Origin of the sequence: Parapedobacter brassicae (assembly GCF_051400755.1) — a bacterium.
GTDB lineage: Bacteria > Bacteroidota > Bacteroidia > Sphingobacteriales > Sphingobacteriaceae > Parapedobacter.
The window spans coordinates 519,043-576,713 of record NZ_JBLFFL010000001.1; the positions used below are offsets into that span (position 1 = coordinate 519,043).

42 protein-coding genes (1 of these 42 running past the window's edge) are annotated in these 57,671 nt (G+C 51.0%); 22 read left to right on the plus strand and 20 right to left on the minus strand.

Features of this window, described 5'->3' with window-relative positions:
• From ACMGDE_RS02110 to rhaT, 7 genes are all read right to left on the minus strand, one after another.
• Positions 1 to 94: the beginning of a BNR-4 repeat-containing protein gene (locus ACMGDE_RS02110; RefSeq protein WP_436831100.1), read on the minus strand. The gene continues 1,418 nt to the left of window position 1, outside the view; the window shows 94 of its 1,512 coding nt (coding positions 1–94); the start codon lies at positions 92 to 94; its stop codon lies beyond the left edge, outside the window.
• Between the two features lie 4 nt (positions 95 to 98).
• Positions 99 to 1,409 (minus strand): glycoside hydrolase family 88/105 protein, encoded by a 1,311-nt coding sequence (locus ACMGDE_RS02115; protein ID WP_436831101.1) that lies wholly within the window; start codon positions 1,407 to 1,409, stop codon positions 99 to 101.
• A 44-nt stretch (positions 1,410 to 1,453) separates the two neighbouring features.
• Positions 1,454 to 2,614: an alpha-hydroxy acid oxidase gene (locus ACMGDE_RS02120; protein ID WP_436831102.1), complete on the minus strand. Its 1,161-nt coding sequence runs from the start codon at positions 2,612 to 2,614 to the stop codon at positions 1,454 to 1,456.
• On the minus strand, positions 2,611 to 3,996 hold the full coding sequence (locus ACMGDE_RS02125; protein ID WP_436831103.1) for an FGGY-family carbohydrate kinase: 1,386 nt from the start codon (positions 3,994 to 3,996) through the stop codon (positions 2,611 to 2,613). Before ACMGDE_RS02125 ends, ACMGDE_RS02120 begins: the two co-directional genes overlap by 4 nt.
• A complete protein-coding gene (locus tag ACMGDE_RS02130) occupies positions 3,993 to 5,267 on the minus strand; it encodes a sugar isomerase (RefSeq protein ID WP_436831104.1) in 1,275 nt (424 codons plus the stop codon). Before ACMGDE_RS02130 ends, ACMGDE_RS02125 begins: the two co-directional genes overlap by 4 nt.
• Before the next feature lie 12 nt (positions 5,268 to 5,279).
• Positions 5,280 to 7,406, minus strand: a complete 2,127-nt coding sequence (locus tag ACMGDE_RS02135; RefSeq protein WP_436831105.1) for a bifunctional aldolase/short-chain dehydrogenase — start codon at positions 7,404 to 7,406, stop codon at positions 5,280 to 5,282.
• Between the two features lie 89 nt (positions 7,407 to 7,495).
• On the minus strand, positions 7,496 to 8,572 hold the full coding sequence (gene rhaT, locus ACMGDE_RS02140; RefSeq protein WP_436831106.1) for an L-rhamnose/proton symporter RhaT: 1,077 nt from the start codon (positions 8,570 to 8,572) through the stop codon (positions 7,496 to 7,498).
• A 194-nt stretch (positions 8,573 to 8,766) separates the two neighbouring features.
• Between rhaT and ACMGDE_RS02145 the strand changes: the two genes are divergently transcribed.
• The 18 genes from ACMGDE_RS02145 to ACMGDE_RS02230 all read left to right on the plus strand — a co-directional run bounded on the left by ACMGDE_RS02145 (position 8,767) and on the right by ACMGDE_RS02230 (position 30,210).
• A complete protein-coding gene (locus ACMGDE_RS02145; protein ID WP_436831107.1) occupies positions 8,767 to 9,372 on the plus strand; it encodes a hypothetical protein in 606 nt (201 codons plus the stop codon).
• A gap of 310 nt (positions 9,373 to 9,682) precedes the next feature.
• Positions 9,683 to 10,804 (plus strand): redoxin domain-containing protein, encoded by a 1,122-nt coding sequence (locus ACMGDE_RS02150; protein ID WP_436831108.1) that lies wholly within the window; start codon positions 9,683 to 9,685, stop codon positions 10,802 to 10,804.
• Between the two features lie 145 nt (positions 10,805 to 10,949).
• Positions 10,950 to 12,452, plus strand: coding sequence for a F0F1 ATP synthase subunit beta (gene atpD, locus ACMGDE_RS02155; protein ID WP_436831109.1), 1,503 nt, complete (start codon positions 10,950 to 10,952; stop codon positions 12,450 to 12,452).
• Positions 12,452 to 12,700 carry an ATP synthase F1 subunit epsilon gene (gene atpC / locus ACMGDE_RS02160; protein ID WP_436831110.1) on the plus strand — a complete coding sequence of 83 codons (249 nt, stop codon included), beginning with the start codon at positions 12,452 to 12,454 and terminating at the stop codon, positions 12,698 to 12,700. Before atpD ends, atpC begins: the two co-directional genes overlap by 1 nt.
• 391 nt (positions 12,701 to 13,091) lie before the next feature.
• Positions 13,092 to 13,982: a branched-chain-amino-acid transaminase gene (gene ilvE, locus ACMGDE_RS02165; protein WP_436831111.1), complete on the plus strand. Its 891-nt coding sequence runs from the start codon at positions 13,092 to 13,094 to the stop codon at positions 13,980 to 13,982.
• Positions 13,983 to 13,984: 2 nt separating this feature from the next.
• Entirely contained in the window at positions 13,985 to 15,679 is a 1,695-nt protein-coding gene (gene ilvD / locus ACMGDE_RS02170) for a dihydroxy-acid dehydratase (RefSeq protein ID WP_436831112.1), read from the plus strand.
• A 123-nt stretch (positions 15,680 to 15,802) separates the two neighbouring features.
• Positions 15,803 to 17,551 carry a biosynthetic-type acetolactate synthase large subunit gene (gene ilvB / locus ACMGDE_RS02175; RefSeq protein ID WP_436831113.1) on the plus strand — a complete coding sequence of 583 codons (1,749 nt, stop codon included), beginning with the start codon at positions 15,803 to 15,805 and terminating at the stop codon, positions 17,549 to 17,551.
• 47 nt (positions 17,552 to 17,598) lie between these two features.
• Entirely contained in the window at positions 17,599 to 18,189 is a 591-nt protein-coding gene (gene ilvN, locus ACMGDE_RS02180; RefSeq protein WP_436831114.1) for an acetolactate synthase small subunit, read from the plus strand.
• A 27-nt stretch (positions 18,190 to 18,216) separates the two neighbouring features.
• Entirely contained in the window at positions 18,217 to 18,705 is a 489-nt protein-coding gene (locus tag ACMGDE_RS02185) for a DinB family protein (RefSeq protein WP_436831115.1), read from the plus strand.
• A 4-nt stretch (positions 18,706 to 18,709) separates the two neighbouring features.
• On the plus strand, positions 18,710 to 20,191 hold the full coding sequence (gene ilvC / locus ACMGDE_RS02190; RefSeq protein WP_436831116.1) for a ketol-acid reductoisomerase: 1,482 nt from the start codon (positions 18,710 to 18,712) through the stop codon (positions 20,189 to 20,191).
• Between the two features lie 68 nt (positions 20,192 to 20,259).
• The gene (locus tag ACMGDE_RS02195; protein WP_436831117.1) at positions 20,260 to 21,726 is read left to right on the plus strand and encodes an ATP-binding cassette domain-containing protein; all 1,467 of its coding nucleotides are present in this window, start codon (positions 20,260 to 20,262) and stop codon (positions 21,724 to 21,726) included.
• Between the two features lie 45 nt (positions 21,727 to 21,771).
• The gene (locus ACMGDE_RS02200) at positions 21,772 to 23,280 is read left to right on the plus strand and encodes a 2-isopropylmalate synthase (RefSeq protein WP_436831118.1); all 1,509 of its coding nucleotides are present in this window, start codon (positions 21,772 to 21,774) and stop codon (positions 23,278 to 23,280) included.
• 89 nt (positions 23,281 to 23,369) lie between these two features.
• The gene (gene leuC / locus ACMGDE_RS02205) at positions 23,370 to 24,767 is read left to right on the plus strand and encodes a 3-isopropylmalate dehydratase large subunit (protein ID WP_436831119.1); all 1,398 of its coding nucleotides are present in this window, start codon (positions 23,370 to 23,372) and stop codon (positions 24,765 to 24,767) included.
• Positions 24,768 to 24,771: 4 nt separating this feature from the next.
• Positions 24,772 to 25,368, plus strand: a complete 597-nt coding sequence (gene leuD / locus ACMGDE_RS02210) for a 3-isopropylmalate dehydratase small subunit (RefSeq protein WP_436831120.1) — start codon at positions 24,772 to 24,774, stop codon at positions 25,366 to 25,368.
• A gap of 8 nt (positions 25,369 to 25,376) precedes the next feature.
• Positions 25,377 to 26,918: a hydroxymethylglutaryl-CoA lyase-like TIM-barrel protein gene (locus ACMGDE_RS02215; RefSeq protein WP_436831121.1), complete on the plus strand. Its 1,542-nt coding sequence runs from the start codon at positions 25,377 to 25,379 to the stop codon at positions 26,916 to 26,918.
• Positions 26,919 to 27,033: 115 nt separating this feature from the next.
• The gene (leuB, locus tag ACMGDE_RS02220; protein ID WP_436831122.1) at positions 27,034 to 28,128 is read left to right on the plus strand and encodes a 3-isopropylmalate dehydrogenase; all 1,095 of its coding nucleotides are present in this window, start codon (positions 27,034 to 27,036) and stop codon (positions 28,126 to 28,128) included.
• Positions 28,125 to 29,357: a threonine ammonia-lyase IlvA gene (ilvA, locus tag ACMGDE_RS02225; RefSeq protein WP_436831123.1), complete on the plus strand. Its 1,233-nt coding sequence runs from the start codon at positions 28,125 to 28,127 to the stop codon at positions 29,355 to 29,357. The genes leuB and ilvA overlap by 4 nt, the downstream gene beginning before the upstream one ends.
• A gap of 1 nt (position 29,358) precedes the next feature.
• Entirely contained in the window at positions 29,359 to 30,210 is an 852-nt protein-coding gene (locus ACMGDE_RS02230) for an AraC family transcriptional regulator (protein ID WP_436831124.1), read from the plus strand.
• A 12-nt stretch (positions 30,211 to 30,222) separates the two neighbouring features.
• On the opposite strand, the gene ACMGDE_RS02235 is transcribed toward ACMGDE_RS02230, so the two are convergent.
• From ACMGDE_RS02235 to ACMGDE_RS02270, 8 genes are all read right to left on the minus strand, one after another.
• Positions 30,223 to 31,047 (minus strand): sugar phosphate isomerase/epimerase, encoded by an 825-nt coding sequence (locus ACMGDE_RS02235; RefSeq protein ID WP_436831125.1) that lies wholly within the window; start codon positions 31,045 to 31,047, stop codon positions 30,223 to 30,225.
• 2 nt (positions 31,048 to 31,049) lie between these two features.
• A complete protein-coding gene (locus ACMGDE_RS02240; RefSeq protein WP_436831126.1) occupies positions 31,050 to 31,934 on the minus strand; it encodes a phytanoyl-CoA dioxygenase family protein in 885 nt (294 codons plus the stop codon).
• 1 nt (position 31,935) lies between these two features.
• Positions 31,936 to 33,330, minus strand: coding sequence for a sugar porter family MFS transporter (locus tag ACMGDE_RS02245; protein ID WP_436831127.1), 1,395 nt, complete (start codon positions 33,328 to 33,330; stop codon positions 31,936 to 31,938).
• A 179-nt stretch (positions 33,331 to 33,509) separates the two neighbouring features.
• Positions 33,510 to 35,300, minus strand: coding sequence for an alpha-amylase family protein (locus ACMGDE_RS02250; protein ID WP_436831128.1), 1,791 nt, complete (start codon positions 35,298 to 35,300; stop codon positions 33,510 to 33,512).
• Positions 35,301 to 35,312: 12 nt separating this feature from the next.
• A complete protein-coding gene (locus ACMGDE_RS02255; protein WP_436831129.1) occupies positions 35,313 to 37,505 on the minus strand; it encodes a GH92 family glycosyl hydrolase in 2,193 nt (730 codons plus the stop codon).
• 19 nt (positions 37,506 to 37,524) lie between these two features.
• Complete coding sequence (locus tag ACMGDE_RS02260) at positions 37,525 to 38,199, minus strand: DUF3823 domain-containing protein (protein ID WP_436831130.1); 675 nt, start codon at positions 38,197 to 38,199, stop codon at positions 37,525 to 37,527.
• A gap of 28 nt (positions 38,200 to 38,227) precedes the next feature.
• Entirely contained in the window at positions 38,228 to 40,018 is a 1,791-nt protein-coding gene (locus ACMGDE_RS02265; RefSeq protein ID WP_436831131.1) for a RagB/SusD family nutrient uptake outer membrane protein, read from the minus strand.
• An 11-nt stretch (positions 40,019 to 40,029) separates the two neighbouring features.
• Positions 40,030 to 43,092 carry a SusC/RagA family TonB-linked outer membrane protein gene (locus tag ACMGDE_RS02270; RefSeq protein ID WP_436831132.1) on the minus strand — a complete coding sequence of 1,021 codons (3,063 nt, stop codon included), beginning with the start codon at positions 43,090 to 43,092 and terminating at the stop codon, positions 40,030 to 40,032.
• 599 nt (positions 43,093 to 43,691) lie between these two features.
• Between ACMGDE_RS02270 and ACMGDE_RS02275 the strand changes: the two genes are divergently transcribed.
• The 4 genes from ACMGDE_RS02275 to nrdF all read left to right on the plus strand — a co-directional run bounded on the left by ACMGDE_RS02275 (position 43,692) and on the right by nrdF (position 47,662).
• Entirely contained in the window at positions 43,692 to 43,928 is a 237-nt protein-coding gene (locus ACMGDE_RS02275) for a glutaredoxin family protein (RefSeq protein WP_436831133.1), read from the plus strand.
• A 94-nt stretch (positions 43,929 to 44,022) separates the two neighbouring features.
• Positions 44,023 to 44,439, plus strand: a complete 417-nt coding sequence (gene nrdI / locus ACMGDE_RS02280; protein ID WP_436831134.1) for a class Ib ribonucleoside-diphosphate reductase assembly flavoprotein NrdI — start codon at positions 44,023 to 44,025, stop codon at positions 44,437 to 44,439.
• A complete protein-coding gene (gene nrdE / locus ACMGDE_RS02285) occupies positions 44,396 to 46,501 on the plus strand; it encodes a class 1b ribonucleoside-diphosphate reductase subunit alpha (RefSeq protein ID WP_436831135.1) in 2,106 nt (701 codons plus the stop codon). Before nrdI ends, nrdE begins: the two co-directional genes overlap by 44 nt.
• A 177-nt stretch (positions 46,502 to 46,678) precedes the next feature.
• Positions 46,679 to 47,662 (plus strand): class 1b ribonucleoside-diphosphate reductase subunit beta, encoded by a 984-nt coding sequence (nrdF, locus tag ACMGDE_RS02290; RefSeq protein WP_436831136.1) that lies wholly within the window; start codon positions 46,679 to 46,681, stop codon positions 47,660 to 47,662.
• 68 nt (positions 47,663 to 47,730) lie between these two features.
• Here nrdF and ACMGDE_RS02295 read toward each other — a convergent pair whose 3' ends face one another.
• The 5 genes from ACMGDE_RS02295 to ACMGDE_RS02315 all read right to left on the minus strand — a co-directional run bounded on the left by ACMGDE_RS02295 (position 47,731) and on the right by ACMGDE_RS02315 (position 57,648).
• Positions 47,731 to 50,139: a TonB-dependent siderophore receptor gene (locus ACMGDE_RS02295; RefSeq protein WP_436831137.1), complete on the minus strand. Its 2,409-nt coding sequence runs from the start codon at positions 50,137 to 50,139 to the stop codon at positions 47,731 to 47,733.
• An 8-nt stretch (positions 50,140 to 50,147) separates the two neighbouring features.
• Positions 50,148 to 50,849, minus strand: a complete 702-nt coding sequence (locus ACMGDE_RS02300; RefSeq protein ID WP_436831138.1) for a DUF4198 domain-containing protein — start codon at positions 50,847 to 50,849, stop codon at positions 50,148 to 50,150.
• Positions 50,850 to 51,189: 340 nt separating this feature from the next.
• Entirely contained in the window at positions 51,190 to 52,635 is a 1,446-nt protein-coding gene (locus ACMGDE_RS02305) for a Gfo/Idh/MocA family protein (RefSeq protein ID WP_436831139.1), read from the minus strand.
• A gap of 305 nt (positions 52,636 to 52,940) precedes the next feature.
• Positions 52,941 to 54,572: a RagB/SusD family nutrient uptake outer membrane protein gene (locus tag ACMGDE_RS02310; protein WP_436831140.1), complete on the minus strand. Its 1,632-nt coding sequence runs from the start codon at positions 54,570 to 54,572 to the stop codon at positions 52,941 to 52,943.
• A gap of 13 nt (positions 54,573 to 54,585) precedes the next feature.
• A complete protein-coding gene (locus ACMGDE_RS02315; protein ID WP_436831141.1) occupies positions 54,586 to 57,648 on the minus strand; it encodes a SusC/RagA family TonB-linked outer membrane protein in 3,063 nt (1,020 codons plus the stop codon).
• Positions 57,649 to 57,671 lie beyond the last annotated feature (23 nt).

Sequence of the window (57,671 nt, forward strand, 5' to 3'; positions counted from 1 at the left end):
GCCGGGCCTTGCCGTATATGGCTTGGTCCGATTGGGCGAAAACAGGTAATGCCGCAATCGTGATTAAACTGATCAGCCAATAGCGCCGGCTCATGATATTATTCGGTTAATTTCTTCAGGTACAGAAGAGTGCCTCCCTGTATATCGTCCTCCGGCATCACCCCTTCACCGGTCAGCATATTGCGGTATCGCTCACTGCCGCCCACCCGTTTCGGCACCCCTCCTTCATTTTCAAGGATGGTGTCAGGCTCGTGAGCCGGGTGTGCCAATAGGAGATCAATCATTTCCTTCCCGCTCAGTAGAAAAGCCCCCACGCCATACACCTGTGTGTGGTCTGCTGTCACCGAATTGGGAGCAGCGCCGATGGGTTGCACATACCCCAGCTTACCGTCGGAATGTACGCTCCCTACCAGCGCATGCCATCCTTTCCACACCACTGGGGCATATACCGCTGCGTCCAGTATGCCATGATTGATCCCCCAAGCCAGTGCGTAGGTATAGAAACCCGTTCCACTGGTTTCCTTGACCGGATAGCTCGCCGGATCCAGCAAGCTGGCGTGCCAGCTTCCGTCGGGTTGTTGGAGCGATGCGATGCGAGATGACATATCCTTGAAAAGTGTTATCCACCGCCCGCGCTCCGGATAGTCGTCCGGCATATTTTCCAGCACACGCACCAAACCACCCATAACCCATCCATTTCCCCGAGACCAAAAGACGTTCTCTCCGTTTTTCTCCTGTTTATTCAGGTACGACCCGTCCCTGAAATACAGCTTCTCATCCGGATCGTAGAGGTAATCCGTGGTTTTCCACCAGAGTTTGTTTACCAGATCAAGGTATTCCTTTTTCCCGGTTAGCCGTGCCAGCATGGCCAATGGGGGCGGTCCCATAAACAAGGCATCGCACCAAGCCCATTCCCGAAGGCCTATATTGTTCTTCCACTCCAGGGATTCGGTATGGGGTCTGGCAAGCAGGGTGTCCGCCAATATTTGCAGATCTGCGATCATCTTGGGATCCCGGTACAGCTCGTACATCCGGCAATATAGTTGGCCCACACAGTAATAATCCGCATGGAAACGCCGTTCTCCCTGCTCCAACTGCCAATCGAATTTATCCCCGACGCTTTTCTTCATAAAGGCATAATAGCGATCATCATTGGCGATTGTTCCCATCGCGAGCATGCCGGCATAGAGCGCACCATTCGTCCAGTCACGCTCTGGGTGCCGCCAGCCGTTTTCTTGGATACTGTCGATCTGCCAATCGGCCACCTTCTTCATCACCCGATAGATGGAGTCAGGTGAGTACCCCAATGCCATACCTCCTTTTGATGGCATGAGCGAGGGGGTTTTGCAGGCATTGAACAACGCCACCAGCGTAAGCATGCACGTTAGACGTTTTAGAATGCGTCTCATATCCTTGGTTAGTATTACTGTAATGTCACTCGGTGACAACCCGATCATCGCCTGATCAGCGCATTCGGAAAATCCCCCACCTGCTCGCAGCACACCTGCTCCATCACCTGTTTTAATTGTGCTTTGAGCATGGCAATGGTATGGTCGCCGCCCTGCTGCCCCAATGCCGCCACGCCGTACATGAACGGGCGGCCCATGAAGGTAAAATCGGCGCCGCAGGCCAGGGCTCGGCCGATGTCCGGACCGGAACGCAGGCCGCTATCGATCATCACCTTCAGCTGGTCGCCATACTTGTCAGCCAGTCCTTTCAATGGTTTGATAGTCGACTCGCCCGCATCGATCTGCCTGCCGCCGTGGTTGGATACGATAATGCCATCTGCACCCAAGCGGATGCTTTCTTCCATGTCTTCTTCGCATACGACGCCTTTGATGACCAGCTTCCCTTTCCAACGGTCGCGAATGGCCTTCACCTTCTCCGAGTCTACCCTGCCGGTAAACGTTGCGTTCATGAATTTACCGAGCTGGCTCATGTTGAGGCCTTTACTCATATAGGGCTTCAGCGTAGCAAACTCGGGTATGCCTATGCGCAAGGTTTCGAACGCCCACGAGGGGCGTATCGCTGCTTGAAGGAAATTATTGACGGTCATCTTAGGCGGCATGGACAATCCCGCCTTGATCTCGCGGTACCGCAACCCAAAGGACGGTACGTCTACCAGCACCACCAGCACAGGACACTGCACGGCCTCCAGCCGATTCAAAATATCATCGCGCAGCCTGTTTTCGGTCGGGTGGTACAACTGAAACCAAAACCGCGACTCCGTCACTTCCGCAATGCGTTCGATGCTGCTAGTGGATACGGTACTTAGGGTATAGGGCACATTGTGCTTGAGCGCCGCTTTGGCCAGTATTTCGGGTGCATTGGGCCATATCAATCCCTGCAATCCAATGGGTGATATGCCGAATGGCGCGTCATACACATGACCGAAAAGCTCCGTGCGCATGTCTACGCCATGATGTTTTTTGAGGTACTGTGGCATGAGTTGGACATCGTGGAAGTCGGCCTCATTGCGCCACAGGTTTACTTCGTCATTGCAGCCGCCTTCGAGGTAGTCAAAGGCAAATTTGGGAATACGCCGTTTGGCTTTCCGTTTCAGATCCTGTACAGAGGGGTATTGAGGGTTGTATTTCAGTAAATCGGGGTTCATTTACGCTGCTCCTTGTGTTCATTATATGCATAAAACCGCAGTGCGATCAAGTCGTTCGGCACCGGCTGATTGTTCCAAGCCTGGTGGATGGCCAAGGCCGCGCCGATGGCGGTGGCTTGTGCCATCGAAGCGGCAAACACTTCCATTTCGGGGAAGGCCTCCGCTAAGAGGTTCATGTAAATGGCGTTCTTGCTGAAACCGCCATCGACAAATATACGTTTTACCTGCGAGCCAGTGATGACCAGCTGGGTGGATATCCGCTGCAAATCAACCAAGTCCATCATCAGCCGATGGTACGCCTCTTCATAGGTTGCATAGTCTGAAAGGTCGCGCTGGGCAAAGGCGGATACCTTGCCCCCGATGGGTTTTGGCCCTCCTGTTTCCTGTCGCAATTTGGCAATAAAGGCCGGGTTAAAGGCCATGTTGCGGTATCGGCTGGAGGGCTGCCCGAAGTGCTCGGCGAGGCGTTTCAGCTGCTGCTCATGTTCATAACCGGCAAAAAGCCGGGAAGCCTTCACGGGCGTACCTTTGTAATGCATATAGCAGAGGCAGTCGGCCTCCAGCTCTGCTTTGGTAAGCGGGGTATGATTGAAGGGGTTGAGGGTGATGCACCAGGTGCCCGTTGAAATCAAGACGAACGGCTCATGGAAACTGACGAGGTAAGGGATCAGCGCCGCTGAACTGTCATGCAATCCCACGCCCACGCCATACCCATTGCCGGGGAAAGATGCCGGAAGCACCTCATCGGCCGGTGCCAATGGCGCCAGCTTATCGATGATGCCTTCACGGTACACCCATTCGTGGTAATCCTGCTTGGTGAAGTCCCACAAATGGGTATGGCACCCGATACTGGTCATGTCGGAATACATGCGGCCGGACACCAGGAAACTCAGGTATTGTGGCAGATGCAGGGCATAATGGATGCGTTCGAAGAGTGCTGGCCTTTCATACTTAATCCGGTAGATCTGCATACCCGAATTGAGACTGCCCAGTATCGGCGATGCCGTCGTGTAGGCTACGGTCTCTTCGCCGCCGTAGGTTTCATAAAACTGGCGCTGCAACTCGTCGGGATAGGGTTTCAAATAGTTATATAGTGGGGTGAGCGGCTTGCCGTCTTCATCTACATGCACCAAACTGGCTCCGTAACCGGCAAAGTTAATGGCCCGCACCTCAAACTCGGGTTTCCGGAATACTTCATGCAGGGAATCGAATACCGAAAGGCGGAGGCTTTCCAGGTTCTCGCAAGGGTCGCCGTCTTCATCTAAGGTCTCGGTAAATCGTGCCGACCGCTCAAAGACAATTTTATACTGTTCGTTGAACAGGAACAGTTTCTTGTTTGTCTTTCCTACATCAAATACGGCTATGACGGGTATACGCTTCATAATCCGGTAGCTACCGTTTTCATTCCACGTTCCTTGACCAATTGCCCGCGCGTGCCCAGTTCCCTGAATAGCTGTATGGGATTCAATGCGGCCCCGGCACGCAGCCTGGCTTCGGCCACTAACGGACGGACATCGGTACGGAATACTTCCTGCAACACTTCCTGTGCACGCACTACATCGTTCGTTGCCCGTGCTTCGGCAAGCGCTGCACGATCGACCAACAGCGCCTGTGCATAAGCGATCAGGATGGCCTCTACCGATTGCAATAGATCTTCAAGCGGATCCTTCAGGTTGTGCGAGGCATCGATCATCCAGCCCAGATCTTTCGTATGATCCATGCCTCGGACGTCCATGCCGTCTACCAGTTCGTTAAATATCAGGAACAGCTGGTAAGGCTTGATGCTTCCGGTGGTCAGGTCGTCATCCCCGTATTTCGAATCGTTGAAATGAAAGCCCCCGAGCTTGCCTTCCATCAGCAACAGCGCCACGATCTGCTCGATATTGGCATTGGGCAAATGGTGTCCCAGGTCGACCAGCGTATAGGCTTGCTCCCCCAGCTTACTGGCATACAGCAGCGATTGCCCCCAGTCGCCTACGGTAGTGGAGTAAAAATTGGGCTCGAATGCCTTGTATTCCACAAACATTTTCCAATCATCCGGCAGGGCAGCGTACACCTCCTGCAAGCTTTCGAGGGTGTTCTGGAATGCTTGACGGAAATTCAGTTGCCCCGGGAAGCTGGAACCATCGGCCAGCCAGACGGTCAGCGACTTCGACCCCAATTCGACTCCGTGTTTGATCACCTCAATATTATGGTCGACCGCTTGCTGGCGTACCGCTTTGTCTACATGTTGCATGGACCCGAACTTATAGCTGAGCGCCTGCCCCGGCTGGTCTTGGAAGGTATTGGAATTCATCGCATCGAATGCCAGGCCATGTTGATCAGCTAATGCGCGGATAGCTGCGTAATCTTCGGGAATATCCCATGGAATATGCAGGGATATGGCGCCGCTGGAGCGGTTGAGTGCATGCAGGATACCGATGTCTGCAATCTTCTCTTCCAGGTTGCGGGGCTCACCCCCACCGGAGAAACGGCCGAAGCGGGTACCGCCCGTGCCCAACGCCCAGCTGGGAATCGCCACCTGAAAATCAACTAATTTCTGTACCACCTTCTCGGCATTAGGCAGCTGGTCGGCCAACGATGCAAATTTGTGTTGGTGTGTCGCTTCCGCCCGCTGATTATGTTCAGCAATTTGATTTTTATCGATATTCATCACCGCTCCATTTTAACGTACAAATGCCATGGCTACCCCACCATCCACGTTGAGCACATTGCCGGTCGACTTGTGCAGCAGTCCGCCGACGAGCACAAAGCAGGCATTAGCAATGTCATCGGGCAAAATGACCTCATTGAGCAAGGTACGCTTGGCATAATAGGCAGGCAATTCTGCTACGGTGATGCCGTAAGCCTTGGCCCGTCCTTCGGCCCATCCGCCGGCCCAGATGTTGCTGTCGCTGATGACCGCATCGGGATTGACCACATTTACCCGGATTTTATCGGCACCCAGCTCTGCTGCATTTAAGCGGCTGAGGTGCAATTGTGCTGCTTTTGCTGAGCCATAGCCCCCATTGTTGGGTCCGCTCACCAGGGCGTTCTTGCTCACGATGTTGATGACATCGCCACCGATAGCCTGTTTCTTCATCACATTCACTGCTGCTTGGGTCACGAAAAACTGGCCTTTGACCAATACGTCATACAGCAAATCCCAATCTTTCTCGGTATGGTCCGCGATGGATTTGGATATGGATAGCCCAGCATTGTTGACAATAATATCCACGCCGCCAAAAGCCAGTGCCGCCGTATCAAACGCCTGCTGGATTTGGCCTGCATCGGTTACATCCAACAAGGCCGTGGTGTAGGCATCCTTACCGAACGCCGCTTTGAATTCGTCGCCAGCGCTCTGCAATCGTTCTGCATTCAGGTCGTTGAGGACCACCACTGCCCCCTCCTGCACGAATTTCTTGGCAATGGCCTTTCCGATACCGCCCGCACTACCCGTGATGAGTGCAATCTTGCCCGATAGCGGCTTGGGCTTAGGCATACGCTGCAGCTTGGCTTCTTCTAACAGCCAATACTCAATGTTAAACGCTTCCTGCCGTGGCAATGACGTATATTCGGATACGGCCTCCGCCCCTTTCATCACATTGATGGCGTTGGTGTAAAACTCAGCCGCCACGCGTGCCGTCTGCTTATCCTTGGAAAACGAAAACAGGCCAACGCCCGGATACAGGATAATCACCGGATTGGGGTCGCGCATCGCCGGACTATCGGGGTGTTTGCAGCTGTTGTAATATTCCTTATACATCTCCCGGTACGCCTCAAAGGCCGGGGTCAACTTATTTTTCAGTCCCTCGACATCGGACAGATCCGCTTCGGGCGCCAAGTCCAGCACCAGCGGACTGATTTTGGTCCGCAGGAAATGGTCGGGGCAACTGGTGCCCAATGGTGCCAAGCGATCAAGATCATTGGAATTGATAAATTCCAATACCCGCTCGTCATCTGTAAAATGCCCCACCATGTGGCGCTCGGAAGAACAGAACCCGCGGAGTATCGGTGCCAATGCAGCAGCCTGTTTCCGGCGCTCCGTTGCCGATACACTCGCGATTTTGGGTCCGCCGAATACCGGACGTTTCTTGCCGTAATTAGCTTCAAGATATTCCGCACAACGCTCAATGACCGTCAGCGTATTCACATAGCTTTCATAAGCGGTATCGCCCCACGTAAATAATCCGTGCGAGCCGAGCATGATGCCCCGGATACCGGGATTATCTGCCAAGCACTGCCTGAGTTTCAATCCCAGATCAAAGCCGGGCCGCTGCCATTCTACCCAGCCCACCTCGCCGTTGAACAACTCTTGGGTGATCTGTTTGCCATCCTTGGCCGCTGCGATGGCGATCGCGGCATCGGGGTGCAGGTGATCGATGTGTTTAAAAGGCAAGAAACCATGCAATGGCGTATCGATGGACGGCGCCTTGGATGCCAGGTCAAAAATGCAGTGGTTGAACAATTCGACCATCTCGTCTTCCTGTTCGATCCCCTTATACACCTGTTCCAAGCTTCTCAGCCGATCGACATATAACGCAGCGAGCCCACTGCGGGTGAGTGTACCGATATCTCCGCCCGAGCCCTTGATCCACATCACTTCCGTATCAAGTCCGGTCAATGGATCTTTTGCGATGGCTTTGCACGACGTGTTGCCCCCACCGTAATTGGTCAGCCTCAAATCGGCCCCCAACAGATTGGATCGATAAAGCAGCAGTGCCACTTCATCCCCTTCCAACTGGGCGGCTTTTTCATGATCCCACAAATAACTCACATGTTTGAATGATTCTTTTCCAATAATCGTTGACATACGCTGTATTGTTTTTTCGGTATTTTACTTATTTTTTATTTCACTAATATATCTTATTTCACCACCGGTCACAGATCCCCGACCACCAACTACAATGTCCTTGCAAACCCCACCAATAGGATCGACAGGATGATGACCGCTATTCCGCTGATAATTGTTGCATATGTTTTCTTGCTCACGCCTTTCCACTCCTTTAATATTACCCCCCAAGCATTGGCGATCAAGATGATGAAGGCCATGTGCAATATCCAGGAGCTGGCACCATTGCCGAGCCGGCTTTCGCCCATGCCATAAAAGAAGAATTGCATATACCAGGTGGTCCCGGCAAGCGCACAGAAAAAAATGTTGCGGGCGATCGGCACTTTCGTATTTACGTAATCACCGAATGTCCGATTACGGGCATTGAGAAACATGCACCACAGGAAATTGGTCGTGAGCCCTCCCCAGAGGACAACCACATAAGTCACATTATTTTGAAAGAGGAATTCACCCTCTCCCGGATGGGTAGCCTTCCACAGGTCATTGGCTACATGTGCCATGGGTTTTCCGGCTTCCAGTCCGAAATTGAAACAAGCACTCAGGATACCCGACACAATGCCGACCAGCAGCCCCAGTCCGAAGCGAAAATCCCTATTGCCGCTGGCATCAGCCGCCCGGCCGGCCAATTCCCGTTCTTTCAGCATACCTGCCCGGCCGCAGAGGTAGATACCGAAAATACAAATAACCAAACCGATCAAAACCGTCCTGCCGGAAGTGGTGGTAAAAAACAAGTCGATCGTCTCCTTCCCTTCGCTGCCATTGAAATAATAAAATATAGAAGGTACGAGCGACCCGAATATCATGGTGAGCCCAAGGATAATGCTGCTTCCCAGCGATACCCCCAGGTACCGTACTCCCAAGCCGTAGGTAAGACCACCGATACCCCACAACAGGCCAAAAACGTAAGCGTAACCGAGCGTTCCGCCGTCGGCCTGCCGGATGATGTCGGCAAAACCGGGAATTGTCAAGTAGGCCGCCAAGGGCGGCACAATAAGCCACGAAAACAAGCCGCCTATGATCCAAAAGGTTTCCCAGGCCCAGTCTTTGACTTTTTTATACGGCACATAAAAGCTACCTGAGGCAAATCCTCCGATAAAATGAAATATGACGCCTAATAATGCATGCATAGCAACACGGTTAAATTGGTGTGATAACGCCGCAAGTTAGAAAAGTTGAAAAAACGAACTGTTATGGGCTGTCATGTTTGTGTGCGACTTTTTCCAAATTTATACAGTTCAACTTTTATTTAAACAATAAATCACGTAATATCGTGTTCTATATATTTAAAAACAACTTAACGTAATAGAAACAACCAGCAAATATGAGAAACGTTACCTGCTTAACCATCCTGATCATCTTAATTTCATTAGGAAATGTTTTCGGCCAATCCACGACGCGACGGGAGCCGCCCAAGGGGTCACTGACCAGCGGGACCATCGACAGCCAATTCGTTTACCTCTATGCCATTTCGAGGACGCAAGATGGATTGGAGCATGTTCGCCAAGCGAATCTCGAACGGATCCGTAAAAACGTAGCAGATACCATCCGGACCCTCACCAAATCGATCGCCGATCTGAAAGCCAAAGATGGCGACCAGCAGGCTGCCGTGGATGGCATGGCGGACTCGCTGACGCAGGTCAAGGAACAATTGCGCCTGGCGCAACAGGAGAAGGACAGCTTTTCCTTCGTCGGCATCCACTTGCAGAAGGGTGTATACAGCACCATTGTATGGGGACTGGTATTGCTTTTGGCTGCCGCGCTGGCGTTTTTTATCTATCGATACAACCAAAGCCATATCGTCACCACGGACACCAAAAAAGCCATTGCAATGCTTCAGGAGGAATTCGATCAACACCGCAAAAAAGCCATGGAAAAAGAGCAGAAGCTCATGCGGCAGTTGCAGGATGAGCTGAACAAGCGATTGTAATAAGCAAAGCCACTTCTTTAACCATCATGTCACCCTAACGTGCTACTATTTTCTCTTATTATTGACACTTAGTAGGGATATTATAGGGAGATTGTAGGGACGTTATAGGGGCAAATCCCTATAATTTGCCTATTACCTACCTGTTATTGATGTATTACTAGCCAGCGAGGTATAAGGTTAGTAGCCTATTGGTAACTCACTAATAGCCGGCTCGTCTTCATTTGACTTGCTTTTTAACCGCTGTTTTTATAACTTGCGTATGTTAACGGACAACTCACTGACGTTTGCATCAAATTATAAATCGTTTGCCATGATGAAGTCCTTCAAAAAGATCCTTTTGTTTTTGGCGTTATTTGCGGCAGCGGTCCCGGCGGCCAACGCGGACGATCCGAAGCCCCTGCCTATCGGCTCGAAGGCCCCTGATTTCAGCCTCAAGGGCGTGGACGACAAAACCTACACCTTGGAAAGCTTCAAAGACGCCAAGCTGTTAGTCGTCATTTTTACCTGCAACCATTGCCCCACCGCCCAAGCATACGAAGACCGGATCATGGAATTGACCGCTACCTACCAACCAAAAGGAGTCCAGGTAATCGCCATCAGTCCCAACTCGGATGCCGCTATCAGGCTAGATGAACTGGGGTATACCGACCTCAGCGATAGCTTCGAAGAGATGAAGATGCGCTATCAAGATAAGGGCTATAATTTTCCGTACCTATATGATGGCGAAAACCAGCAGGTCTCTACCCAATACGGTCCCGCTACCACGCCCCACGCATTTGTTTTTGACCAGGAGCGGCTCCTGCGCTATGTGGGACGCATCGATGACGACGAACACATCGGCAAGGCCAAAACGCATGACCTGCGGAACGCCGTGGATGAACTCTTAGCCGGAAAGCCCGTGTCGACACCGACCACAAGGACATTTGGGTGTTCCGTCAAATGGAAGTCCAAAACCGACTGGAAAATGCGCGAAGTGGAAGAATGGAAAAAAGAGCCGGTCACGCTTGTCGAGGTGACACTCGATACCATGAAAGCGCTGCTTAAAAACAACACCGGGAAATATCGGCTGGTCAATTTCTGGGCAACATGGTGCGGCCCCTGTGTGGCCGAATTTTCGGCCCTGGTGGAAACCGACAAGATGTATCGCCACCGCGACTTCGACTTCGTGACGGTGTCATTGGACGCGAAAACAGCTTCCGACAAGGTGCTGGCATTCTTACGGGGAAAATTGGCAAGCAACCGGAATCTGCTCTTCGGCAACGAAGACAAATACGACCTCATCGAAGCCGTCGATGAAGAATGGCAGGGCGCATTGCCCTATACCGTGCTCATCTCACCTGAAGGCGAAATCGTGTACCGGCAGGCAGGTATCATCGAACCTTTGGCGCTCCGGAAGGAAATCGTCAAACGGATCGGCCGGTATTATCCATGAGCCGATGCGCGATCCCGGTCATGTGTAACATTTCTTTACATTTAAATTTGCTTTTAATTCTTTTAAGCGTATTTTTGCAGTCCGAAATTAAGGCCTGTATTTCGCCTTTATTGCATTGGTTTATAAAATTTTAGTTGCTGATAGTATGTCCAATATTGGAAAAATAGCCCAAATCATCGGTCCCGTGGTCGATGTGAGTTTCTCTGAAAATGCCAAACTTCCGAAAATCTACGACGCGTTGGAAATCGAGAAGGAAAACGGTCAACGCATTGTGTTGGAAGTGCAACAGCACTTGGGTGAAGAACGCGTGCGGACCATCGCCATGGACGGCACCGAAGGGTTGACACGTGGCATGAAAGTCGTGGATACGGGTGCTCCCATCAAAATGCCCGTAGGTGAAGGTATCAAAGGACGGGTATTCAACGTGGTGGGTGACGCCATCGACGGTATCAAAGGGCTTGATAAATCCGGCGGCCGCAGCATACACAATACGCCTCCGAAATTCGAAGATCTCTCTACCGAGACGGAAGTATTGTTTACCGGCATCAAGGTAATCGACCTGTTGGAGCCGTATGCAAAGGGCGGTAAAATCGGATTGTTCGGTGGCGCAGGTGTAGGCAAGACCGTATTGATCCAGGAACTGATCAACAACATCGCAAAAGCATATTCCGGACTTTCCGTGTTCGCCGGTGTAGGTGAACGTACCCGTGAAGGGAATGATCTCCTCCGCGAAATGTTGGAATCCGGCATTATCAAATACGGCGAGGAATTCATGGAAGGCATGGAAAAAGGCGAATGGCCTTTGGAAAAAGTGGATGCCGAAGAGCTGAAAGATTCCAAAGCCACCTTCGTATTCGGGCAGATGAACGAGCCTCCCGGTGCGCGGGCACGCGTGGCCCTCTCGGGACTGACCATTGCCGAATATTTCCGCGATGGCGACGGTGAAGGTGCCGGCCGCGACATCCTGTTCTTCATCGACAACATTTTCCGCTTTACCCAAGCCGGTTCAGAAGTATCCGCCCTATTGGGACGGATGCCCTCGGCAGTAGGTTATCAACCGACATTGGCGACGGAAATGGGTCTGATGCAGGAGCGCATTACCTCAACCAAACGCGGCTCCATCACCTCTGTACAGGCAGTATATGTACCAGCCGACGACTTGACGGACCCTGCTCCGGCAACGACATTTGCCCACTTGGATGCCACGACCGTACTTTCGCGGAAAATCGCCGAACTGGGTATCTATCCGGCAGTGGACCCATTGGATTCTACCTCACGGATCTTGAACGCTGCCACATTGGGTGACGAGCACTATAATACTGCCCAACGGGTAAAAGAGATTCTGCAACGCTATAAAGAACTTCAGGACATCATCGCCATCCTCGGGATGGATGAGCTCTCTGAAGAAGACAAACTGGTCGTCGCCCGTGCGCGCCGTGTACAGCGTTTCTTGTCACAACCCTTCCACGTGGCCGAACAGTTTACCGGTCTCAAAGGCGTATTGGTAGACATCAAGGAAACCATCAAAGGATTCAACATGATCATTGACGGCGAGGTGGACGAATATCCCGAAGCCGCGTTTAACTTGGTGGGAACCATTGAAGATGCCATCGAAAAAGGCAAGAAACTAATGGCGGAGGCAGTGTAATGAAACTGACCATTATTACTCCGGATAAACCCGTCTTCGATGGCAACGTCACGTCGGTGACCGTACCCGGCACCGCAGGCTCCTTTGAGGTGCTGGAAAACCACGCGCCGATCGTCTCTACCCTGGAAGACGGGAAAGTCATTATCCGAACCGGCAAAAGCGAGGAAGTCATCAATATTATTGGCGGCGTTGTGGAAGTTATTCACAACAATATTACCGTGCTTGCCGAAGGGATAAAGGAAAAGTAAAAAGTAAAAAGTAAAATAAAAGCCCCCCGGTAAGTACTTGCCGGGGGGCTTCGTTTTTTTAGCAACTTTTTGAAGACGGAGCCCATTTTACGCAGAATTTACGATCGGTAGTTGTTTTAACATGAAAATGAACCGAATACCGATATTGGTTTTAGTATATTAATATAAAAATTAAAATACATTAATATAGATTTATTTAAAATAATATTTTGATTATATGAATAATGCAGAATTTTATTCCGATTCAAAAAAATTGATGGATGCTATTGCCGGTTCGCGATAAACATCTTACCTTGATAAAGTCAAAAAAGACAAGGATCTATAATGCGTTTGAGGAGGCATATCCGATCATTTCAACAAGGTGCAAACGGGACAACCAGCTAACGGAGATATGAGATATTTCGGCAAAGATACATGGGTTTATTTGGATGACGAGTTTGTCAGGGCCAGTAGTACGACCGTTGATCTTTTTGGCCAGTCATTGCACTATGGCTATTCGGCTATCGAAGGCATCCGGGCATATAATACCCACAACGGTACACGCTTGTTCAGGGCGGAGCAACATTATGACCGCTTACGACGTTCGTGCGAACTGGTCGGGATTCCCTTCCGATGGGAAACCGATGAGCTTGTCGACAAAACCTATCAATTACTGGAAAAGAACAACTTAAGGAGTGCATATATCAGGCCCTTGGTCACCACTGGTCACAATATGTACCTGACCCCTGCCGCTGATTCCAGTCTCATCATCGCCGCTTGGGAATGGGGGCCTTTTCTCGGGACCGGCCTCATCCGGGTATCCCTATCGCCCTACCAGCGGCCAAACCCTTATTCTGTGCCGCCCGGCGCCAAGATCGCCGGCCAGTACGTTGCATCCATCATCGCCACCGCCGAGGCCACCAAAAGAGGATATGATGAAGCGATCCTGTTGGACAGCGAGGGTCATCTGGCACAAGCATCCAGCAATAACCTGTTCATCGAAAAAGAGGCAACTTTGTATACGCCTCCCCAAGGCCACATTTTCCCCGGCATCACGCGGCAAACCGTACTCGAGATCGCCAACGTGCTCAACATTGACGTGGTGGAGAAGGAGCTCTCGCTGGACGAGCTGAAAGCTGCGGACAGCGCTTTCCTTACCGGTACGGCCACGGGTATCGTAGGCATCGCATCGGTAGACGATAAGGTCTTCACGGAAGAATGGACGGACACATTGGGGGCCACGATACAACGGGCATACAAAAACCTGACATTGGAAAAAGAGAATTATCAAGTGATCATATAACCATGCTAACTGAACAAACAACGGAGCTGAACAAATACAGCAAGGTACTTACCCAAGACAAAACCCAACCGGCCGCGCAGGCGATGCTGTACGGCATCGGACTGACAGACGATGACCTGCAAAAAGCCCAAGTGGGCATTGCCAGCATGGGCTACGATGGTAATACGTGCAACATGCACCTCAACGAGCTGGCCGGGGTAATAAAAGAGGGCGTATGGGGCCATAACCTGGTGGGCCTTGTCTTTAATACGATCGGCGTGAGCGATGGGATGAGCAATGGCACCGACGGCATGCGCTATTCGCTGGTCAGCCGCGATATTATCGCAGACAGCATTGAGGCCGTCTGCGGGGGACAATACTACGACGGGCTCATCGCCGTTCCGGGCTGCGACAAAAATATGCCGGGATCCGTCATGGCCATGGGACGCCTCAACCGGCCTGCTATCATGGTCTACGGGGGCACCATCGCGCCCGGACACTATAAAGGGCAAGACTTGAATATCGTTTCGGCATTTGAGGCATTGGGACAGAAGATTGCGGGCAACCTCTCGGAAGAGGACTTTCTGGGGATCATTAAGCATACCTGCCCCGGTGCCGGTGCTTGCGGCGGTATGTATACCGCGAACACAATGGCAGCCGCCATCGAAGCGCTGGGCATGAGCCTACCCTATTCTTCTTCGAATCCGGCGGTGAGCGAAGAAAAGCGCAAGGAATGCCTGGAAGCCGGAAAATACATCCGCATCTTGCTTGAACGCGACATCAAACCCTCGGACATCATGACCCGTGAAGCGTTTGAAAACGCACTGCGTGTGATCATTGTACTCGGTGGAAGCACGAACGCTGTGCTGCATTTTATCGCTATTGGCAAAAGTGTGGGTATCGAAATTACGCAGGACGATTTCCAACGCATGAGCGATACGACGCCCGTGCTGGCCGACTTCAAACCCAGCGGCAAGTACCTCATGCAGGACCTGCATGAATACGGAGGGGTGCCCGCGGTCATGAAATACCTGCTCGATGAAGGCCTTCTGCATGGCCACTGCCTCACGGTAACCGGACAGACACTGGCGGAGAACTTGTCAGCCGTGACCCCCATCAATGCCATTGACCAGTCGATCGTACATACCCTGGATAATCCCATCAAGGCGACGGGCCACCTCCAGATCCTCTATGGCAACTTGGCCGAAAAGGGCAGCGTGGCTAAGATTTCGGGCAAGGAAGGCGAACGCTTTGAAGGTCCGGCCCGTGTGTTTGACGGGGAAAAAGACCTCATCGCCGGACTCGCCTCGGGCCGCGTGAAGCCTGGCGACGTGGTGGTGATCAAAAATGAAGGCCCTAAAGGTGCGCCGGGCATGCCGGAAATGCTGAAACCCACCTCGGCCATCATCGGCGCCGGACTGGGCAAAAGCGTAGCGCTTGTCACCGACGGGCGCTTCAGCGGCGGCACCCACGGATTTGTGGTGGGCCATGTCACGCCGGAAGCGCATGAAGGCGGACTCATCGGTTTGGTCGAAGACGACGATAACATCGTCATCGATGCCGTCAATAACACCATTACCCTCCAGGTATCCGATGATATCATCGCGGCGCGCCGGGCAAGCTGGAAAAAACCAGCGCTGAAAGTGACCAAGGGCGTACTCTATAAATATGCAAAGACCGTGGCCGATGCCGCTTCGGGCTGCGTAACGGACCTTTGAAATTAAAGGAAAAATTAAAAAGGAAAAATTAAAAATTCTTCCCCACCGGGCAAGAATAAGACAAGAAACAGAAGACGATACAGGTTTTTTGATTTTTTATTTTTGACTTTTAACTTAAAAAAAATGAACACGCTGGAAATCACGAAAGAAACCATCCCAAACCAAGAGGAAGGAAAGGCAACAACGCAATTAAGCGGCTCGCAAGCGGTGCTTGAAGCCTTGTTGGCAGAAGGTGTGGATACCATATTTGGTTATCCGGGCGGTGCCATTATGCCGATATACGATGCCCTGTATGACTACAACGACAGGCTAAAACATATTCTCGTGCGCCACGAACAGGGAGGTATTCATGCCGCCCAGGGCTATGCGCGCACATCGGGCCGCGTGGGCGTGGTTTTCGCGACGAGTGGTCCGGGCGCCACTAATTTGGTGACAGGACTTGCCGATGCGACGATTGACAGCAACCCGATCGTCTGCATTACGGGCCAGGTGTTTGCCCATTTACTGGGTACGGACGCTTTCCAAGAGACGGATGTCATCAACATCACCAGCCCCGTGACCAAATGGAACTATCAGGTGACCGACGCTTGTGAGATCCCCACCGCATTGGCTAAGGCCTTCCATGTCGCCCGTACGGGCAGACCCGGCCCGGTATTGATCGACATCACCAAAAACGCACAGCTCCAGCTGTTTGCCTATGAGGGATATAACGTGTGTAACCACATCCGTAGCTACCGCCCGAAGCCCATCGTGCGCAAGGAATATGTAGAACAGGCAGCTGCGCTGATCAATGAGGCAAAAAAACCTTTTGTCCTCTTTGGACAGGGCATCATCCTTGGCAAAGCCGAAGCCGATTTCAAAGCGTTCATTGAAAAGACAGGAATCCCGGCAGCAGCCACCGTAATGGGCCTCAGCGCCCTGGAGACGGATCATCCCCTGCATGTGGGCATGCTGGGAATGCACGGCAACTATGCCCCAAACGTGATGACTAATGAGTGCGATGTACTCATCGCTATCGGCATGCGTTTCGATGATCGGGTGACGGGTCGGTTGGATAAGTACGCCAAACAGGCCAAGGTGATCCACCTGGACATCGACCCAGCTGAAATCGACAAAAACGTCAAGACCACCGTACCGGTATGGGGCGATTGCAAGGATACGCTGCCCCTACTTACCCAGTTGGTAGACCGGAAGGAACACCAGGCGTGGGTGAGCCGTTTCCGGGAACTGGAGCGGGAGGAAATCAACGAAGTCATCCAGGAGGAATTGAACCCCACCACGGATATCCTGACCATGGGGGAAGTCATCAGCCTATTGAACGAAATCACCGGCGGCGATGCCGTCATCGTGACGGACGTGGGCCAGCACCAGATGGTCACCTGCCGCTATGCCAAATTCAACCAATCCAAGAGTAGTGTCACGTCAGGCGGACTGGGCACGATGGGATTTGGACTGCCGGCGGCGATCGGCGCCTGGTATGGAACGCCTGACCGGACCGTGGTGGCAATCATTGGCGATGGTGGTATCCAAATGACGATACAGGAGCTAGGTACGATCATGCAATTTGGTGCGAAGGTAAAAATACTCATCCTCAACAACTCCTTTTTGGGAATGGTGCGCCAGTGGCAGCAGCTCTTCCATGATAAGCGGTATTCGTTTGTCAACATTACCAGTCCGGACTTTGTGACGGTAGCCAAAGGCTACGGCATAGCCGGGCGCAGCGTTGATGAACGGAAAAATCTCAAAGAAGCGTTGCAAGAAATGATCAGCCACGACGGTGCTTACCTGCTGGAAGTAAAGGTGGGCAAGGAAAACAACGTATTTCCGATGGTACCGCAGGGCAGTAGTGTCAGTGAGATCAGGTTGAAGTAACTGAGGGAGCAAAGAACAAGGAGTAAAGACTAACGATTAAGGTCAACATGGAAAAGCAGGAATATACCATCACCCTTTATACGGAAAATTCGATCGGCATGATCGGTCGGATATCCAACATTTTTTCGCGGCGTAAGATCAACATTGAGAGCCTCAATACGTCTCCTTCTGAAGTGGAAGGCATCCACCGATTTACCATCGTTATCGTTGAAACCGAGGAGGTAGTCCGCAAACTCTGCCGCCAGATCGAAAAGCAGGTGGAAGTACTGAAAGCGTATTACAATACCAACGATGAAGTCATCTGGCAGGAACAGGCGTTGTATAAAGTGCCGACGGTCGTGGTGACCGAAAAGGCACCCGTAGAACGGCTCTTGCGGCAGTACGGTGCCAGCGCCGTGGTGATACGCGCCGACTATACGGTATTCGAAACTGCCGGACATCGGGAGGAAATCGATGCGCTCACGGAAGCACTGGCCGAATATAACCTTATCGAGTTTGTGCGCAGTGCGCGGATCGCCATCATCAAAGACAGCGAAGGCTTCCATAAAAAGCTCAAGGAATTTGAAGAAGCCGAACCGGCCTCCGAAGTGGTGGAAAACCGCTACCTCGATAAGCAGGATAAGGTGTTTACAATGTAAAATAAAAAATTGCACGTCATCAGCATCATGCCAGACATTATTTTTAAGTATATCAGACAGACCCGGGCAGTCTTCGCCCAAATGGTGAGCGAGTTGAGCATGGATGACATCAATGTCATCCCGAATGGCTTCCGCAATAATATCGGGTGGAATTTCGGGCACATCGTGGTCAGCACCCAGGGGCTTTGCTACCGCCGGACACAGGTGGCACCAGCCTATAGCATCCCGTTTGTCGAGGACTATGGGAAGGGCACCAAGCCCGAAAAATGGATAACCCCGGAGGAACTGGACGTACTGAAGAGTCAGCTGGTTTCATCGGTCCAGCAGATTGAACAGGACTATCGGAATGGCGTGTTTTCGACGATCAGTCCGTTTTCCACGTCGACCTATGGCTTGGAGATGACGACCATCGAAGAGGTGCTCACCGCAACATTGGCACATGACAATCTCCACTTGGGGTATGCCATGGCACTTAGAAAAGCAGTACACGAACAAAAAAGTCAATCACATACATAAAACAATGGCAAATTATTTTAACACCCTACCCCTTAGAGAACAATTAAACCAATTAGGCGTCGCTGAATTCATGGATATCAGCGAGTTCGCTGACGGTATCAGTGCTTTAAAAGGCAAGAAAATCGTGATCGTGGGCTGTGGTGCTCAAGGCCTCAACCAAGGGCTTAATTTACGCGACAGTGGACTGGATGTCTCCTACGCCCTTCGTAAGGAAGCAATCGAACAAAAGCGCGACTCGTGGAAGAATGCCACAGACAATCACTTTACGGTCGGCACGTATGAAGAGCTGATCCCCACAGCAGATCTGGTCAGCAACCTTACTCCGGACAAGCAACATTCGTCTGTAATCGACGCGGTGATGCCGTTGATGAAAGAAGGTGCTACGCTTTCCTATTCACACGGTTTCAATATCGTGGAAGAAGGAAAACAGATCCGCAAAGACATTACGGTGATCATGATCGCCCCAAAATGCCCAGGTTCAGAGGTGAGGGCGGAATATCTGCGCGGCTTCGGTGTACCGACACTCATTGCTGTTCACCCGGAAAATGATCCCCAAGGCAAGGGTCTCGCGGAGGCGAAAGCCTATTGCGTGGGAACCGGTGGCCATAAGGCAGGTGTCTTGCGTTCGTCTTTCGTAGCCGAGGTCAAATCCGATTTAATGGGTGAACAAACCATTTTATGCGGACTGTTGCAAACCGGGTCAATCCTCTCCTTTGATAAAATGGTTGAAAAGGGCATTGAGCCGGGGTACGCGGCCAAGTTGGTTCAATATGGTGTTGAAGTCATTACCGAAGCCTTAAAACAAGGCGGGATCACCGCGATGATGGACCGACTAAGCAACGTCGCTAAAATTAAAGCTTTTGAGGTTTCAGAAGAATTGAAGGCGATTATGCGTCCGCTATTCCAAAAACATCAAGACGACATCATGAGTGGCCAATTCAGCCGCACCATGATGGAGGACTGGGCGAACGGAGATAAGAATCTATTGCAATGGCGTGCCGCTACCGGCGAGACAGCCTTTGAGAAAACAGCTGCGGGCGACATCAAGATTGGCGAACAGGAGTATTTCGACCATGCCGTGTTTATGGTTTCTTATATTAAAGCTGGCGTAGAGCTCGCATTCGAAACCATGGTCGAGGCGGGTATTAAACCAGAATCGGCTTACTATGAGTCATTGCACGAAACCCCGCTGATCGCCAATACCATCGCTCGCAAAAAACTGTTCGAGATGAACCGTGTGATCTCCGATACGGCCGAATACGGTTGCTATTTGTTTGATCATGCGTGTAAACCGCTATTGGCTGACTTCATGAAAACCGTAGACACGGATATTATTGGCAGGGATTTCAATGAAGGTAAAGACCTAGCGGTCGACAACCAAGCGCTGATCGCCGTAAACGAAGCCATCCGCACCCATCCGGTAGAGAAAGTGGGCGCCGTGCTGCGCAAAGCCATGACAGCAATGAAGGCTATAAAAACAGTTTAGGAAACGTACCGTAAAGAAGGCATCATTGCATATCATCGCCATTTTGCATAAGTTTGTATCGTACTATCATGACTGACCCAGTCGTCCATATCGCCCAATTGAACCTGCAATATGCACATGATGTGGTATTGGATCAATTGGACTGGCAAATCCACCCCGGGGAGTTTTGGCTCATCGGCGGGCGGAGCGGGTCGGGCAAAAGCGCGTTGGCTAAAGCGTTGGCGGGTCTTGAAAAAACAAGCGGTACCGTCCAAATCTGTTTTGACCACCAATCTCCGCGGCCTCCGCGCGTATTGTACGTGTCCAATTGGTATCAGTTTACCAACTTGGAGGGAGATCGTAACTTTTACTACCAACAGCGTTATAACAAACAACAACAAAACGACACACTAACGGTTTATGCCGAGTTGGCAGCTTTTGCCGAATCCGAGAACCTGTTAGTCGAGGACTTAGCAAAATACCTCGATCTTTTTGAATTCGTTGACCTGAAGGGCACCCAGCTGATTGAGCTCTCCAGCGGCGAGCACAAGAAATTGCAATTGATCAAAGCGCTGTGGTTAAAACCCCAGTTGTTGATTGTTGACGAACCTTACACCGGATTGGACAAAGCATCACGCCAAAAACTGAATGGCTTTTTCGATGAGCTCGCCGCGGCCGGTACACACCTCGTGCTCATTACCAATGAGACGGATTTACCGCGTTGCATCAATCGGTTTGCTCAAATCGAAAAAGGCAAGCTCAAGCAGGTAAGCTCCGTGTCAGCCCTACCCATGGATATCGGTCGTTCGCGGAAGGATTTACCCCCATTCCTCAGGGAAGCGCCGACGGTATCCGCTGACATCATGGTCGAAATGGAGAACATCCATGTCCGCTATGGAGAGAAAGAAGTGCTGAAAGGGATCGATTGGACGGTCCGGGCGGGTGAAAAATGGCTGCTCCAAGGGCATAACGGCTCGGGAAAATCAACCCTGCTAAGCCTGATCACGGGCGATCACCCCCAAGCTTATGCTAATCATATCCGGCTATTTGGCCACCAGCGGGGCAGCGGAGAAAGCATTTGGGAGATTAAAGAACGCATAGGCATCATCTCTCCTGAACTGCATTGGTATTTTGATAAAACCGCTCGCGTATGGCAAGCGATTGCCTCTGGCTTCTATGACAGTATCGGCCTGTTCAGACAGGTCAGCTATGAGAAGCAACAGAAAATCAATCAGCTGTTGGCTTTTTTTGACCTTACTGCGGATAAAGACCGACTGATTACGACACTGCCTTTGGGGAAACAACGCTTGGTATTGCTGGCCAGAACGATTATCAAAAACCCGCCATTGCTGATTCTGGATGAGCCGTGCCAAGGGCTTGACCGTGCCCAGACATCGCTTTTCAATGCGGTGGTCGATGAGTTGTGTGGTTTCGGAAAAACGCTGATTTATGTTGGCCACTATGAAACACAGTTGCCTACTTGTTTGGAAAAGAAAATGGTATTGGAAAAAGGCGAAGCCTTGGTAACAGAAGAGATAAACGAGCTTGCTTATTAAGCTTAAGCGAGCGATCCGAATACACAACAGAAAAAATAGTTTATAATGCTGCACGATCCCAACCGCATATATGTTTTTGACACCACGCTCCGCGATGGAGAACAGGTGCCCGGTTCGCAACTGACCACCCCGGAGAAACTCATTGTCGCTGAAGCGCTGGAGGCATTGGGCGTGGACATTATCGAAGCCGGATTCCCCATTTCAAGTCCGGGTGACTTCAACAGCGTGGTGGAGATATCCAAATTAGTGAAGAACCCCACGGTTTGTGCGCTTACACGGGCAAATAAAGGCGACATTGACTGTGCTGCCGAAGCCCTGAAACACGCCAAAAGACCGCGTATCCATACCGGTATCGGCGCATCCGACACACACATCAAGTATAAATTCAACAGCACACGCGAGGCGATTCTCGAGCGGGCCGTCGAGGCCGTCAAATATGCCAAGACATTCGTAGAAGACATCGAATTCTATGCCGAAGACGCCGGAAGGGCAGACAACGAATACCTCGCCCGGATGATTGAAGCGGTCATCGCGGCAGGGGCAACGGTGGTGAATATACCCGACACCAACGGCTATTGCTTACCTGAGCAATATGGTGCAAAAATCAGGTTTCTGAAAGAAAACGTCAAAAACATCGATCAGGCGATCATCTCCGTACACTGCCATAATGACCTCGGACTGGCTACGGCGAATAGCATTGCCGGCTTGCAAAACGGCGCAAGACAGGTGGAATGTACGATCAATGGCATCGGCGAACGTGCGGGCAATACCTCCCTTGAAGAGGTGGTGATGACCCTGAAGACGCATTCCTCCATTGGCCTGCATACGCACATCAATACCAAACAGCTCTATCCCCTGAGCGGCATGGTGAGCCGCATGATGCGCATGCCCGTGCAGCCCAACAAGGCCATCGTGGGGCGCAATGCGTTTGCGCACAGTTCGGGTATCCATCAGGATGGGGTGCTCAAACACCGCGAAAACTACGAAATCATGAATCCCGAAGATGTCGGGATTGATCAATCGGAGATCATCCTGACTGCCCGCAGCGGAAGGCACGCCCTGAAGCACCACCTGGAACGACTGGGATACGGGATTGACCGCATCGACCTCAACCAGGTATACCAGCGCTTTTTGGAGCTTGCCGATGAGAAGAAGGAATTGAAAGACGATGATCTCCTGCAGCTGATGGGCGACAAAACGGAGGAAAGCTTTAAGAACGGCTTATCCATCAACGCATTGCAGGTCACCACCGGCGACCAGGAAACGCCGGAAGCAACCATTACCCTCAGCTATAACGGCGTGGAACGCGAAGCGACTGCCCCTGGAAACGGGCCGGTGAGCGCGACCATCAAGGCGATCGAAGAAATTATCGGCAAACATATTGAAATCAAGGAATTCAACATCCACTCCATCCACGGCGGCAGCGACGACGTGAGCAAGGTGGATATGCGCGTGGTATACGACGATAAATCGTATATGGGATATGGCTTCAGCACCGATATCGTGCGGGCATCAGCCAATGCCTATCTGGATGCGCTGAATAAGTTTATTTGAAAAAGTAAAAAGTAAAAAGTAAAAAGTAAAAAACTCGGAGCTGAAAGCGAACGGCTAAAGCTGATAACAACGAAACAACAACTATAAAAATGAGTAAGACATTATTTGACAAGGTATGGGATGCCCATGTGGTGCACAAGATTGAAGGGGGACCCGATGTGTTATTTATTGATCGGCATTTGATCCATGAAGTGACCAGCCCTGTTGCATTTTTGGGATTGAGGAATCGTGGAATACCCGTGTTATATCCGGAGCGCACCTTTGCCACTGCGGATCACAACACACCGACCATGAACCAGCACCTGCCTGTGGAGGATCCGCTATCGGCCAATCAACTGAAAGCACTGGAAGAAAACACCCGGGCGTATGGCATTCGGCATTGGGGGTTGGGTCACTATAAAAACGGCATCGTACACGTCATCGGCCCTGAAAACGGGATTACGCAACCGGGTGCTACCATCGTTTGCGGCGACTCGCACACTTCTACACACGGCGCCTTCGGAGCCATCGCCTTTGGCATCGGTACATCCGAAGTAGAAATGGTGCTTTCTACGCAGTGCATCATGCAGCCCAAAGCGAAAAAGATGCGCATCACAATCAATGGTGCCCTGGGCAAAGGGGTATTGCCCAAAGACGTTGCGCTGTTCATTATCTCCAAGCTCACCACCTCGGGCGCCACGGGCCACTTTGTGGAGTATGCCGGAAGCGTATTCGAGCAGATGAGCATGGAAGGCCGGATGACCGTCTGCAACCTGAGCATTGAAATGGGTGCCCGCGGCGGGATGATCGCACCCGACCAAACGACCTTCGATTACATCAAAGATCGGGAGTTCAGCCCTAAAGACGCCGATTGGGACAAGGCCATGGCCTACTGGAAAACCCTGAAAACCGACGACGACGCGGTATTCGACAAGGAATTTGTATTTGACGGTGCCGAGATCGAGCCGATGATTACTTACGGCACCAATCCCGGCATGGGTATTGGCATCACCCAGGATATACCCGATGCCATCAGCGCCGAAGAAGCCAAGGCGACCTTTGATAAATCGTTGGGATATATGGGCTTCCACGAGGGCGAAGCGATGGTGGGCAAGAAGATAGACTATGTGTTTGTAGGCAGCTGCACCAATGGCCGCATCGAGGATTTCCGGGCGTTCGCTTCCTTGGTAAAAGGAAAACGGAAGGCCGACGAAGTGACCGTATGGCTGGTACCCGGCTCGCATGTGGTAGAAGCGCAGATCAAGGAAGAAGGTATCCTCGACATCCTGACCGAAGCCGGTTTCTCGCTGCGTCAGCCGGGATGTTCGGCCTGTCTGGCGATGAACGAAGACAAAATACCGGCCGGCAAATATGCCGTGAGCACTTCCAACCGGAATTTCGAAGGCCGGCAAGGTCCCGGCTCCCGTACCCTGCTTGCCAGCCCGCTGGTTGCCGCAGCAGCGGCCGTCACCGGAAAAGTAACCGATCCGAGAACCCTTTTACAATAACGACATGGCATACGATAGTTTCAATATATTGAGAAGTACGGCGGTTCCGCTGCCGATTGAGAATGTGGATACCGACCAGATCATTCCCGCCCGGTTTTTAAAAGCCACCGAACGGGTGGGATTCGGCGACAATCTCTTCCGCGACTGGCGCTATAATGCAGACAACACGCCCAAAGCCGATTTCGTGTTGAATGACCCCACTTATCGAGGCAAAATCCTGGTGGGCGGCAAAAATTTCGGTTCGGGCTCGTCCCGCGAACACGCCGCCTGGGCGATTTACGACCATGGATTCAGGTGCGTGGTATCCAGTTTCTTTGCAGACATCTTCCGGAATAACTGCCTGAATATCGGCGTGTTGCCCGTGCAGGTGAGCGCCGGATTCCTGGAGCGCATCTTTGCGGAGATCTATGCCGATCCCGATACGGAATTGGAAGTGAACTTGCCCGCGCAAACCCTCACCCTATTGGCTACCGGCGATAGCGAGTCGTTTGACATCAACAGCTACAAAAAGGGCAACATGTTGAACGGCTTTGACGACATCGACTACCTTCTCAATATCAAATCTGACATTCAGCAATTTGCGAAGACCCTTCCCATATAATCCTGGCAATGGAAAGAAGGAAAATAGAAATCATGGATACGACATTGCGCGATGGCGAACAAACATCGGGCGTGTCGTTCTCGGTTTCGGAGAAATTGACCATTGCGCAGCTGCTGCTGGAGGAGCTCCGAGTAGATCGCGTGGAAGTCGCCTCGGCACGGGTTTCCCAAGGGGAATTTGATGCGGTGAAGGCCATCACGGATTGGGCTTCCCGAAATGGGTATCTGGATAACATCGAGGTGCTTTCTTTTGTTGACAATGGCGTATCCATCGCCTGGATGCAACGGGCAGGCGTCAAGGTGCAAAACCTGCTGACCAAAGGCTCGCTCAACCACCTCACCCACCAGCTGCGGAAAACACCGCAGCAGCATTTTGATGAGATCGCGAACGCCATTGAACAAGCCGCGCAACAGGGGATTGCCACCAATGTGTATTTGGAAGACTGGAGCAACGGCATGCGCCACTCGCTCGAATATGTGCTGCAATATTTGGATTTTCTCGCATTGCAGCCCCTCAACCGGGTCATGCTGCCAGACACCCTCGGTGTGCTCACGCCCGCTGAAACCTATCGGTATCTTTCCGCATTGCGGGCACGCTACCCGCAGCTTCCTATTGATTTCCATGCACATAATGATTATGACCTGGGCACAGCGAACGTGCTCGAAGCAGTAAGGGCTGGCGTAAACGGCCTGCACCTGACCGTCAACGGCATGGGTGAGCGCGCCGGAAATGCCCCCCTGGCCAGCGCCGTGGCGGCCATCAAGGATTTTCTGACCGATGTGCAAATCAGCATTAAGGAATCTGCCATTTATTCGGTAAGCAAGCTCGTCGAAAATTTCTCGGGTGTGCGGATCCCGACGAACAAGCCCATTGTGGGCGACAATGTATTCACCCAAACGGCCGGCATACACGCCGATGGCGACAACAAACACAACCTCTACTTCAATGACCTGCTTCCCGAGCGTTTCGGCCGGAAACGGAAATATGCGCTTGGGAAGACTTCTGGCAAGGCCAACATTGAGAAAAACTTGCAGGAACTGGGTTTGAAGCTGAATGAGGAAGACCTGAAAAAGGTGACACAGCGCGTGATCGAACTTGGTGATAAGAAGGAAAATGTAACCACCGAGGACCTGCCGTATATTATTTCCGACGTGTTGGCCACGAAGGCGCTTGACGAAAAAATTGTGGTCGAATCGTACGTGCTGACCCACGCGAAGGGCCTGCGCCCTTCGGCCACCATTGCGGTACGCATCCATGACCAACTGTTTGAGGAGCACGCGCAGGGCGATGGACAATTTGACGCATTCATGAACGCGCTGACCAGGGCGTACGCGAGAAAAAACTTGCCGCTGCCGACCTTGGTTGACTACAATGTCCGCATCGCCCCGGGCAGCAGCTCGGATGCGCTTTGTGAAACCACCATCACCTGGGAAACAGGCGACCGCACCTTTTCGACGCGCGGACTGGATTCGGATCAAACGGTGTCTGCCATCAAGGCTACCCAAAAAATGCTGAATATTGTCTTGCATGTAGAGCCTGCTATGGGATAGGAGATATTAGACGTTAGACGTTAGACATTAGACATTAGACACGAGACATTAGACACTAGATATTAGACATTAGATATTGTGCTAGGTGATGATTTTTTACTTTTAACTTAACAACATGGAATTGAATATAGCGCTCTTACCTGGTGATGGAATTGGACCTGAAGTGATCGGACAGGCTGTGAAGGTCGTCGATGCCGTCGCCAAGAAATTTGACCACAACGTTAACTGGACTTTCGGATTGACCGGTGCGGCGGCCATCGATGCCGTAGGCGACCCCTACCCAGAGTCGACCCACGAGATCTGTATGGCGGCGGATGCGGTGCTGTTTGGTGCCATCGGGCACCCCCGCTATGACAACGACCCCAAAGCGCCGGTACGCCCGGAACAGGGATTGCTCAAGATGCGCAAAAAACTCGGCCTGTTTGCCAATGTGCGACCCACGTTCACCTTCCCTTCGCTGATTGACCATTCTCCCTTGAAGCGGGAGCGCATCGAGGGGACGGACCTGATCATCCTCCGGGAACTCACCGGGGGGATCTATTTCGGTGAGCGGGGCCGGAAAGACGGCGGGGATACCGCCTTCGATACCTGTACCTATACCCGCGAGGAGGTGAAGCGCCTGGCCAAACTGGGCTTTGAGATGGCCATGAACCGGCGGAAGAAGCTGTGCTGTGTGGATAAGGCCAATGTGCTGGAAAGCTCCCGGCTATGGCGGGAAACGGTGCAGGAGATGGAGCAGGATTTTCCGGAAGTGGAAGTGAGCTATGAATTTGTGGACGCCGTAGCCATGCGCTTGGTTCAATGGCCGTCGTCTTATGACGTGCTCATCACCGAGAACCTTTTTGGTGACATCCTGACGGACGAAGCATCGGTGATATCGGGTTCTATGGGCTTGATGCCTTCGGCCTCTATCGGTGTGCATACTTCTCTATTCGAGCCCATCCACGGTTCATACCCACAAGCGGCCGGAAAAGATATCGCCAACCCCTTGGCCACGGTGCTTTCTGCCGCCATGATGTTTGAAGATGCCTTTGGCTTGAAGGAAGAAGCAGCCCTCATCCGTGCGATTGTCAACAAATCGCTGGCCGAGGGAATCGTGACCGAAGATCTTGCCGGCAAAGACAACGCCTATAAAACCAGTGAAGTGGGTGATTGGCTGGCGGCACAGGTCCACCTCCTAGAAGGGGTTGCCGCAACATCCGCGCAATGAACCAAGCGATCGAGGCCGCATCCGAACGTTTAAAAGGGGTAGTGACCCACACCCCTTTGCAATATAATCAACGATTGTCGGCAAAATACCATGCGGCGATTTACCTCAAGCGCGAGGATCTGCAGGTGGTACGATCCTATAAATTGCGCGGCGCATTCAATAAGGCCAGCAAACTAACCGCCACCGAGCGTGCCAAGGGGGTGGTCTGTGCCAGTGCGGGCAACCATGCCCAGGGCGTGGCCTTCTCGTGCAAGCATATGGGCATCAGGGGCGTGATCTTCATGCCCGAACCCACGCCGAGGCAGAAGATCAGCCAAACCGAGATGTTTGGCAATGGGTACATTGAAATCATCCTGACGGGCGATACCTTTGACGACTGCCAGCAAGCCGCTTTGGCGTACTGTGCCGAACACGGCATGACCTTCATCCATCCGTTTGACGATCCGGACATCATCGAAGGCCAAGGCACCGTAGGTGTGGAGATCCTACAGGATGAACCTGATATCGACCTGGTCATCATCCCCATCGGCGGTGGGGGGTTGGTCTCAGGGGTGGGAAGTTATTGCAAGGAAACCAACCCCGGGATCACGATCTACGGCGTGGAACCCGAGGGGGCGCCTTCTATGAAAGCCGCATTGGCACATGGCGGACCGGTGACGCTCGGCGAGATCAATCGCTTCGTGGACGGTGCCGCGGTGAAACGCATCGGTGACCTCACCTACCAATATGGTAAGGAGGTGTTGGACGATGTGAGGCTCATCCCCGAAGGCAGGATATGCACCACCATCCTCGAACTGTATAACAAAGATGCCATCGTAGCCGAACCGGCAGGGGCGCTTGCGGTGGCCGCGCTTGATTTCTATGCCGATGAAATCAAGGGTAGAAAGGTGGTCTGCATCGTCAGCGGTGGCAACAATGACATCGACCGGATGGGTGAAATCAAAGAGCTTTCCCTGCTGTATGAGGGACTGAAGCACTATTTCATTATCCGCTTCCCGCAACGCCCCGGGGCGCTCAAGCTGTTTGTCAACGAAGTACTGGGACTGCATGACGATATCACGCGATTTGAGTTTATCAAAAAGACCCAACGCGAACGGGGACCGGCCCTGGTCGGCATCGAGCTCCAGCTGGCTACCGACTATACAGCGCTGGTAGATCGGATGCGCCAACACCGCTTTGAGTTCAAAGAAGTAAACAGTGATCAAACACTGTTTGAGTACCTCATATGAGATGAAACCGCTTATTCAAAAACTACCGCTTTCGGAAGACTCGTCGTTTGTGGCCAGAACCTACCGCACGCCGAATTTCGAGGTGCCCTGGCATCAGCACATCGAATATGAACTGATACTCTTTACAGAAGGAGAAGGGATGAGTTTCATCGGGAACTACGTAGGTGCCTTCGAGACTGGCGATATTTTCTTCTTAGGCGCCAACCTACCGCATACCTTTCAGAAAAAGCAGGACCTGGTCACCAGCGCGGTCGTCGTTCAGTTCCGTGAGGATTTTTGGGGAAGGGAGTTTATGGATCTTCCCGAACTACGTGACATCAACCTCATGTTCCAGACCTCCGTAAAAGGGTTGAAAATCGTAGGCAAAAGCAAAACGCGATTAGGCCTATTGATACGCGATCTGGAATGCTTGAGGGGTTTTCCGCGGATTACAGCACTCTGCGAATGCCTGTCGATCATTGCATTCGAAGCCGAGTATGTCGAACTTTCTAATCAAGAAGTGAAACCTCTCAACGCAAAGGATAAGGAACGCATTGACAAGATCTTCCAGTACACGATAGACCATTTCAAGCAGCCGATTTCCCTCGCCTATATCGCAGGGAGCGTGGGGATGAGCATACCGGCGTTTTGCCATTATTTCAAGAAGAGCACCAAAAAAACGTATGTTTCTTTTCTGAATGAAGTACGCATTGGCTACGCCTGCAACCTATTGATTGACACGAACCTGACCATTATCGAGATCTGTTACGAAAGTGGCTTCAACACCTTGGCCAATTTCAATAAGCAGTTTCTTAAAATAAAAGGGTTTACCCCTTCCCATTTCCGTAACCACTTCAGGGAATCCGTAAAATAACCGACAAATACATTATCCGCGATAGCGGTCGCCCAACAATTCCATCATATACCGGTTTACCTCCCATTGATCGCTGATGGGCGTGAGGGTACCTGGCAGATGGACCATGTAAGGAGACGGACCAAACTCTGGCGTAATGGTCATCCGAGCCTCGTTGCGCGCTTTCCACACACCAACCACTTGATCCCACCAGCGGAGATGAATATCCAGTGCATCCCGCCATTCGGCCACCCGGGGATCGGGTACCTGCGGTCCCTGAGTATACCCCACCCGCGCGTGGAGGTGCCCCGTCCGCTGAATAGCCAGGGTTACGGCATCCGGTTGATCCGCCAAGTAGGTCTCCGCCACGCATATCCAGTGGGAAATATCCAATGTTATCCGAAGGTCAGGAATGCCCGCTAGGTAGGCTTGTGTGACATGTGCGGCAAAGCTGAATTTGCTTCGATGGGTCTCGTGGAAAACCGGCAGCCCCGATGCTGCCGTAAAACCGGTAGCCAGGTCAATGAGTGCCTTATTCTGCTCATAAGTAAAAAAATCCCTGCCGGTCTGGGAGTTTACCTTCACTGCCGGGTAGTCCCGTATCTTTTCGAACCAATCCGCATAGGCATCGTAATGCTTGGAAAACTCGGCAGCCGAGGTGTCATAGTGTTGGATGATGAGCACAAGCCCACGCTTTTCAGCAGCTTCCCACATTGTATCCATTTCTTGGATGGTCGTACCTTTTGCGATACCTACTTCCACCCCGTTATATCCCGCCGATTTGACCCCCACCAGAAAATCCGTCCAGGGCACCTCTTCAGCGCCCCAACGTGGACAGAAGAATAAGATTCCTGCCATATTTAACGGGACTCCGTTTTTATCTTCAAGATCTCCGGACGGAGGTAAGGTTTATTTACATCGATGATCCCCTTATAATCATAGGGATCTGAACCCGACACGATGACGACGTCACGAAGATCCTCCGTTCGCTCCAGCTTTCCGTCCTGATCCCAAGGAAGCATAGACTCCGCGCGCATATAGTGATTAACCAACGCCGTACGGAAACAATCGGTTGTGCGGTTTTTCAAGGAACTGTGGAGGGTATACCCATTGAAAAAAACCACGGAACCACTTTTCACTTCCACTGGAATGCTATCATCCGGTCCATAGCCGGATACATCGACCGTATCCACATCCGCATATTCGGGATTGTGGTTGTCCACCCTAGGCCGGATATAACTGGGTTGGTTGGAGCCTGGGATGATCCACAAACAACCGTTATCTATGGTGGCATCGTCGATAGCAATCCACGCCCCAACCAGCGAGCAATCCCTAGTAGGAATATAATATTCATCCTGATGCCACGATTGGCCCGCCTTGCCGGGGGCTTTCACAAACAACATGGACTGCATGCATTTGACATTTGGACCCAAGATGTGCGTCAATACATTCACGACCCGCTTATGCGACAGCGCATCCCGTATCAATGAAGAAACTTTATGCGGAAAGTGGATGGCCACATACTTTTTCAGGACATCATCATCCGGTTCGTTTTCATTGACAGGCAATAAACCATCAATTGCGCCCCGTTCTCCCCTGAAGATCTTGGCAGTCTCGGCTTTCAGTGCATGGACATCCTCCCGACTGATGAGCGACGGCGCAATGAGGTAACCTCTTTCATGATAGTATTCAATGTTTTCAGCAGAAACGGCGCCGTCCTTTACAAAAGCCTGCGGTAAATTCATATTATTTCGATTTGATTAGTAATTTTTCAATGTCTTCCAGCGCGGTATTTTTGGTTTCAGGCAATTTCAGCAACATGTAAATAAAAGCGACGGCACAGCACACTGCATAGCAAACCAGCGTTGCTGCGGTACCCAATTCTTTTACCATGATGGGGAACGTGTAGGTGACTACGAAGTCGGCCACCCACAGGACGATGGTCGAAACCGCAAGGGCCAGTCCGCGAATACGGTTGGGAAATACCTCTGACAGGTATACCCATGTCACTGCCCCGAGTGTAGCCCCAAATGTACCTACATAAACGAGCATGGCCGCCAATACCACATAGTTATCAAAGTATTGGTAGTGAAAACAACCCGATACGGTCAGCAGCGACGCGCCCATCAACAGGCTTCCCCAAAGCAGCAGTTTTCTCCGGCCCAGGCGGTCCACCAGCGCGATGGCGATAAACGTGGACAAGACCATGATAACCCCCACGCCGATCGTCTGCAAAAGCGAATTGGACGTTTCGATACCCGTTTCTTTGAATATCACCGGCGCGTAATACAAAATGGCATTTATTCCCGTAACCTGTTGAAAGATCGCCAACATCGCGCCCATGCCAACAATCGGCCGGTATAGGGGAGAAAGCAAGCCCACAAGCGAGATCTGCCGCCCCTCTTGGAAACTCCGGTTAATACGGGCGATTTCGGACTGGCTATATCCCTCACCACCCGTTTTGCGCAGGACTGCCGCTGCCTGATCGATCCGCTTCATTTTAGCCAGCCAACGCGGTGTCTCGGGGACAAGAAGGAGCAATAACCCGAATAGTATTGCGGGAACCAATTGTGAGGCAAACATCCATCGCCAATTGTTCGGTCCGATATCGGCCAACCAATAATTTGATAAGTAGGCGAGCAATATGCCCGTAACGATGGCCAACTGATAGGTGGCTACCAAGCGCCCGCGCCAGGGCGCTGGCGCCATTTCGGCAATATACATTGGCGATACCATGGCAGCAGCGCCGACTCCCAACCCACCGATGACCCGAAACCCGATAAAAAAAGAAAGCGTATCGGATAGGCTTACGCCAATGGCAGAAAGCGCAAAGAACGCCGCACAGATGAGCAGTACGAACCGCCGGCCATGGCGGTCGGCCAATCTACCGGCCATCGTGGCTCCCAGCACACAGCCGGCAATAATGGAGCTCACCGCCCAACCCAACAGGTATGCGTCTAACTCAAAATAATCCGTTATATAAGGGATTGTTCCCGAAATAATGGCCGTATCAAACCCAAATAGCAATCCGCCCAATGCGGCGACCACACTGACCAATAAAATGAACTTGGTGCGGTACTCTCCGGTGCTATCCGGAAGCGCAGCCTGACTAGCGGCGACTTCATATGAGGAGCTATTCATCATTCGGGGTGTATCATTTTATCGATTGGTTAATACAAAGGTCGCGCTATCGCCTGCGCAGCACCACCACTTTATTATTGAGTTGATAAACTATCTTAATCAAACAATCATTGAAAAGACTCAAATTATAATAATGATTTGCTTATTGCTCCGGTAATAAATTTCTTCGTTTAGCCTGTTTAAAGCAGCTTCTGCAAAAAATCACCAAGCAGCCGATACTCGCGCCAAATGCGTTGATTCATGGACGAGAGTACGCCCAACTCTCCACGTGAGCGTACGCGTGAAGCATAGGTGGTGAACAGGCGCTCAACGGGTGCTTTTTGCAATCGCCCCAGTGCCTCGTTAATCACGCTAGTAGGAGTCGCGTCACCCCCCTCCATCATACCGGATAGCACCGCTTCGCGGATCTTCCACGCCGGCTCCATGCTATAGCTTACCTCATCCAGTAGCAAGGTGAATTCATAATTGGCCCTTAGCCAGGCGAGGTTGGAAAGGTGGCCCTTGTCATTTTCATGATTAAGGCAATCGTCAATCGCCTTAATCAGTGTTTCGCAAGCCGTCACCTGCTGAGGCGTAAGCCGACCCCATGAAGGGGTAAAGGCAAAGTACTCCTCGGATTTGATGGAGCTGATTACTTTGGAAGTATCGGCCGAGGTCAGTAGCGGCGCCAGGTACTTGGCGGCATAGGCACCATAATTGCGCAAACAGTGATCGCGATAAAGGGTTGCCACTTCTCGCCCGTCTGCGGGGTTTGCCGCGAAATAGGCGAATGTCTCGAAATTCGTCGCAATCTCCTCCGTGCGCCAGTGGATGGCCACCACACCATCAAGCCCATCATCGGCCGCCTTCTTTACATGCGCCCGCATATCATGCACCCGGGGTTGCAGGTGCCATAGCGAGTAATCGCCCTCCAGCCAAGGAATGGCCCATATCTGGCGGTTGGCGGCAATTTCTTTGAAATAGTCGGGATGCGGCTTCGCCCCTTGACCGGGGTTCAGCATGGAAAACACGACATCCTTGGGCAACGTCTTGTCAAGTCCCCGCAATAATTGTCCCATTTGATACTCCGCACCCCATCCGCCAATGACAATCTTTGTATTAGGCGCTTTATGCTTGATGTAATCGTACGCTTTTTGGATATACGCCTGCGCCCATACGCCCAGAAACGTGAGGTTATCGTCTATGCCCTCGGATGCAAAATATTGCTCATTTTCATCAAAAAAGGCTTTCATTCGTTGATTTTTCAGGGCAAGCGCCGGATCGACACCGAACATGCAGTGCTCGTTGAGCCAGAGGTATATCCAATCGATGCCCGGATAGGTCTCCAGGATGTTGTCGATGGTCGCGTACAAAATACCGGTTGCATCGGGATCAAACGGGTTGTATACCATGCTGCCATCGCCTAGCCAATACATATCGCCGCGGGATTTGATAGAGGCATATTCGGGTGGGGCCACCCCAAACTCAAACCCCATTGCCATCTGCATGTCCCGCTGGTGGGCCATTTTGAGCACCTTTTGCATAAGCGATTGCGCGCGCTGGTACCGCTCCTCGTCGGTCTTAGCCAGTATGGAGCAGTCTGCACCAAAATATTCGGTCCCTTTGCGCAATCGGAACAACTTGTCCGTCCCATATGCAAACTCGCCCACTTTCATAGGCAGGTATCCCCACCGGGCCATGCCCGAATGGTCAAAACCCGTCTCCGGTAACACATTTTTGTATTGTATTTTTACCATGGGCTCTACGTAATTGAAATAGCGCTCGCCCCCGCCCGTATAATTGTGGAACGCGATGAAATTGATGCCGTGTTCCTCACATTCATCCAGGTATTTTTCGTAATCCTGTTCATTCCATGCGGTGGGACCCGACAAGAAATTGTGCCAGGGCAATACGCCCCGTATTTCAAAGGATTGGGAATAAGACAAGGTGGCGATGCTGAATAATAGCGCAAATACGAATAGTCTTTTCATGTTCTTGGTTAGTTAATATGCGGACTCCATCATCGCTTCACCCATGGTGAACTCCAATTTCCCTCCATGCTGAATATCTTCGTGTCCAATAAATGGTCGTTGCAAAGGTACGCCGTTAATACGCGCTTGTTGTACATACTTATTCTTGTTCGATGCTTGCGCTGCGGTGATGACAAACCGCTTGCCACCACCCAGGTGGATGACGGCTTCTTCAAACAAGGGTGAACCGAGGGTGTATTGATTATCCCCCGGGCAGAACGGATAAAACCCCAGGGCACCGAAAATATACCAAGCCGACATTTGGCCACAGTCTTCGTTGTTGACCAGACCATCGGGGGTATCCGCATAAAATGTTTGCATCACCTCCCGTACCAATGCTTGGGTTTTCCAGGGCTGTCCGCCATAGTTATAAAGGTAAGGCATCTGGTGCGAGGGTTCATCGCCATGGCCGTATTTGCCAATGAAACCCGACAAATCCACGTGTACATCCCCTCCGATACGGGTGGTATCACTGATGATGTGATCGATCCATGCGCAGAATTTTTCCTTGCCACCTTTCAATGTAATCAGCCTATCCATACCGTGCGGAATAAACGTGGAGTATCCCCAGATATTGCCCGTAATGTAGTGGCCCTGCATGTTGTGCCAATCGGTGAGGTTGACGTCTGTCCAATTCCCTAGGGTATCCTTAGGCCAAAAGTAACCCTTTTCGGGGCGGTACAGGTTAAGGTAGCTCAATGAACGGTTTTTGTAATAAGCCGTGTCGGCTGTTTTTCGGAGATCATTGGCCAGCATATAAATGCACCAGTCTTGATAAGCATATTCCATGGTATGCGTGACCGACTGCACTAAATGCGATGGGACGTAATTGTATTTTTTCAGCCAGGGCAAGATCTGTCCTCCCGCGTACCTGCTTCCCTTAGCGTCATATAGGCTAGCGGCTTTTATCGCTTGATATGCCCGTTCCCGGTCAATACCCGGTACCCCTTTGCGCACGGCATCTACGATCACCGAAACCGGTGTGTAGCTCGTCATACAGGCATTGTCGTGACCGCACAGCTCCCAAACAGGCAACTCCACTTTGGAATCAAAATGCCGCGATATCAACGAATTAACAATTTCTTTGGTGATCTGCGGATCAATAATGGTCAATAGCGGATGCAGCGCGCGAAAGGTATCCCATGTCGAAAACGTGCTATATTGATTAGCGCTATCGGCGTACACGTTTCCCTCGATGTAATAATTGCCATCAACATCGTTAATCAGGTTAGGCGCGATCATGGCATGATAGAGCCCCGTATAGAAGATCCGCCTGTCCTTCCTCGTCCCCCCTTTTACTTCGATTTTCGACAGCTTCTCCCGCCAGCTATCCATTGCCGCGATCCGTACCTCATCAAAATCCCGAGTAGCCGCCTCCGCATTGAAATTTTTCTTTGCACCTTCATAGCTGACGAAGGAGAGTGCCACCTTCACTTGCACCGATTCGCCCTGCCGGACATCGAATGATCCGTATGCCTTGATGTTCCCGCCTGTTCTCTTTCCCTTTTCTTGCGTAATGGAGTTGCCCTCGGCAATCCCGTAGTCGCCGAAAGGCTTCGAAAACTTCGCATAGAAAAACACTTTCCTATCGCCGCCCGCCCCATTACTTCGTTTATAACCCTGTACTTCGGTATCGGAAATAAATTCGATTTCCGTTTCTTTCACCGTTTCATAAATATGATGCGTGGGGTCGATGATGATGTTGCCCTTGCCTGCCCGGCCAAACGTATACCGGTGAAAGCCGACCCTCGGCGTGCAGGTCAGCTCCACGTTGATATCATCGTCCAACAGCCGTACCCAATAATAACCTGGGGAAGCCCCCTCCTCCCGATGTGAAAAACGCGACCGATAACCACTTGCCGGATTTTCTTCATCACCAGCGTCCGTTTGCACCGGACCCATCGTAGGCATGAGCAGGATATCGCCCAGCCCCGCCAGTCCCGTGCCGCTGAGATGCGTATGGGCAAACCCCTTTAATACGCTGTCGCTGTAATGGTAGCCCGAACACCAGCCCCAGTCCTTTGCGTCATTGGAAGGGCTGAGTTGCACCATGCCGAACGGCGTGGTGGCCCCAGGGAAGGTATGCCCATGGGCGTCAGTGCCGATGAAGGGATCCACGTCAAGCACGTCGGCCGCTGGCTTACCGCTGGCTAGTAGCAGTGCCATACTAAGGGACAACACTTGGCTAAGGCACATTGATCATAACGGTTTCACTGTAATTATATCGTCTTAGCGCATTGTCCGTACGGACAGCTACCCGCACGTAATATTCGCCCGCCGGTACGGCAACCTCATCGGTAAACGAAGTTGCCAAAATTTCTTCATCGGGAAGATCAGCTAAATTTGTTTCGCTCCTGAAATCAAAAATGGCATTGTTGACCGTCGGTATCTTGGAAACAAGTGTTTTCCGCTCGACAATTTTCTCCGCTGCTACGGCACGGGCGATCCGGTAAACAGCCGTGATCTTTCCGTCAGCAGCTTGTATTGAAGCATCCGTAACGGCCAGAAAGGGTGTCACCGTAAAGTTTACCTCCGTGCGTCCCCCTACCTGTACGGTGGCTGTATCGATCGGGAAAAATGCCCCTTCGACGGGAACAACCATATACTCGTTTTGAAAAATCCAAGCATTCTCGAAAGAACCGTCGGGTTTACCGGTGAAGACGATAGGGGAATTCATCGCACCCCCCTTTTCAAAAAGCTTGATAATAAAGCCATTTGGCTGCTCTGATTGTAAATTTGCGTTGGTAATGTTGTCGATCAGCTTTCCATGGATCGCGCCGTTTGGCTCGCCATAGTTGTCAATCTCGGAGCAAGAGATCATCAACAGCGCCGGAAAGAATATTTTTTTTAGAGTCTTCATGACTATGCTTGTATTTGGTTAATTGCGTTTAATAATTCGGGTTTTGGATGAGTTTGGGGTTCTTGCTGATTTCTCCGGGGTCTATGCGTTCCTTATAAACCCGCACGGGGAATGTTTTCGGGAAGCGACCCGCTACCCCCACTTCAAATCGGTACGCCTGTTCGTCCAAATCATAATACGGCTTGAGCGCAGAAACCCGTGTGTTATTCAGCAGCTGATCGGCGATCCGCCACCTTCTGTAATCCCACCAGCGATGGTTTTCAAAGGCCAATTCCACCAGCCGTTCGTGCCGCACCTTTTCCGTTGTAACCTCAGCACGTTCCAGCAGCCTGATCCCTGCGCGCTGGCGTATTTCATTCAATGCCCAACCCGCGTCGTCAAACCGCTGCAATTCACTGGCCGCCTCGGCATAGTTCAACAGCACTTCTCCGTACCTCAGGTCGATCCATTGCTGGTCCGAACCGGCGAAGGTGGCTAGCGAACGCGCCAAATCGGCGTTGAGGTATTTGCGGGTATAAAACCCCGTCTGCGTCTTTTCGCTGCCACCGAACCCACTCAATCCAACGATGCGTACAGTGCCGTTTTCGTTGTCAGGCCGATGGGTTTCCGGGTTATACAGCGCCGAATAATCCCCGGCCTCGTACTTAACCCCTTGATCGTAAAGCCCCGCTTGAACATCCACGATGGCCCCTTGCCAGTCACCGAACGGTATGATGACCGTAGCAAGCATCCGGGGATCCTTGTCTTTGAACAGGTCGCTGGGGTGCGCATAATAAATCGGATTCCCTGATTCGTCTTCAATCTTCAATTTCCCGGGTGTTCCGTCGATGTATTCAAACTGCTCCACGCATTCCAGCGTAGGGGTCATCCGTGAACTGTATCCATCGGGGCCGCGCACACCGAAAGGCAGCACCCAATTGTCATACCCATGTGTTTTGTCGGGAAATGAAAAATGCCGGGCCAGGATGACCTCCGGATTATCCTCATCGAGAAACAACCGCTGAAAGTTAGCCGCCTTGTCATTTGGTGTACGGTTATACAATGAATACCGGGCAGATGAAATGACTTCCCACGCAGCATCATAAGCCGCTTCCCAAAAACGCGTTGCCGCCGAAACCGGAATGCCAACTACGCCATCTAACTGTACATCTCCATACTTGGCTTCCGAAGCAGCATACAACATCGCGCGTGATTTGAGTGCAAATGCCGTGTATTTGGTAGCCCGACCCCGTGCACTTGTTTCATCCAACAACAACGCCGCACTGTCCAAGTCACTGGCAATAAAATCATACACCTCCTCTTCTTTATTGCGGGCCACCTGAAGTTCAGCCAAATTGTCGCCGGTGTAATATTGCACCTGTTTGATGATGGGCACTCCGCCATAACGCTTTACCAGGGCGAAGTAATAATAAGCCCTGATGAAATACGCCTCGCCAAGCAGCCGTTGCTTTGTTGTCTCACCAAGTGACGATTCGGGCAGGTGCTCCATCAGGTCATTCACATTCCGGATATGGTCATACCCCCACCATTGCGTCCACGTTCCATCGCCGATTCCATTGCGTTCGTCTCCGAAGCAGCTGAGTGCTTCGTCAGTGTTATTGGCCAGCCGATTGCCCCCGCCACCAGCGAAAAACAGGTGATCTTCCATGGGCAAGGCGCTGTAGAGACTTGCCATATAAGCATCAATAGCTGATTCGCTCTGAAGCACTTGGTCTAAAGTAAGGATATTCAGGGGAGCAATATCCAATCGATTATCGTTGCAACTCGCCGTAATACCTATGATGAGCGCAATGCTGATGTATATCCGTATCGTTTTCATGAATGTGCGATTTAAAAGGTGACATTTATTCCGAAATTATAAATCCTCATCAATGGGTACAGGTAATTATAAGTATTCGGATCTTGTTCAGGGTCTACATACTTGATACTCGTCCAGGTAAACAGGTTGAATGCCGTGGCAAAGAGGCGCACTTGCATATCCCCTACCTTGGGCAACGGGCCTACCGTATACCCCAATTCGACGTGTTTCAGTCGTAAATAGCTGGCATCGGGCCACCAAAATTCGGAATTCCAATTGTTGGATGCCGTATAATTGGTTGCCGGGTACTTACCCGGTACCCAAGGGCTATTCACGTCATAGATATCTTCATGATGCCACCTGTCCATAAACTGGGTCAGGCTGTTGCGCCCCCAAGGCAAAGGCGCACGCATCTGCTCGATGTATTGGAAGTTAAAATTGGCTGCACCCTGGAAAAGCGCATTCATATCAAACTTTTTCCAGGAGGCGCCGAGATTCAACCCATAGTTGATCTCCGGAATATAACTCCGGGCAATCGGTACCTCATCCAACCCGGAAAGGATGCCATCTTTGTTTTTATCTTCATATTTGAAATCACCTGGCCGGAGTGTCCGGTTTCCCTGGCCGTCCTGGATCGGTGAGGTATAGATTTCATCATAGGACTGAAACTGACCGATCAGATGGTACCCCCAGGTCATGTTATCCCAACGGTTCAGCGGATTACTCCGCCAATTCAGGTAAGAATTACCGTCTACATTGCGTTCCAGTTTCGTTGGCTGTCCCCGTGTATACGTGAAATTAGCAGAAACATTGTATTGAAAACCATTTATCTGGTGGGTATGCCCCAGCACAAGCTCAATACCTCTTCGGGAATCCTCATTGAGATTTTCCTGAGGCAGCGCCGCACCCACGGTCCCGGGAATCGTCAGCAACCGCGTAGCCAGCAGGCCTGAACGATCACGCTGGAAAATATCCACCTGGGCAGACAGCAACCCATTTTGGATGGCGATATCCACGCCCAGATTCTTGGTAGTCACCGTATACCAGGTAATATTGGGGTTGGGCATTCCCCGAAATCCCAACCCCGAAATCACCTCGTTATCAAAAATATAGTTGCCGCTCGGGTAATTGTAACCCGTCAGGAATTGGAAAGCAACTGCGCCATCATCACCCATCTGCCCCCATGAACCCCTTATCTTGAAATCCGTGAGAAAAGGTAAACGCTGCTTGATGAAGGGCTCATCCGAAAGCCTCCAGCCTGCAGACACAAAAGGGAAGAACCCCCACCGCTTCCCTTTCGGGAATTTGGACGATCCGCCATAATTAAAGCCGGCTTCCACTAAATACCTCGACAAATAGTCATAGTTGATCCTTCCGACCACATTTTGATTTGCATTTTCATAGATTCCTGAGGAATTAACCTGCTGATTATCCGATATACCGGCAAAAAACTGATCGACATCGATGGCAAATTGCTTCTGCGCCCACAGGTTGTCATTCTTTTCGTGCCGCTCTTCAAATACCAACGTCGCATTCACATGATGCGCGTCATCAAATAACCGGCTATACGTTAATTGTCCCAATAGCGACATTCGCTCCAAGGGACGGTAATCCCCGGCAAGCGTTGACGGGTTGTTTTGGATTCCCCGGAGTATATATGTTTCCGTCAATCGGTCAAAGTCATACAGTTCATATTTTTGCCGCCACGATTTGCGGAACATCGCTTCATTATAAAATGACCCCATCACCTTGGCACTGAGTCCTTCTACAAATGGCACATCGTAATTCAGTGTCAGGTTACTCTGGAAAAATTTTGTCCGTGTTTTGGTGTATCCGCCAATATCGGCTGTCGTCATCGCCAATGGATGCCACGGATAGGTCATATCCTGTAAGTATTCGGGATTGTTATTGGCATACACCGAGTACGTAGGGATGTTCATCCAAGTGAATTTGAAGACGTTCCACGCCGCTTCACCAGGTTCATTTTTCTGTTCCAGCGCCCCATCAATGAACAACTCCGCCTGCAAATGGTCGGTGATCCGCCCCGTCACATTGGAGCGTATGTTGTATCGGCGATAATTGAGGTCGCCGCTTTTCCAAAGGCCGTCTTCGGTGAGATACCCGATCGATGTGTAGTACTTGATACGCTCGCTGCCTCCCGTTACATTGAGGTTATGCCGCTGCATTCCCGCATATTCACGCGCAACGACATCATACCAATCTGTACTTGGATATGTGCCATCTCTGAATTTCTCAAGATCCTCCGGCGAATAGGTGGTTTCACCAGGTAACCTGCCGCCGTTGATTTCGTTTTCGGTGGTCAGCACCGCATATTCGTAAGCATTACCCACTTCGGGGGCATTGGTCACCTTTTGCCGCTCTAAATTAGCCGTGTAGGTGATCTGCGGCTTCCCGATATGTCCTTTTCTAGTGGTCACCAAAATGACACCGTTTGCAGCTTGGACACCGTATACGGCAGCAGAGGCGTCTTTCAGCACCGATATGCTTTCAATATCGTTGGGGTCCAACCGCGAGAAACTCCCGCCATTCCTGACCACACCGTCGATCACCACCAGAGGCGTACCGAAGCCCCGAATGTCAAACGATGTCGCATAGGATCCCGGCTCTCCATTACGCTGGGTTACCCGCAGTCCGGGCAACCGGCCAGCCAATCCGCTAACGACATTTGCCGTGGGAATCGATTTCACCTCCTCATTGCTCACCGTGACAACGGAGGCCGTTACGCTTGCTCGGCGCTGCTGCCCATATCCCACCACCACCACCTCATCGAGTGATGCACCGTCCGCAGCCAACGCTACGTGGATTTCCTGTTTTTCACTCACCGGAACCTTTTTGGTTTGGTATCCGACATAAGAGAAGACCAATACCGCGTCACGCTGCGGCACGGTCAGTTCATAGCCGCCCGCCGTATTGGTGGAAGAACCCCTTGACGTACCTTCCACCGTGACACTCACCCCTTGCAACGGACCTCTCGTAATCGAGTCGATTACGGTGCCCCGAATGGGGAAATCCTGGGCGAATAAGCATGGTTGCCCCAAACCCATTAGCCAAAATAATAGTAATAAATACCTCATATTTGTTTAGTTGTTTATAATTGGGTTAATTCATCGTCGATCCTTACCTTTGAGGCAATACACGGATCGTACTCAAATTCAATATTTCAAATTGGCAGGAGCTAAGTTCACGCTATCCACGATGATCTACCACTACTTTATTATTGAGTTAATAAACTATATTAATAAAAATAAGGGTATCAGCACCTATTTTACATTAATCTAATATGTGTTGAAGGGAAGTGTGAGAATAACTGAAACGCTTATGGGTATTGACCAAGCAGCAGGGGAAGACAGGTTCATGATCATCCAGGGGTAGTTGATAACTTCGTCAATAAACATACCGAATTGTCTTCACAGTTATCCACATCAATGCATTTGTAATCACAACTGAGCTATAAAACAGCTGACTTACAGTCAATTAATCAATAAGTAACCCACATTGATTATTCACATTGTGAATAATTCAACATCTGTTGATAACAATTACTTCCTACCTGCACGTAAATAGCGGATATTTGTTCAAGGCTAAAAACTACCATTGATTGCACGGATGATGAGGGTCTGCCTGAGGATGTGCTGCATCCGGACAATGTTTAAAACATTAAAATCTTATCGCTATGACACGGATTATTAAATTTGAAAAAAACGATTGTGCTCCTTGCAATCAAGTGTCTGAATTTCTCGACCGCAAGGGCATCAGCTACGAAAAAGTAAATCCGTTTGATAAACCGGAATTGGCCATCCAATATAAGGTACGTACGGTGCCTACCGTTATTGTGTTGAACCAGGACCAAGAAACCCAACGAATTATCGGTTTTAAGCCTGAGGAATTGTTGGCTTTGACCATCCAGTAACCGGCACCGATCGGCAGAAACACCCATCACTTGGGTTACATACATGAAAACCCCCTCGCAAATGTGGGGGTTTACCATCTAAAAGGTTTGCAAAATGGAGTGGATATATTACGACAGCAAGACGGGCAATGTGGAGCGGTTTATGCGAAAGGTGTCCGAATTGACGGGGTGGACCACCATTCCCATCCAACCGGATATGGAGGTGGCACATGAGGGGCACTTGGTGACGTTTACCACGCGGTTTGGCGAAGTGCCGGACACCACGAAGCGCTTCCTTCAGCAGGCGCACACCTACCTGCTTTCGGTATCCTCAAGCGGAAACCGCAACTGGGGAAGAAATTTCGCCATGGCCGGAGATAAGATTGCAACCGAATACGGGATACCGCTGGCGCTGAAATTTGAGCTGTCGGGAACCAACGAGGACATTAACGAATTTATCGCTATTATTACTAAAGCAAGGACACATTATGGTAACAAACGAGGTAGCAAAGAGCTGGATTTTGCTCAATAACGAAATCATGATCAAACATGATGATGAGTTCAGCCTGCATAAGGACAAGGAAGCGGTACGCGCTTACTTTTTGGAGTACGTCAATAAAAACACGGTTTTCTTTTATACGCTGAAAGAAAAGATAGACTACCTCGTCGAAAATAACTATTACATCAACTTCTACGAATGGTTTACGTTTGAAGAGATCGAGCAGGTGTACCAGTTCATATCCGCCAAAAAGTTCCGTTTTCCCTCGTTCATGAGTGCGTTTAAGTTTTTCCAAAGCTATGCGCTGCGTGATGATTCCGGCGAAAAATTCCTCGAACGCTATGAAGACCGTGTCGCTGCGGTGTCCTTATTCCTTGCCCGGCACGAAGGCGTAGATCGGGCACTGGAATATGCCGAGCTGCTGATCAATCAGGAATACCAGCCCGCCACGCCGACATTCCTCAACGCTGGGAAAAAACGCTCCGGCGAACTGGTATCGTGTTTCCTTGATGAGATCGGCGACAACCTCAATGGTATCGGCTATGCCGTGGATTCGGCGATGAAGCTATCATCGATCGGTGGAGGGGTGTCCTTCAATATTTCCAAAATCAGGGCCCGCGGCGAAGCCATAAAAGGGGTGGAAGGACGTGCCGGCGGCGTGCTGCCCATTATGAAGATCCTCGAAGACACCTTCTCCTACGCCAACCAGCTTGGCCAGCGCCCGGGAGCCGGGGCCGTATACCTCAATATCTTCCACTCGGATATCGAGGAATTCCTGGACTGTAAGAAAATCAACGTGGATGAGAAAGTCCGCATCAAATCGCTCTCCATCGGTGTCATCATTCCCGACAAATTCATGGAACTGGCGGCCAAAGACGAGCCTTGCTACCTCATCCACCCGCATACGGTCATGCAGGAGTATGGCCAATACCTTGACGAGGTGGATATGGATAAAATGTACGATGAGCTGATCACCAATCCCAAAATAAAGAAACGGAAGATCAATGCGCGCCACCTGTTGGTCAAAATAGCCCAGACGCAAAAAGAAAGCGGCTATCCGTACATCTTCTTCAAGGAAAATGCCAACCGCCAGCACGCACTGAATGGTATCGGCAAGGTCAAGTTTTCTAACCTGTGTACGGAGATCATGCAGGTTTCCGAAGTCTCTGATATCAACATCTACGGCCAGGAAGACACGATCCGATACGGCATTTCCTGCAACCTCGGCTCACTCAACGTCGCCACGGTGATGGACAATAAACGCATTGAGCAATCGGTGAAAACCGCTATGCGTGCGCTCACCATGGTCTCTGACGTGACGGACATCGCCATGGTGCCTTCTATCCAAAAAGCGAACCGTGAGCTGCATAGCGTAGGCTTGGGTGCCATGAACCTGCATGGATACCTCGCCAAGAACTTCATTATGTATGAAAGCGAGGAGGCATTGGATTTTGCCAATGTGTTCTTCATGATGGTCAACTATTACTCGCTGCAAGCTTCCATGGAAATCGCCCGCGAACGCAAAACGACATTCCAAGGCTTTGAAAAGTCTGCCTATGCCGATGGGTCGTATTTCGACAAATACGTCAGCCAGGATTACTTCCCGACGACCATCAAGGTGAGCGAACTATTTGCGGGTACCAGTATCCCCACCAAGGAAGATTGGAACGTGCTGAAGCAGCAGGTGCAGGAACACGGTGTTTACCATGCATATCGGATGGCAATAGCCCCCAATCAGTCGACCTCCTACATCATGAATGCCACCGCATCGGTCATGCCCATCGTGGATACCATTGAAGTGCGCGAATACGGGGATAGCACCACCTATTACCCCATGCCCTACCTCACCAATGAAAATTATTTCTACTATAAGTCGGCATACGACATGGATCAGATGAAGGTGCTGCGGCTTGTGTCTGTCATCCAACGGCACGTAGACCAGGGGATCTCTACCATCCTGCACACCAACTCCCGGGATAACACACGTGATCTGGCCCGGTATTATATTTATGCCCACAAAATGGGATTGAAATCGCTGTACTACACGCGCACACGCAAATCGACCATCGATGAGTGCGTATCATGCTCGGCATAAAAATGGAACACCGATGCCACGGATAGCGAATACGCCAGTGCCATCGTGTTCAATTGATTGAATAAACAAAAGAAAATTTAGCACAGGAATACGAAGCCACGCTTGGGTACCAAGAATAGCTTCGTATTCTTGTCTGACATCAAACTTAGATAAACTTACCATTAACTTCAGCGGAGTATGAAACAATATAAAGCCGTCAACTGGAATGACCCCGAAAATGACTATGCCCTGATGTTTTGGGAGCAGAACATTAAACAATTTTGGATCGATACAGAATACATCCCGTCCAAAGACATTGATAGCTGGAAAGCCCTGTCTCCTGAAATGCGCGAATGCTATAAAAAGGCGCTGGGCGGGCTGACGCTCCTGGACACGCTGCAAAGCCATACGGGGATGCCCAAGATCATGGACCACGTCGAGTCGCTGCAAAACAAATCGGTGTTGGCGTACATGTGCATGATGGAAGCCATCCATGCCAAGTCTTACTCCACCATTTTTACGACGGTAGCGACGTCGCAAGACATCGAAGACATCTTCAATTGGGTGCAAAACAATAAATACCTTCAGTTCAAGGCGTCGATGATCGACAAGCACTATCGCAAGCTGGCAGAAGCCGACATCAGCAAAGAAGATCTATTCATGGGGCTGAGTGCTTCGGTGTTGCTGGAATCTTTCTTGTTCTATAGCGGTTTCTTCATCCCCCTGTGGCTATGCGGACAGGGGCATATGGTAGCCAGTGCGGACATCATCAAGAAAATCGTGGCGGATGAGTCGATACACGGTGTATTCGTCGGCCTATTGGCACAAGATGTGTACAAGAAATTGCCTAATCCCGAAAAATCCAAGGAGAAGTTGCTGGCATTGCTCCATGATCTGTATGAAAACGAACTGAAATATACCGAAGAGATCTATACGGACGTAGGGCTTACCGCAGAGGTGAAAGAATATGTCCGCTATAATGCCAATAAGGCCCTCATGAACTTGGGATTCGAGCCGGCATTCGAGGTCAAACGGGTAAATCCCATCGTGTTGAATGGCCTCAATGTGGAAACGACACAACATGATTTCTTTTCCAAGAAATCCACCAACTACGAAAAATCCACCGAGATCGTACACCTGCGGGATGACGATTTTATCATGGATACCTCCATCGGCGTTTAACAAGAAAGGGGCGTTCTGACCACGACTGTTCAGAACGCCCCCCCTTTTTTGTTTATTAAACCATCGGCCTAAAACTTATATGCCACCGAAAGCCTGATATTACGCGGGGTTTCCGATTGCCAATAGTAGGCGGTATTATAGGAATAGTACGAACCCGAATACAGGTATTCATCCAACAGATTGAACGCGTTTGCGGTAATCCTAAGCTTGTCATTTTCCCAGAACAGCCCGGCATCCAGCTTAAAATAAGCCGGCAGCCTGACATCACTGACATCCCAGCTATCCGTTTTGCGATCCCACAGCCACGTAAAGCCTGCAGCAGCGCCCACATTTTTCAACACACCGCGTTGGATGCGGTAGGTGAGCCAGGTATTGGCGGTATTGGCGGAGTATCCGAGCAGGTCATCACCCACTTCATAATCCGTCACCCCTTCGGCCACTTCGGTCACTTCAGCATTGGTGTAGGCATAGTTGGCCACCAGATCAAGGCCGGAGGCCAATTGTCCGTGAACATCAAACTCAATTCCTCTGGCGACCTTTTGGCCCAATACAATACTGTAGCTGTCATTCGGCGTACTGTGCAGCGGGTCAGTGGTGAGTTCATTCTCCTTCAGGATGCGGTATACCGAAATAGTCGTGTTCCACGCACCGTCCGCCCAATCGCGTTTGAGACCCAGTTCCTGATTATTGCCCGTGATGGGCTTTATCCTCCCTCCGCCGTATATCCTGCCGGATTGGGGTACGAAAGCCTGGTCATACAGCGCATAGAGCGCGGTATGTTTGTCGATGCTCCAGCTCAGGCCAAGACGCGGTGTAAACCGGCTAGCCTCATCCGGATCCGCCCCGTAGGAACTTTGGCTTACCGAAGAGTAGCGGCCCGCCAGCGTCAATCGCAGCTGGTTGTCAAAGAACCCAAGCTCGTCCTGCACATAAATGCCTTTGTATTCCTGCGTCATTGCACCGCCAGCCAGGGCCGCACGGGCTTCCAGGCTGGTCGTCCGGTCGAATGCGGGATAACCGTTTACCGGCACGCCTAAATTGGGGTTATGAACATCAAATTCGCCGCCATTGGCCGTATCCAGCGGATGGCTTTGTCCCCAGTCGGCCAGGTAGTTCTTTTTGCCCACATCGATGCCCACCAGGATGCGATGCTGCACCTTGCCTGTCGTGAGTTTTCCGTTGGCAAACACCTGCCCCAGGCTCATTTCGCTGAAAGCGTCCCAGATGCCGACACCGCGGATGATCTTGCCGTCATCGGTCATGGATGATGCCGGCCACATGGAGGAGCCGACCTGATCATAGAGGAGATAATAACCTTGGGCAGTAATCTTCCAGTTGGTGTCGATGTCATGGGTCAGGTTGACCAAGAACGTCTGATCCTTGATATTGGTAGGTTCCAATCCCGCCGGTACCATCGAGAAATCCCGCGGCAGGCTGGCATAGCCATCCGGCGTGGGACCGAAAGCATAGTATGAACCCACATCCGACATGTTGGCGTACTGCAGGGTATACTCGGCGGTTACCTTGGTCTGGTCATCCACCTGGTAGGAAACCACCGGCGCCACCACATACCGGTTGTCAAACTCATTGGCACGGTGCGAGCCTTTGGTCTGCGCGGATGCATTGAACCGATATAGCAATTTGCCGCTTTTATTCAGTTTACCGTCCAAATCGAGTGCTGCACGGTACAGATCATATTCACCTATTGTCAGGGAGGCCTCTCCTTTGGTTTCTCCCGTAGGCTTCTTGGTCACGACGTTGTACGATCCCGAGGGGTCGCCATTTGACAGCATGAATCCTGCGGGACCTTTTACAAACTCAATGTGATCTACGAAGCTCATGTCTTCCGTGAGCGGGCCCCAATAGGAGGACACCACATTAAAGCCATTACGGAAGGCCTGGATTTGTGACCCCCGCATGCTGATGTTCGTATAGAGATTTCCCCAATGTTCCAGCCGCACCGCGCCGCTCACATTACGGATGAGGCCGTCGCCCATGCTGATCACCTGTTGGTCCGACAGTGTTTTATTGGATACCACCTGGATATTCTGCGGGATCTCGATCAGCGGACCGTCCAAGCGCAGCGTAGGCGATGGGGTGAGGATATTGTAATTGCCTCGGTTTTTGCTGATCAATACTTCCTCCAATTGCTGGCTGCTGATGTTGATCACAAAATCCAGCGTATGGGTGCCGCCGGGGCTGACGGTCACGGACTTGGATTGTTTGGCTACACCCAAGGCGCTGACCTGCACCGTAATAGTGCCCGTTTGGGTCAGTTCGATCCGGTAGGCCCCATCATCATCGGTCTGTGTACCGAATGGGGTACCTGCTACCGTAACGGATACATGCCCGGCAGGTGAATCATTGGAGGTGGTCACCCTGCCCGTAATCACGGCATGTCCATTTTCCTGAGCCTGCACATTTAATATAGCCAGGATAGCGATGAAAGCAACGATAATTTGTCTGATGTTCTTCATTCGTCATACTAGTTAAAGGATAAGCTCCAGGTCGCGATCCGGTGAAGGTGTTGATACGCCGCTTCCTTCACGTCAGTACTGTATGCGGCTTCTATGAGGTAATGCCCTCTACGATCGGGAACAAAGGAGATCGCACCATTTTCATCGGTATGGAAGGTTTTGCTCCAGCCATTCGGCGAAAATACGGTTACCTCAAGCTCCTTTAGCGGCTTGCCATCCAAGCGGACAACCGCCTCAACGGGTTTGCCAAGCGTTTTGGTATCGACCGCACCGGTGAATACGCGCAGCTCCTCTTCGGCTCCGATCGCTGCCGCCTCCACCTTGCCTACCCGCACCAGCGCCGCGCTGTTGAACTGATACTTATGCCCTTCAAACGTTTCCGCTACGGGCTGCACAATACGGAGCGTATACACCCCCTCCGCTTCAGGAGTAAACGTGGCCACGAAATGGTTATCCTTAGCGGTCGTGGTCAATTGCTGATGGCTGCCATCAGGCAGGTGGAGCATCAGGTCAAATTCACGGACATCCGACCACCAGTCGTTGATGTTCTCCAAAACACCCTCCGACGGCTCGCCATAATAAATGCGCACTTCCTGCGCTTTCCCGGATTTACCCGAGGGACTTGTTTCGATCCATAATGCATGTGCCTGCACGCGATGGGCCATGAATAGGCCAACAGTTAAAAAAATAAGGGCATGAATTGTTTTCATGATGATTGAAGTGTTAAATGAAAAGATGGATTAAAGATGGAATAGTGTTTACCATGGGCACAGATTACCCGCGGAGGCAAAATTTTTATATCTTGCATAGCTTTTATAATGCTTGTGACGTTATTAAAAGTAATCCACCAACGGTGGAGTGGCCGTACAGGTGCGAACTGTGCGGCCATCGTTTTATGGCAACAAATATAGATACTTGTTTATAATAAGTCTAAATAATTTCCAATTAAATTCCAAACCAGTCATTTCTTGGGAACCCAAAACAAAAAGAGGCAGGATATCATGGATATCCTGCCTCTCAAAGCAGTTTAATGGTTGCGATTCCCTGCGTCTATACGGTCGGCAATTCCCAGCCCTGGCGGTATTGCCGCTTGACGAACTGGTTGACCTCGTCGAAGTTGGTCACTTTCATGTTTTCATTATCCCAAACCAGCTTCAAGTTCCGGCCCGGATATTTGTCGCCAACTCGCAGGTCCGAACCGCGGATAGCCAAGTTGGACATCAGCAGCGCTTCCGTTAGTGGTCCGGCGATCTCAAAAGGCGAACTTACCTGCTTATTGCCATATCCCGCAATACAAGCTTCTACCCATTGCGCATAGTGTCCACCGGAACCGTTAGGTACCCGTTCGTATGTAACCGGCAACTTATGCTGTTCGGTCAATGACGTAGGCAGCAACCTGGGGTTTTCTGCGTAGCAACCCGCCATCATCTTGCCTTTGGTGCCGATAAACAGAATACCGTTTCCGCCGTCGCCGAATACCTCATTGGGACCGAGTTCGTCCGGGCGTTGCGGCTGTATACCGCCATCCATCCAATGGATTTTTACATCGCCCGTTGTCTTTGCTGATTTGGGGAAGGTCATCACCGCATAGCTTGACGGCGGGCAGCTCTCGGGGAAATATCCCCTTTTGAATTCATCCACATATACCGAGCCCACGCTGGCTTGCACGTCTTTTACATATTGGAGGCCCAATATGCTGAATGGCGCTTCCATGATGTGGCAGCCCATATCGCCCAGCGCACCGGTACCATAGTCCCACCAACCGCGCCAGTTAAACGGCACCAGTTTATCCACATAATCTTTTTGAGGCGCAGTACCCAGCCAAAGATCCCAATCCAGCTCTTTCGGCACCTCCGTTTTCTGAGCCGGCCATTGGATCCCTTGTGGCCATACCGGCCTGTCCGTCCATGTATAGATGGTATGCACATCACCGATCAGTCCGGCATCAAACCATTCGCGCATGATGCGTACGCCATCGCCTGATGCGCCCTGGTTGCCCATTTGGGTGACCACCTTGTACTTCTTGGCAGCTGCCGTCAATGTTCTGGCTTCAAACACATCATGCGTCAGTGGTTTCTGCACATACACATGCTTGCCGAGCTGCATGGCCGGGAGCGCGTGGATGGCGTGGTTATGATCCGGTCCGGATACCGAAACCGCGTCGATATGCTTATGCTCCTTATCGAGCATTTCGCGGAAATCCTTATAATATTTTGCCTTGGGGAAACGCTTTACCGATCCCGCCGCGCGGCGATCATCCACATCGCAGAGGAAAGCGATGTCCGCTTTTCCGCTATCGTGGAAAGCCTTGATATCCGATTCTCCCTTGCCTCCCACGCCGATACCCGCAACCACCAGCTTGTCACTGGGCGCTACAAAACCTGGACCACCCAATACATGCCGGGGTACGACCATAAAACCTGCTGCCGCAGCAGCACCCGTTTTGATGAAATCCCTACGGGTTGCACTTGCTGTTGACTTACTACTCTTTTTCATTTGAATAAATTGTTTTTTTAATGGCAATGAAGCTTGCATAAATTATTCATATCCTTTTGTTTGTGGCAATTTATGCAGGTTTCATTTAATAATTGTTTTAATAGCGATGAAGCTTGCATAAGCTGCTCTTTATTCAGTTCTTTTTTTGAGTGGTAACTCATGCAGGTTTCATTTAAATAAATTGTTTTAGCGTATACCTGTTTATCCTTAGTATGTTGGTTAGCACAATACTACCTATTGTACGGGGCTAATATAGAAAAAAATTGCCAGCAGTTGCGTAACAACTTGCTGGCAATTTCATGATACTAGTAGCCTGGATTCTGCACCAGATTCGGGTTGATTGCGATCTGCGTATGTGGTATCGGATACAATTCCCGAGTGGCATCGTTGGTCGGCTCGTGATCCCACCATGAGCCATTGGTAAACCGACCGAAGCGTATGATGTCCGTACGCCGTTTGCCCTCGAAGATAAACTCACGCCCACGTTCGGCTAACAGTTCATCCATGGTCAATGTTGCCGTGGTATAACGTGCCGCTGGCCAGTCTTCGGGAGCAAACGCCCGTTCCCGGCACGCGTTGATCAGGTCTACCGCTTCCTGTGTAGCCGTGCCGCCATTCTTGCGCATAAGCGCTTCTGCCTTGTTGAAATAGATCTCCGTAAGGCGGTAGATAATATAGTGGTTCTCTTGATAATTTACATCATCGAGTGTTCCACTTTTGTATTTGTGGAACCGCGCGCCGCTGTTTTCTTCTCCTTCAGCCATGCTGCCTTCGCTGGTGACATCCCCCTCGCTTTCGCGGCGAATGGAATTGACATAGGAAAACGGTTTCCCATTCCATTCCTCTGTCCCGAGAATCTGCTCATTCGTACCATATTTATATTGGGGACCAAACAAAAACCACTCTTGCTTCCGTAGATCATTATCCGCATACGCATCAAACGCTGTGGGGATGACCACAAAGGCATTCCATCCGCCGTATCCTATGTTTAAGACATCCTTCATGTTGTCATACCCCATGAAGAATCCCCCCCAATCGAAGGTAAAACCACCTTGACGGCTGAATGCAAATTGGAACAGGGCCTCTTTTGCATTCTTATTTGTGTTGCCAAACGTTTCCGTGAGGTCGCCCGCCAGTGCCGGTGCACCGCCGATGCCCCCAGCGTCACCGCTGATGATCTTATCACATGCCGCGATGCATTCGTCCCACATGGGCGTACCCACGAAATATTCAGCATTGAGGTATAGTTCAGCCAGCATGGCGTATCCAGCAGTCGCCGATACCCGTCCCACCAGCTCGGTGGAGTAGGGCAACAGCTGAGGCACATATGTTTCCAGTTCCGTCTTTACAAATTCGAATACCGCCGCTTTTGGCTGCGTTGGCAAATTAAGCGGTTCTTCGGCAACCTCGGTAGCGATGGGCACATTGCCCCACAATTCCATGATCTTCATGTAATGGAACGCACGCAGCACATGCAATTCGGCCAAAATAGCCGCCATTTCCTCATCGGCAATGCCCAGCGCCGCATGATCGACCTCACTGAGGTCTGCTATGGCCGAATTGATGTAACCAACCCCCGACCATATCAACACCCATCCGGAACGCATGCGCCCTTCGTTATCCGTCCAGGTATGATAATGCTGCCGGAAGTGGTCTCCGCCATCATATCCATGTTTGCCTTTTTGTGGCCACGCCACCTGGTCTGCCGATAATTCAGCATGATAATAATACCCATTCTGTCCGGTAGGCGCCAGCCATGCCTGCATGTGCGTAAACGGCCGGAGAGCGGCCTGCATCACCTCGAGCTTCGAATTATAAAAACTGTCCTTGTTAAGCTCGCTATATAAGCTTTCGTCGAGATTTGTACAGGCATTTATCCCACTCAACAATATACCGGTAGCCGCTATATATATTGATTTTTTTAACGTCCTTTTCATCTTTCGTTTTGTATTAGAATCCAACATTTAGCCCTATGGCCCACGACTGCGTGCGTGGGTAAAATCCTCTTGAATCAATACCCGTTTCAAAACCGGTATCCTGCAGCTCAGGGTCGATACCGCTGTATCCTGTGATGGTCGCGATGTTCCGTCCGGTTACATAAACCCGCATGTTTCGGATGTAAGAAGAATTCAGCTGAAAATTATAACCCAATGTCACATTATCCAATTTCACAAAATCTCCACGTTCAATGTAATAGTCTGAATATTGGGGATCGTCATCCAGCTGATCATGTGTCGTAATGGCGCTACGCAGCAAATTGTTGGGTAGCCACCGCTTATTGCCGAAATACAAGTCTTGTGTATTGAGGATGTCGAATCCAAACTTCCCCCTGAAGAAGATACTTAGATCAAAGTTTTTATAAGAGAACGTATTGTTCAACGACGCATGATACTTTGGTACGCCATTGCCAATGACCGTCAGGTCATCCGCATTCATCTCGCTGGCCGAGCCAGTAGTGCCGTCTGCCCGATAAAACGTCCATTGACCTTCATCGGTAAATCCTGCGAAGCGTTTGCCGTAGAAATTACCTACAGCACCCCCTTCTTCTAACCGTATGGCATTGCCGAGGTTGCCCGGAGATGGGAGACCTCCGAATTCCAGCCAGTTTGCTTGAAAGATATCACCCGACAATTTGGTCAGCTCGTTTGCATTCGTGTTTGCCGTAACGTCGATATTCCAACGGAAATCATCTCGTCGAATCGCCACGGCCGAAACCTGCAATTCAACACCATAATTGCGAATTGACCCGACATTGGTATAAATCAGGTCGCGCACAAAAGCTGGCTGCTGTGCATTGTAATTATACAGCAGGTCTTTGGTCTCGCGATCATACACATCGATCGCTCCACTGATCCGGCTATCCCACAGCGCAAAATCTACCCCAATGTTCCATTCTGCTTTTTGCTCCCACCGCAGGTTTGGGTTTGGATTACGAGCCGGGCCATACGTTTGGTAGTAGACACCTCCCTGCGGATAAACACCCCCTGTACTCAGCGTAAGCAACGACTGGTAGTTGGGAATACCCTGGTTTCCGGTAACCCCATAGCCTACCCGCAGCTTCAACTCATCGATTTGGGACACATCTTGCAGGAATGGCTCCTCGCTGAGGGTCCATCCGACGGAAAATGAGGGAAAGTTGCCCCATTTGTGATTGGCGCCAAAACGTGAGGATCCTTCTCGGCGGAGGATGACCTGTGCCATGTACTTCCCTTTGTAGATATAGTTAGCCCGACCGAAAAACGCGATCAACGTATTATCATCTTTGAAACTACTCATCCCGGGGCGGGGCAAAGCCGTATTATTAATGGCGCTGCCCGAACCCAAATTCCAATCCAAGAACCCATCGGTCGTGAAGCCACTATTGTTCACGTTGAACCGCTCAATCGTACCATACTGATAGCTATAGCCCAACAACGCCGTCAGTGTATGGTCCTCGCCGAACGTGGTGTTGTAGTCTAATGTGGATTCCAAGGTTTGTATCCACGACAAATCATTCCATTTGGCGGCATACGCCATTCCCTGCCACTCCGAGGCGGGCCGCTGCTCCCAATCATTCGTAGAGCGATAAAAGCGATCGTTGAAGTTATCGCGAACATACGAGCCAAATACGGAAGCAGACAGGCCTTCCACGATGTCAAGCTTGAGCCGTGCATCACCCGAAAAAGTTTGCTGATTACGTTCAGCAATGCGGTTTGCCAACCGCGAGATCGGATTGTAATTGTTATATGCCTGGGTTTCCAAGAATGTTCCATCTTCGTTATATATCGGAGCCGTCGGATTACGCTGTACAGCCTGTTCAAAATCAGCTCCCGTGCTCGTGATGCGCGCATTCGGGTCGTCCGAATTGTTAAAACCACCGCCCAATAAATTCGACTTATTGAAATTGGCAGCGAGGTTCACCTGCAAGGTCAATCGATCCTGAAGTCCCTTTTGATTGATGTTGATTCTTCCCCCCCATTGCTCGCGGCTGCTTTGCTTGGCCACGCCATTTGCATCATTGAAGAAAAGAGATGCCCGATAATTGGTATTAGCGGAGCCTCCCGAAGCAGCGAAATTGTGGTAATGACTGGTATTTTCCTGATTGATCAGCTCGGTATACAGGTCCGTAGAAGCGCCAAAGTCTTGATCACTGTTGATCAACCCCTCTGCGATCAAGTTCCGGAAATCCGAAGCCGTGAGGAAATCCGGTTTGCGGTCTACCATCTCACGCTGTACATACGTGGAATAGTCAAAACGCGCCTCTCCTTCTTTGCCTTTCTTCGTCGTGATGAGAATAACACCCGCATTGCCCCGTGTGCCGTAGATGGCCGCGGCGGATCCGTCTTTCAATACGTCAAAGGATTCGATATCATCCTGCTGCAACAGATCGAGGCTACCACCTGGAATCCCGTCGATCACGATCAGGGGTGCCCGCGAGCCTGTAAGCGATGTAACACCCCGCAACTGAATGGCTGCACTGGAATTGGGATTATTCCCCTGCGTCCGCGTGATGTTCAATCCCGCGACTTTACCCTGGATAAGGTCCATCGGCGAACGTGCGCCTCCGGCGTTAAAATCCTCGGCCCGGACAGTGGCAACGGCAGACGTCACCTCTTTCCGCTTCTGCGTACCGTATCCGACCACCACGACCTCTTCCAGGCTTTCGGTGTCGTCTTCTAGCTGTACATCAATCGTCGCGTTTTGCGCCACCACGATTTCTTCGCTTGCATATCCTATATAGGAGAATACCAAAATTTCGCCCGCAGCCGCAGAAATGGCATATCGACCGCTGTCATCCGTGGACGCGCCGCGTGATGTTCCCTTTACGGCCACGGAAACCCCCGTCAGCGGGGTGTTGTCTGCGGCGCTGGTGACCGTCCCGGTAATCGTTTGTTGCGCTGCTTCTTCTGACAAGGTACGGACGGGGTTCGCATACGCTCCGCCACCTACAGGACCGGTCAGCAAAGCCGCTGCCAAGGGCAGAAGCACCAACCGCATCTTGCCGCTTGTTGTTCTTGTTAAATGCTGGTTCATTGTTCTCATCTTTGGTTTGTCAT

Coding starts and splice junctions, on each gene's coding strand:
- ACMGDE_RS02260 (WP_436831130.1), bottom strand. CDS start 38,199: ATGAAGACTCTAAAAAAAATATTCTTTCCGGCGCTGTTGATGATCTCT.
- ACMGDE_RS02150 (WP_436831108.1), top strand. CDS start 9,683: ATGATGAAGTCCTTCAAAAAGATCCTTTTGTTTTTGGCGTTATTTGCG.
- ACMGDE_RS02305 (WP_436831139.1), bottom strand. CDS start 52,635: ATGAAAAAGAGTAGTAAGTCAACAGCAAGTGCAACCCGTAGGGATTTC.
- ACMGDE_RS02135 (WP_436831105.1), bottom strand. CDS start 7,406: ATGTCAACGATTATTGGAAAAGAATCATTCAAACATGTGAGTTATTTG.
- nrdE (WP_436831135.1), top strand. CDS start 44,396: ATGGTAACAAACGAGGTAGCAAAGAGCTGGATTTTGCTCAATAACGAA.
- ACMGDE_RS02125 (WP_436831103.1), bottom strand. CDS start 3,996: ATGAAGCGTATACCCGTCATAGCCGTATTTGATGTAGGAAAGACAAAC.
- ACMGDE_RS02250 (WP_436831128.1), bottom strand. CDS start 35,300: ATGAAAAGACTATTCGTATTTGCGCTATTATTCAGCATCGCCACCTTG.
- nrdI (WP_436831134.1), top strand. CDS start 44,023: ATGGAGTGGATATATTACGACAGCAAGACGGGCAATGTGGAGCGGTTT.
- ACMGDE_RS02300 (WP_436831138.1), bottom strand. CDS start 50,849: ATGAAAACAATTCATGCCCTTATTTTTTTAACTGTTGGCCTATTCATG.
- ilvE (WP_436831111.1), top strand. CDS start 13,092: ATGAGATATTTCGGCAAAGATACATGGGTTTATTTGGATGACGAGTTT.
- ACMGDE_RS02230 (WP_436831124.1), top strand. CDS start 29,359: ATGAAACCGCTTATTCAAAAACTACCGCTTTCGGAAGACTCGTCGTTT.
- ACMGDE_RS02145 (WP_436831107.1), top strand. CDS start 8,767: ATGAGAAACGTTACCTGCTTAACCATCCTGATCATCTTAATTTCATTA.
- ACMGDE_RS02235 (WP_436831125.1), bottom strand. CDS start 31,047: ATGGCAGGAATCTTATTCTTCTGTCCACGTTGGGGCGCTGAAGAGGTG.
- ilvB (WP_436831113.1), top strand. CDS start 15,803: ATGAACACGCTGGAAATCACGAAAGAAACCATCCCAAACCAAGAGGAA.
- ilvA (WP_436831123.1), top strand. CDS start 28,125: ATGAACCAAGCGATCGAGGCCGCATCCGAACGTTTAAAAGGGGTAGTG.
- leuB (WP_436831122.1), top strand. CDS start 27,034: ATGGAATTGAATATAGCGCTCTTACCTGGTGATGGAATTGGACCTGAA.
- ACMGDE_RS02310 (WP_436831140.1), bottom strand. CDS start 54,572: ATGAAAAGGACGTTAAAAAAATCAATATATATAGCGGCTACCGGTATA.
- ACMGDE_RS02215 (WP_436831121.1), top strand. CDS start 25,377: ATGGAAAGAAGGAAAATAGAAATCATGGATACGACATTGCGCGATGGC.
- ACMGDE_RS02195 (WP_436831117.1), top strand. CDS start 20,260: ATGACTGACCCAGTCGTCCATATCGCCCAATTGAACCTGCAATATGCA.
- atpD (WP_436831109.1), top strand. CDS start 10,950: ATGTCCAATATTGGAAAAATAGCCCAAATCATCGGTCCCGTGGTCGAT.
- atpC (WP_436831110.1), top strand. CDS start 12,452: ATGAAACTGACCATTATTACTCCGGATAAACCCGTCTTCGATGGCAAC.
- ACMGDE_RS02245 (WP_436831127.1), bottom strand. CDS start 33,330: ATGAATAGCTCCTCATATGAAGTCGCCGCTAGTCAGGCTGCGCTTCCG.
- ACMGDE_RS02315 (WP_436831141.1), bottom strand. CDS start 57,648: ATGAACCAGCATTTAACAAGAACAACAAGCGGCAAGATGCGGTTGGTG.
- nrdF (WP_436831136.1), top strand. CDS start 46,679: ATGAAACAATATAAAGCCGTCAACTGGAATGACCCCGAAAATGACTAT.
- ACMGDE_RS02185 (WP_436831115.1), top strand. CDS start 18,217: ATGCCAGACATTATTTTTAAGTATATCAGACAGACCCGGGCAGTCTTC.
- ilvN (WP_436831114.1), top strand. CDS start 17,599: ATGGAAAAGCAGGAATATACCATCACCCTTTATACGGAAAATTCGATC.
- leuC (WP_436831119.1), top strand. CDS start 23,370: ATGAGTAAGACATTATTTGACAAGGTATGGGATGCCCATGTGGTGCAC.
- ilvC (WP_436831116.1), top strand. CDS start 18,710: ATGGCAAATTATTTTAACACCCTACCCCTTAGAGAACAATTAAACCAA.
- ACMGDE_RS02130 (WP_436831104.1), bottom strand. CDS start 5,267: ATGAATATCGATAAAAATCAAATTGCTGAACATAATCAGCGGGCGGAA.
- rhaT (WP_436831106.1), bottom strand. CDS start 8,572: ATGCATGCATTATTAGGCGTCATATTTCATTTTATCGGAGGATTTGCC.
- leuD (WP_436831120.1), top strand. CDS start 24,772: ATGGCATACGATAGTTTCAATATATTGAGAAGTACGGCGGTTCCGCTG.
- ACMGDE_RS02265 (WP_436831131.1), bottom strand. CDS start 40,018: ATGAAAACGATACGGATATACATCAGCATTGCGCTCATCATAGGTATT.
- ACMGDE_RS02200 (WP_436831118.1), top strand. CDS start 21,772: ATGCTGCACGATCCCAACCGCATATATGTTTTTGACACCACGCTCCGC.
- ilvD (WP_436831112.1), top strand. CDS start 13,985: ATGCTAACTGAACAAACAACGGAGCTGAACAAATACAGCAAGGTACTT.
- ACMGDE_RS02270 (WP_436831132.1), bottom strand. CDS start 43,092: ATGAGGTATTTATTACTATTATTTTGGCTAATGGGTTTGGGGCAACCA.
- ACMGDE_RS02255 (WP_436831129.1), bottom strand. CDS start 37,505: ATGGCACTGCTACTAGCCAGCGGTAAGCCAGCGGCCGACGTGCTTGAC.
- ACMGDE_RS02120 (WP_436831102.1), bottom strand. CDS start 2,614: ATGAACCCCGATTTACTGAAATACAACCCTCAATACCCCTCTGTACAG.
- ACMGDE_RS02240 (WP_436831126.1), bottom strand. CDS start 31,934: ATGAATTTACCGCAGGCTTTTGTAAAGGACGGCGCCGTTTCTGCTGAA.
- ACMGDE_RS02275 (WP_436831133.1), top strand. CDS start 43,692: ATGACACGGATTATTAAATTTGAAAAAAACGATTGTGCTCCTTGCAAT.
- ACMGDE_RS02115 (WP_436831101.1), bottom strand. CDS start 1,409: ATGAGACGCATTCTAAAACGTCTAACGTGCATGCTTACGCTGGTGGCG.
- ACMGDE_RS02295 (WP_436831137.1), bottom strand. CDS start 50,139: ATGAAGAACATCAGACAAATTATCGTTGCTTTCATCGCTATCCTGGCT.